The sequence below is a fragment of the Mesorhizobium sp. YIM 152430 genome (assembly GCF_029210365.1).
Taxonomy (GTDB): domain Bacteria; phylum Pseudomonadota; class Alphaproteobacteria; order Rhizobiales; family Rhizobiaceae; genus Aliihoeflea.
The window spans coordinates 216,290-272,368 of record NZ_JARGES010000027.1; the positions used below are offsets into that span (position 1 = coordinate 216,290).

Here is a 56,079-nt window from a genome sequence, read left to right on the forward strand (position 1 = left end):
ATCTATTCGATCGGCTACATGCACCACGACCCGCATCGGCCGCGCTTCTTCGCCTATCTGTCGCTCTTCACCTTCGCCATGTTGATGCTGGTGACGTCGGACAACCTCGTCCAGATGTTCTTCGGCTGGGAGGGCGTGGGCCTCGCCTCCTATCTCCTGATCGGCTTCTGGTACAAGAAGCCGTCGGCGAATGCGGCCGCGATCAAGGCATTCGTCGTCAACCGCGTCGGCGACTTCGGCTTCGCGCTCGGCATTTTCGGCGTCTTCGTCCTGTTTGGCTCGGTCAATTTCGACACCATCTTCGCGACGGCCGCGACGATGGCGCCGGCCGAAGGCGCGGAAGCGGGCGAGGCGGTCTGGAGCTTCCTCGGCTTCGGTCTCGACCAGACCGCTGCCGTCACTGTCATCTGCCTGCTGCTCTTCATGGGCGCGATGGGCAAGTCGGCGCAGGTGCCGCTGCACACCTGGCTGCCGGACGCGATGGAAGGCCCGACGCCGGTCTCCGCGCTGATCCATGCGGCGACGATGGTCACCGCCGGCGTCTTCATGCTGGCGCGTCTGTCGCCGATCTTCGAACTGAGCCACACGGCGCTGCTCGTCGTCACCTTCATCGGCGCGATCACGGCCTTCTTTGCGGCGACCGTCGGTCTGGTGCAGAACGACATCAAGCGCGTCATCGCCTATTCGACCTGTTCGCAGCTCGGCTACATGTTCGTGGCGATCGGCACCGGCTTTTACGCCGCCGCGATCTTCCACCTCTTCACGCACGCCTTCTTCAAGGCGCTTCTGTTCCTCGGCTCGGGTTCGGTCATCCATGCCGTCTCGGACGAGCAGGACATGCGCCGCATGGGCGGTCTGCGCCGTCTCATCCCCCGTACCTACTGGATGATGATCATCGGCACCATCGCGCTGACGGGCGTCGGCATTCCCGCCACCATGATCGGCACCGCCGGCTTCTTCTCCAAGGATGCAATCGTCGAGGGCGCGTTTGCCGCGCACAACGCATTCGCCGGCCCGGCCTTCGCACTGCTCGTCATCGCCGCGGTCTTCACCAGCTTCTATTCCTGGCGGCTGATCTTCATGACCTTCCACGGCAAGCCGCGCGCGACCGCCGATGTCATGCATCATGTGCATGAATCGCCGCCGGTCATGCTGGTGCCGCTCTACATTCTCGCAGTCGGCGCGCTGTTCGCGGGCGTTCTCTTCTACGGCTCCTTCGTCGGCGATGATTACGACGCCTTCTGGAAGGGCGCGATCTTCATGGCGGAGGAAAACCACATCCTGCACGAGTTCCATGAAGTTCCGTTCTGGGTGAAGGCGTCGCCCTTCCTCGCCATGGTCATCGGCTTCCTGACGGCCTACGAGTTCTATATCCGCTCGCCCGAAAAGCCGCGCGAACTCGCTGCCCGCCATCACGGCCTCTACCAGTTCCTGTTGAACAAGTGGTATTTCGACGAGCTTTACGACTTCCTGTTCGTGCGCCCGGCCATGCGCCTCGGCCGCTTTCTCTGGAAGACCGGCGACGGCAAGGTGATCGACGGTCTCGGCCCTGACGGCATTTCGGCGCGGGTTCAGGATGTGACGGCGCGCGTCGTCAAGCTGCAGACCGGCTACCTCTACCATTACGCCTTCGCCATGATGATTGGCATCGCCGCGCTCGTGACGTGGATGATGCTCGGGAGCTCCTTCTGATGACCGACTGGCCCATTCTTTCCACGGTCACCTTCCTGCCGCTGGTCGGCGCGTTCCTGATTCTTCTGATCCGGGACGAGGGGAATTCCGCGCGGCGCAACATCCGCAACGTCGCCCTTTTGACGACGGTCTTCACCTTCCTCCTGTCGATCTTCATCTGGACCGGCTTCGACAATGCCGATCCCGGCTTCCAGATGGTCGAGAAGGTGGAATGGCTGGATTCGGGCATTTCCTACCATCTGGGCGTCGACGGCATTTCGATGCTGTTCGTCATCCTGACGACGTTCCTGATGCCGATCTGCATCCTGGCTTCGTGGCAGGCGATCGAGAAGCGCATCAAGGAATACATGATCGCGTTTCTGATCCTGGAAACGCTGATGATCGGTGTCTTTTGCGCGCTCGATCTCGTTCTCTTCTACGTCTTCTTCGAGGCCGTGCTGATCCCGATGTTCATCATCATCGGCGTGTGGGGCGGCAAGCGGCGGGTCTACGCCTCGTTCAAGTTCTTCCTCTACACGCTGCTCGGCTCGGTCCTGATGATGCTCGCCATCATGGCGATGTTCTGGGAAGCGGGAACGACCGACATCCCGACGCTGATGACGCACGACTTCCCCGTCGGGATGCAGCAATGGCTGTGGCTCGCCTTCTTCGCCTCGTTCGCGGTGAAGATGCCGATGTGGCCCGTCCATACCTGGTTGCCTGATGCCCATGTCGAGGCGCCGACCGCCGGGTCGGTGATCCTCGCCGCCGTTCTCCTGAAAATGGGTGGCTACGGCTTTCTGCGCTTCTCGCTGCCGATGTTCACCGACGCGTCGATCTATTTCCAGCCGCTGATCTTCTGGCTGTCGGCGATCGCGATCGTCTACACCTCGCTCGTCGCGCTGATGCAGGAGGACATCAAGAAGCTGATCGCCTATTCGTCGGTCGCCCATATGGGCTATGTGACGATGGGCATCTTCGCGATGAACCCGGAAGGCATCCAGGGCGGCATCTTCCAGATGCTCTCCCACGGCCTCGTTTCGGGTGCGCTGTTCCTGTGCGTCGGCGTCGTCTATGACCGGATGCACACGCGCGAGATTTCCGCCTATGGCGGCCTCGTCAACAACATGCCGAAATATGCCGTCGTCTTCCTGATCCTGACCATGGCGAATGTCGGCCTGCCGGGCACTTCCGGTTTCGTCGGCGAGTTCCTGACGCTGCTCGGCGTCTTCCAGGTCAATACGCTGGTGGCGCTCGTAGCGACGCTCGGCGTCATTCTGTCGGCGGCCTATGCGCTCTGGCTCTATCGCCGCGTCATCTACGGTGCGCTGACCAAGGAGAGTCTCAAGGGGATGCTCGACCTGTCGGGACGCGAGAAGGCGATCATCTATCCGCTGGTCGCGCTCGTCATCCTCTTCGGCGTCTATCCGGCTCCGATCTTCGACGTGACGGCGGCTTCGGTGGATGCACTCGTCAACAATGTGAACCTGTCTATCCAGGCGGCCGAGGCCGCGGCATCGACGGGTTTCCAGACCGCAGCGCAGCAGTAAGGCGCGGAAAAGACCATGACCCTAGACCTGTCCCAGAGCCTCGCCCTCGTCACGCCGGAGATCATCATGGCGGTCGCCGCCATGGCTCTCCTGATGATCGGCGTCTTTTCGGGGCCGCGCGCCAACATGACCGTGACGGGCCTCGCCGTCGCAGTGCTGATCGGCGTCGGCGCATGGATGCTGCTCTTTTCGGACTATGGCCAAGGCTTCGCCGGCGCGTTCGTCGCCGATCCGTTCTCCCGCTTCATGAAGGTGCTGACGATCATCGGCGCGGTGGTGACGCTCGTCATGTCGGTCGGCTTCGCCAAGGCGGAGAAGTTCGACAAGTTCGAATATCCGGTCCTGATCATGCTGGCGACGCTCGGCATGATGGTCATGGTGTCGGCCAACGACATGCTGACGCTCTATATGGGCCTCGAATTGCAGTCGCTGGCGCTCTACGTCGTCGCCGCCTTCAATCGCGACAATGTGCGCTCGACCGAGGCGGGCCTGAAATATTTCGTCCTTGGCGCGCTGTCCTCGGGAATGCTGCTCTACGGCATCTCGCTGGTCTACGGCTACACGGGCAATACCGGCTTCAACGAGATCGCAGCAGTTCTGGCAGGCGGCGAACGCTCGCTCGGGCTCGTCTTCGGGCTGGTCTTCGTCCTCGCCGGCCTCGCGTTCAAGATCTCGGCCGTGCCGTTCCACATGTGGACGCCGGACGTCTATGAGGGCGCACCGACGCCGGTGACGGCCTTCTTCGCCGCCGCGCCGAAGATCGCCGCCATGGCGCTTCTGGTCCGCGTGACGGTCGGCGCATTCCAGCCGGTCGCGCCGGACTGGCAGCAGATCATCGTTTTCATCGCGATCGCCTCGATGGCGCTCGGCGCCTTCGCCGCGATCGGCCAGCGCAACATCAAGCGCCTGATGGCCTATTCCTCGATCGCGCATATGGGCTTCGCGCTTGTCGGCCTTGCGGCCAACAGCGAGGCCGGTGTGCGCGGCGTCGCGATCTACATGCTGATCTATCTGGCGATGACGCTCGGAACCTTCGCCTTCATTCTCGCCATGCGCCGCAAGGACGGGCATGTCGAGCAGATCGACGAACTGGCGGGCCTTTCCTCGACCAATCCGGTCATGGCGACGGTCCTGACGATCCTGATGTTCTCGCTCGCCGGCATTCCGCCGCTCGCCGGTTTCTGGGGCAAATGGTACGTCTTCCTCGCCGCGATCGAAGCGCAGCTCTATCCGCTTGCGATCATCGGCGTCATCGCCTCGGTCGTCGGCGCCTATTACTATCTGCGGATCATCAAGCTGATGTGGTTCGACGAGCCGGCCGGCGGCTTCGTGCCGATGGCGGGCGAACTGCGTCTCGTTCTCGGCGCATCGGGTGCGTTCGTTCTCTTCTATGTGCTGATCGGCGGCCCGATCGGCTCGATGGCCGAGGCCGCCGCGCGCAGCTTCTTCTGACCGGATGGCGTTCGCTCTCGCGCCTTCGGCCGTCGCTGCCGGTTACGGTCTGGAAGTCTTCGACACGGTCGGGTCAACCAATGCCGAGGCACTGGAACGGGCCAAGGCCGGGGGGCAGGGGCGGACATGGTTCGTCTCCGACCACCAGCTTGCAGGGCGCGGCCGGCGCGGTCGACCTTGGCAGACACAACGCGGGAACCTTGCCGCCTCGCTGCTGCTGACGCCCGATGTGCCACTCGGAAAGGCCGCAGCGCTTGGTTTCGTCGCCGGGCTTGCGCTTTCGGACGCGCTGGAGGCGGTAGTGCCGCAGGCGCGAATCGACATCGACGTCAATGGAGGATCGACCGCGGGCAGGGGGCGCTTCGAGCTCAAATGGCCGAACGACGTTCTCGCGCATGGCGCCAAGCTTTCGGGTATCCTGCTCGAATCGGCCATGCTGGACGCCGAGCGCTTTGCGCTGGTGGTTGGCATCGGCGTCAATGTCGTGACCTTTCCGCAGGACGTGCCCTATCCGGCGACATCGCTGAAGGAACTCGGCGCGGACTGTAACGCCGAAACCCTGTTTCTGGCGCTGTCGGATGCGTGGATCGACAATGAGCGTTTGTGGCGCGATGGACGCGGCCTCGACGCAATCAGGAACAAATGGCTCGCCAGGGCGGCGGGCCTCGGATCGGAAGTGGCGGTGCGCGCGGACGGACGCGTCGTGCGCGGCCGCTTCGAGACGATCGATGAGGAATGCCGGTTCGTCATCCGGGAAAATGACGGAAACATAATCAGGATCGCGGCCGGTGACGTTCATTTCGGCGCCGTCGCATCCGCAAGCCTGGACGGGAAAGCTGGAGATTGATGGCCACGGACGATAGGAACGAGCTCGTTTTCTGCCCACTTGGCGGGGTCGGTGAAATCGGGATGAACTTCGCGCTCTACGGTTTCGGGCCGGCGGCGAAGCGCGAATGGATCGTAGTGGATGTCGGCGTGACCTTTCCCGACCCGACGCTGCCGGGCGTCGACCTCGTGCTGCCGGACACGCGCTTCATCGAAGGCGAGATCGACCGGCTGCGCGGCATCGTCATCACGCACGCGCATGAGGATCACTACGGCGCGCTGCTCGACAAATGGCCCAAACTGAAGGCCCCGGTCTGGATGACGCCGTTTTCCGCCGGGATGCTGGAAGCCAAGCGCATATCGGACAATGTGCGGGTCAAGCCGCCGGTCAACGTCTACAAGGCCGGCGAGAGGTTCAAGGTCGGCCCGTTCGAGATCGAGGCGATTGCGGTCACGCATTCGATCCCCGAACCGGTGTCGCTGGCGATCCGCACGCCGCTTGGCACCGTCGTCCATACGGGTGACTGGAAGCTCGATCCGGCGCCGAACCTGCCGCCGATGACCGACGAGAACCGCTTCCGACAGATCGGCGAAGAGGGCGTGACGGCGCTGATCTGCGATTCCACCAACGCCATGCGCGAGGGCGAGTCGCCCTCCGAGCAGGCGGTCAGCGCCGGCATTCGCGGCGTCATCGAGAAGTCCGTGGGCCGCGTGGCGATCACCACCTTCTCGTCGAATGTCGGGCGCATTCGGTCGATCGCCGAGGCGGCGCGCGACACGGGTCGCCAGGTGCTCGTCCTCGGTCGCTCGCTGAAGCGCGTCATCGATGTGGCCGGCGAACTCGGCTATCTCGACGGCCTGCCGCCCTTCCTCCAGGAAGAGGATTACGGCTACATCCCGCGCGAGAATGTCGTCGTGCTCTGTACCGGCAGCCAGGGCGAGCCGCGCGCCGCCCTCGCCAAGCTCGCGCGCGACGAGATGAAACATGTCGCGCTGACGGCGGGAGATACGGTGATCTTCTCCTCGCGCGTCATTCCCGGCAACGAGAAGGCGATCCTCGAAATCAAGAACCAACTCATCGAGCAGGGCATCAAGATCATCGAGGACGGCGATGCGCTGGTCCATGTCTCGGGCCATCCGCGCCGCAGCGAGCTTTTGAAGATGTATTCCTGGATCAAGCCGCGCATTCTCGTGCCGGTCCATGGCGAGGCCGCGCATCTGGTGGCCCAGGGTTCGCTCGGCGCCGGCGCCGGCATTCCCGAGGTCGCGCAGGTGCGCAATGGCGACATGATCCGCCTGGCGCCCGGCGCGGCCGAAATCGTCGGAACGGTGCCGTTCGGTCGCCTGATGAAGGATGGCCGCATCATCGGAACCGAACAGGAAGTCGGCGTGCGCGACCGGCGCAAGCTGGCCTTTGCCGGTCATGTCGTCCTCAACGTCGTTCTCGATGACCGCTACGAGATGGCCGGCGAGCCCGACATCGTTGCCATCGGCGTCGCCGAGAGCGATGCGAAGGGCGAACTGCTGGAGGACATCATGCTGGATGCGGCCATAAGCGCTGTCGAAAGCATTCCCCGCCAGCGCCGCAAGGATCTCGACATGGTGTCCGAGGCGGCGCGCCGCGCGGTGCGTTCGGCCGCCAACGACGCGTGGGGGAAGAAGCCGATCGTGACGGTGTTTGTGACGCGCTGAGGCGCGCGGTGAATGGTGAATAGTGAATGGTGAATGGAAGCCAGCGGCGTGCTTGACACCGCTATGGTTCCCTTCCAGTTCGACCATTCACCATTCACCATTCACCAAGGGGAGAGCCGATGCTTGGACGCCTGAACCACGTAGCCCTCGCCGTGCCGGACCTTGCCGCCGCGACGGCGCTTTATCGCGACACGCTCGGCGGCAAAGTGTCGGAACCGCAGGCGCTGCCCGAGCATGGCGTGACGGTGGTCTTCGTCGATGTCGGCAACACCAAGATCGAGCTTCTGGAGCCGTTGGGCAAGGGCTCGAGCATTCGCACCTTTCTCGACAAGAACCCGGTCGGCGGGATGCACCACGTTTGCTACGAGGTGGAGGACATCATCGCCGCGCGCGACCGGATGAAGGCGTCGGGTGCGCGGGTGCTCGGCGACGGCGAGCCGAAGATCGGCGCACACGGCAAACCTGTCATCTTCCTGCATCCCAAGGATTTCATGGGAACGCTGGTCGAACTCGAACAGGTCTGACGACAAGATCGCGACCAAGCGACACGTTTGCGCAAGGGCGCATTTCCGGTAGGGGAGCGTCACTGAAGATCACGGGCGAGCGGACCGGTGATCCGCATGAGGACGACGCATGAACTGGATTTCGGCTTTCGCGGTCTATTTCATCATCTGGTGGACGGTTCTGTTCGCGATGCTGCCCCTGGGCGTGCGCACACAGGACGAAGACGGCGACGTCACGCTCGGCACGACGTCGAGCGCACCGGCGGGCTCGCATATGCGCAAGGCCGTCATCCGCACGACGGTCGTATCGGCGATCATCTATGGCGGATTCTATCTCGCGACGTCGGTCTATGGCTGGAGCTTCGACGACATTCCGCGCATCGGCCCCGGCAGCTGATATCCCGATTAATTTTTGTGCTCAAAAAAAATGCAAGGCACGAGGCCTTGCAAATTTGAACGCGTCCGATCCATTCCAGTTACAGGCGGCAGCGGGTTAATCGCGCCAGGATCGCATCCTCCCAAGACTTTGACCGCGTCGGAAAGCGAAATAATTTGCTCGCCTTCTCTGTTATGGGGGGAGCCTAGACCAATCGTCGCACCGATGTCACCTTAAATCTCGCTCTGTAAGCCTTCATTTTGTGCTGCAATGCACAATATTCCGGCAGGGGCGGGCGGCGTCGCGCCGCATCATGCGCCGGGTTTTCAAGGGGCCTTGAAATGGCTATGAAGCGCGGGCAATCGCGGCCCTAAAAGCCGTTGATTCCGCGCCCTCTCTTCTCATGGACGTCCTTGATGCGTTTGTCGCAGTACTTTCTCCCCATCCTCAAGGAAAACCCCCGCGAGGCCGAAATCGTCTCGCATCGGCTGATGCTGCGTGCCGGCATGATCCGCCAGCAGGGGCAGGGCTCGTTCTCCTGGCTGCCGCTGGGCAAGCGTGTCCTTGAAAAGGTCAACACGATCATTCGCGAGGAGCAGGACCGGGCCGGCGCGCACGAGATCCTGATGCCGACCATCCAGTCCGCCGAACTCTGGCGCGAAAGCGGCCGCTACGACGACTACGGCAAGGAGATGCTGCGCATCAAGGATCGCCAGAACCGCGACCTTCTCTACGGCCCGACCAACGAGGAGATGGTGACGGAAATCTTCCGCTCCTACGTCAAGTCCTACAAGGACCTGCCGCTCAATCTCTACCATATCCAGTGGAAATTCCGCGACGAGGTGCGCCCGCGCTTCGGCGTCATGCGCAGCAGAGAGTTCCTGATGAAGGACGCCTATTCGTTCGACATCGATTATGAGGCCGCGAAGGCGGCCTATAATCGCATGTTCGTCTCCTATCTGCGCACCTTCACGCGCGTCGGCATGAAGGCGATCCCGATGCGTGCCGATACCGGCCCGATCGGCGGAGACCTGTCCCACGAATTCATCATCCTGGCCGAAACGGGTGAGAGCCAGGTCTTCTGCGACAAGGCGTATCTCGACCTTGCGGTGCCGGGCGCGGACACCGATTTCCGCGACGATGCGGCGATGGCCGCGATTGTGCAGGAATGGACGACGCCCTATGCGGCAACCGAGGAGATGCACGACGAGAGCGCGTGGAGTGCCGTCGGCGAGGGCGACAAGCTTGCCGCGCGCGGCATCGAGGTCGGCCACATCTTCCACTTCGGCGAAAAATATTCGAAACCCATGGGCGCCAAGGTGCAGGGGCCGGACGGCAAGGAGCATTTCGTTTCCATGGGCTCCTACGGCATCGGCCCGTCGCGCCTTGTCGCCGGCATCATCGAGGCGAGCCATGACGAGAACGGCATCATCTGGCCGGAAGCCGTCGCGCCCTTCGACGTCGGGCTGATCAACATGAAGTCGGGTGACGTGTCCTGCGATGCGGCCTGCGAGCGGCTCTACGCCGAACTTGGCGCGTCCGGCCGCGACGTGCTCTATGACGACACGGACAGCCGCGCCGGCGGCAAGTTCGCCACCGCCGACCTGATCGGCCTGCCCTGGCAGGTGATCGTCGGGCCGCGCGGCGTCGCCGCCAACGAGGCCGAGATCAAGAACCGCAAGACCGGCGAGCGCCGCACCGTCTCACTCGATGCGGTCGTGCGCGAACTGGGGGCGTCCGCATGAGCGAAGCGGTGTCGAAGAAGGGCGCGGGACCGTTTTCGGCCTTCGAGCGCATGGTCGCGTGGCGCTATCTGCGCTCGAAGCGGAAAGAGACCGTCATCTCCGTCATCTCGATGATTTCCTTCATCGGCATCATGCTGGGAGTGGCGACGCTGATCATCGTCATGGCGGTGATGAACGGTTTCCGCGCCGAACTGCTGGACCGCATTCTCGGCATCAACGGCCACCTCGTCGTGCAGCCCATCGAAACCGGGCTCGACGACTATGAGGAGATCGCAGCCCGCTTCAACGGCATCGCCGGGGTGCGCTATGCGATCCCGCATGTCGACGGGCAGGTGCTGGCCTCGGGCCGCCGCACCGCCGGAACCGGCGCCCTGGTCCGCGGCGTTCGCGCCGAGGATCTTGCAAAGATGGAGAGCGTCTCCGGCAACATCGTCAATGGCTCGCTCGAAAACTATGCCGGCGATCAGGGCGTGGCGATCGGCACGCGCATGGCCGAGGCGCTCGGCATAACCGTCGGCGATCCGATCACCTTCGCATCGGCCGATGGCGACGTGACGCCGTTCGGTACGACGCCGCGCGTCAAGTCCTATCCGGTGATTGCGATCTTCCAGCTCGGCATGTCGGAATATGATGCTTCCGTCGTGTTCATGCCGATCGAGGAAGCGCAGCTCTTCTTCAATTCGGACGGTGTCGCGCAATCGATCGAGGTATTCGTCGACAACCCGGACGCGGTGGACCAGTTGCGCCCCGCCATCGAGGATGCGGCGATGCGGCCGGTCTTCCTCACCGACTGGCGCCAGCGCAACCAGACCTTCTTTTCCGCGCTTCAGGTCGAGCGCAACGTGATGTTCATGATCCTGACGCTGATCGTGCTCGTCGCGGCGCTCAACATCATCTCGGGCCTTTTCATGCTGGTGAAGGACAAGGGCCGCGACATCGCGATCCTGCGCACGATGGGCGCGACGAGCGGCGCGGTGATGCGCATCTTCTTCATGACGGGCGCGGCGATCGGCGTGGTCGGGACGATCGCCGGCGTCGTTCTCGGCGTGGTCGTCTGCCTCAACGTCGAATCGATCCGCCAGTTCTTCTCCTGGCTGTCGGGAACGACGATCTTCAACCCCGAACTCTATTTCCTGAGTCAGTTGCCGGCGCGCATGGACATCGCCGAGACGGTTTCCGTCGTCCTGATGGCGCTGGCCCTGTCGTTTCTGGCGACGCTCTTTCCCGCATGGCGGGCCGCCAAGCTCGATCCCGTCGATGCGCTGAGGTACGAATGATGGCGGCAAAGACCGTATTGCAGCTCAAGGGTGTCGAGCGCTTCTACGAGGACGCGGCGGGCAAGCTCGTCATCCTGAAGGGGGCGGACTTTACCATCAGCCAGGGCGAGATGGTGGCGCTCGTCGCGCCTTCTGGCGCCGGCAAATCGACCCTGCTCCATACGGCCGGCCTCCTCGAACGGCCCAATGCCGGCGATGTCGTGCTGAACGGCCAGGAGTGCGGGCAGTTGTCGGACGACGACCGCACGGCGATCCGCCGCAACGAGATCGGCTTCGTCTATCAGTTCCATCATCTCCTGCCCGAATTCTCGGCGCTTGAGAACATCATGATGCCGCAACTCGTCCGCGGCCTGAAATCGAAGGAAGCTTCGGAGCGTGCGGTCCAGCTTCTCGACTACATGAAGATCGGACATCGCGGATCGCATCGTCCGGCCGAACTTTCGGGCGGCGAGCAGCAGCGCGTCGCGATCGCCCGTGCGGTGGCCAACGCGCCGCGGCTTTTGCTCGCCGACGAGCCGACCGGCAATCTCGATCCTGCCACGGCCGGCTATGTTTTCGACGCCCTGGAGGCGCTCGTGCGCCAGTCGGGGCTGTCGGCGCTGATCGCCACGCACAATCACGATCTCGCCGCCCGCATGGACCGCCGCGTCACGCTGGCAGAGGGAAAGGTCGTCGAAGTCATTTCCTGATCCTTGCCAGCAAAAATTGTGCATCGCGCGGGAACGATCCCCGCGCCACGCCATTTGTCCCCTGAAGGGACGGCGCCTCGGCGCCAGCGGGACATAAGAAAATGGCAGGCAGGTTTATTTCCACCGCGCTGATTGGCGCGCTCGTGGCAGGATCGTTTTACTTCTTCGGCGATGTGCAGGCGGACCCGCAGGCAAGGCTGGCGCTGATCAATCCGCCGGTTTCGGCAAGTTCGACCAATTGACGACCTATTCGGCGTCGGGCTGCCTGGCCGGCGCCGCGTCGGCGAAGGCCGGCAATTCCATGCAGGCATCTCGGATGCACGCAATCGTCGGGTAGGGCGTCATGTCGACATTGAACCGCGCATTGTTCGCAACCTGCGCCACAAGGCAGATATCGGCGAGGCCGGGCGCGTCGCCATGGCAAAAGCGGCCGGTATGGGGGCTTTTCGCCAGCATCTCTTCGAGCGGCGCGAACGTCTCGTTCACCCAATGACGAAACCAGTCGGCGACGCCCGAATCATCCGCGCCATAGCGCGTCCTCAGAGCGTTGAGAACGCGAAGATTGTTGACCGGATGAATCTCGCACGCGATCATCTGCGAAATCGCCCGGACGCGCGCCCGGCCGGGCGCATCGGCGGGCAGGAGCGCGGGTTCGCGGATCGCCTCGTCGAGGAACTCGCAGATTGCAAGCGACTGGGTGACGACCGTTCCGTCGGTCCAGACGAGCGCGGGAACGAGACCTTGCGGATTGACCGCAAGGAAGGCCGCGTCGCGATGTTCGCCGTGTCTCAAATGGTGCGCCACATAGTCATAGGCGACGCCCTTGAGATTGAGCGCGATCCGCACGCGATAGGAGGTCGACGAGCGGAAATAATTGTGCAGGACGACGCGGCTCATGTGTCGTCCTTCATCGCCGCCAGTTCGTTCAGCATGTCGATCAGATGCTCCGTCTTCTCGCGGCCGTAGCGGGCTTCGAGAACCGAGTAGATCGCAATGCTTTGCGGGGTCACGTCGCGGATCAGGTCGAACCCGGCCTGGTTGAGGCTGAGAAGCGTGCGCCGCGCATCCGCGTGGTCGCGCTCGCGCCGGATGATGCCGCGCTCTTCCAGCGACTTGATGATGCGGGTGAGGCTGGGCGCCAGCACGCACGCCCGCTCCGCCACCTCGGTCGCATCGAGCGGGCTCGTTTCGCCGAGAATGCGGATGACGCGCCATTGCTGCTCGGTCAGGTCATGGACGGCCAGCAGCGGGCGAAAGCGCACCATGACGGCTTCGCGCGCGCGCAAGAGCGAGAGTGGCAGCGAGCGTGACGTATCGCGCGGCAAAAGCGTGTCTTCCAGGACATCGTTTTCCGTTTCGCCCATCGCTCGTCCCCCGGTTTCAGTCGCCATATGGAACCCAGACGTTCTTCACCTCGACCGCGCGCGGCAACAGAAGATCGTGCGGCTGGGCCATCCAGTCGACGGTCTTGCCGTTCGACGTCCAGATGCGTTTCAGATTGCCGACGGATTCGGCTTCCGCCGTGCGGCAGGCGTCCTTGTCGGCGACCACCCACAGGCCATCGACATCGTCATGCATGGCGAGAACCTTGGCGAGGTCGCGGGCCGGGCCGGTGACGATGTTGACCGCGCCGGCCGGCAGGTCGGAGGTTTCCATGACCTGGTAGAGATCCGTCGCGACGAGCGCGTGGCGGGCGGACGGCACGGCGACGACGCTGTTGCCCATGGCCAGTGCCGGCGCGATCAGCGAGATCAGGCCCAGGAGCGGATGGTCGTCGGACGCGACGACGCCGATGACGCCGACCGGCTCGTGCAGGGCCAGCGTGACCGCGCGGGCAGGGGGCTGGTGGACGCGGCCCTCATACTTGTCGGCAAGTCCCGCAAGCGCGAAGAGACGCTCGACCGACAGATCGACCTCGGCGCGCGATGCACGGGCGGACGCGCCGGTCAGATCCGCGATGCGGGCGGCGAATGCGTCGGCGCGGGCGTCGAGGTTCTCGGCGAAGAAATAGAGCACCTGCGCGCGGTTGTAGCCGGTGGCGGATGCCCAGCCCTTCGCGGCATGGGCGGCGGAGACGGCGTCGCGGACGTCCTTGCGGCTGCCGACGCCGACTTCGCCGGCAAGACGGCCCTTGGCGCCGGTGACCGGCATCGAATAGCCGCCGTCGGGGCGAACCTGCTTGCCGCCGATATAGAGTTTCGCGGTCCGGTCGATGCCGGCCGCATCGGAGGCGGCGGTGGGTTCGACGGCCTTGGCCGGCGCGAGATCGGCCGATTTTGCCATGGGCGCGGCAAGATATTCCGCCATGCCCTCGCGTCCGCCTTCGCGGCCGAAACCGCTTTCGCGGTAGCCGCCGAAACCGCAGGCGGCGTCGAACATGTTGGTGCCGTTGATCCAGACGACGCCGGCCTTGAGCTTGGGCGCCGCGTCGAGCGCGAGATTGATGTTCTCGCTCCAGACCGAGGCGGCCAGGCCGTAGCGCGTGTTGTTGGCGATCGAAACCGCTTCGTCGGTGGTGCGGAAGGTCATCGCGGCGAGAACCGGGCCGAACACCTCTTCCTGCGCCAGAACGTTGGCCGGTGCGAGATTGGTCGCGAGAACCGGCAGATGGTAATGGCCCTCGGTCGGAACCGCGCAGTCCGGCTGCCAGCAGATCGCGCCCTCGTCAGCGCCCTGTGCGACGAGCCTGCGCACGCGCTCCAGTTGCGTCCTGTCGACCAGCGGGCCGATATCGGTGTTCTTGTCGAGCGGATCGCCGAGGCGAAGCTTGGTCATCCGCGCTTTCACCTTCTCGACGAAGCGCTCGGCGATACCTTCCTGGACGAGAAGGCGGGAGCCGGCGCAGCAGACCTGGCCCTGGTTGAACCAGATGCCGTCGACGAGGCCTTCGACGGCGGAATCGAGATCGGCATCCTCGAAGACGATGAAGGCCGACTTGCCGCCGAGTTCGAGCGACAGCTTCTTGCCCGTTCCGGCGGTCGCCTTGCGGATGATCTTGCCGACTTCGGACGAGCCGGTGAAGGCGATCTTGTCGATGTCGGCGTGATCGACGATGGCGGCGCCGGCTTCCGGCCCGCCCTGGACGATGTTGACCACACCCCTAGGCAGGCCGACGCGGGCGCAGATTTCGGCGAAGAGGATAGCGGTGAGCGGCGTGAACTCTGCCGGCTTCAGGACCACCGTGCAGCCGGCGGCAAGCGCCGGTGCGATCTTCCAGGCGAGCATCAGGAGGGGGAAGTTCCAGGGGATGATCTGGCCCGCGACACCCACGGCCTTGTCGCCCGGAAATTCCTTGTCGAGCGCCTGTGCCCAGCCGGCATGATGGATGAAGTGGCGGATCGCCAGCGGCACGTCGATGTCGCGGCTCTCGCGGATCGGCTTGCCGTTGTCGAGCGATTCCAGCACGGCGAAAAGCCGCGCATTGCGCTGCATGGCGCGGCCGATGGCATATAGATGGCGTGCGCGCTCATAGCCCGAAAGCGCCTGCCATTTCGGCAGCGCCTTGCGGGCGGCCGAGACGGCGGCGTCGATGTCGGCAGCGCCCGCCTCGCCGAGGGTGGCGAGCAGCTTGCCCGAAGCGGGCTCGCGGGTCTCGAAGGTCTTGCTTGCGCCTGGTCTCGTCCATTCGCCGTTGATGAACAGAGAAGCGGCAAAATCGCGCGCGGCCAGCCAGCGGTCGGCTTCCGAGCGGGATTCGGGGGCGGGGCCATATTCCATGGCGTCGTAGCGTTCCAGAATGTTCACGTCTGTCGGTTCCGGTTTGGGCCGTCAGGCCATGGCGTGACGGTGGGCGGCCGAATAGCGGCCGGTCAGATGATGTTCGAGCTGGCGCTCGATGTCGGTCAGAAGGCTGGATGCGCCGAAGCGGAACAGATCCGGCTCCAGCCAGCGCCGGCCGAGCTCCTCGCGCATCAGGACGAGCCAGTCGAGCGAAGCCTTTGCGGTGGAGATGCCGCCGGCCGGCTTGAAGCCGATGAAGAGCCCGGTGCGCTCGAAATATTCGCGGATGGCGCGGACCATGACGAGGCCGACGGGGAGCGTGGCGTTGACGCTTTCCTTGCCGGTCGAGGTCTTGATGAAGTCGGCGCCGGCCATCATCGCCACCATCGAGGCGAGCATGACGTTGCGCAGCGTCGCAAGGTCGCCGGTGCCGAGAATGACTTTCAGATGCGCCTCGCCGCAGGCTTCGCGGAAGGCCGCGATCTCGTCGTAGAGTTCCTGCCAGCGGGCGCCGAAGACGAGGCCGCGCGGGATGACGATGTCGATCTCGCCGGCGCCGTCGGCGACCGAGGCGCGGACTTCGGCAAGCCGGGTCTCAAGTGGGGCAAGGCCATGCGGGAAGGCGGTCGATACGGCCGCGACATGGATGCCGCTGCCCTCGAGGGCTTCGACGGCCGTCGCGACGAAGGGGTGGTAGACGCAGACCGCGGCCGGTCGGATCGCACGTCCGGTCAGGCCGAGACCGGCGACGAGATCGCCGCGCAACGGGTTGAGCGCCTTGGCGCAAAGCCGCTTCACGCGATCGGGCGTGTCGTCGCTCGACAGCGTCGTCAAATCCATCAGCGAGATGGATCGGAGCAGCCACGCTGCCTGATTGTCGGCCTTGATCGAGCGGCGCTTCGTCAGCGTCTGGACGCGACGTTCCAGCGCGCTCCTGTTGACGTGGCGCATCGCCTCCAGCCAGCCGAGATCGAGCGGCTGGCCTGGATTGCGCTTTAGCCCGTCACTGGCTGCGCCGGCAGTGGGAAGATGGTGCAGGGTGGCGGCCTGGAGTTTTGCCGTCATCGTTCTTTTGTTCCAGTTCGTCTTGTCCGCACGATATCGCATGAAACCGGGCCAAGTGGAATGCTGGACGGCAAATCGCGGCCCCAGATTGTTTTGAAGCATAATAGTTTGGGGGCAAACAAGACGGTTGCCAGCGGTGTCGACCTCGTTATAGGCTTTGGTCTCGCCAAGGCCGGATGGGAGGAACTCCCGGCCGCGGCGCGAGCCAACGGGAGGAGGAACCCCAATGTCGAAGAAGTTGCTTGCCGCACCGCTCGTCGCTGCCAGCCTTGCAGCGCTGATGTCCAACTCCGCACTGGCGCAGGACGCGCCCGTCGAACTGCGTTTCGCCCATTGGCTGCCGCCGCAGCACCCCCTGCACACGATGGGCATGACCGAATGGATCGAATCCATCGAGGAGGCGTCCGGCGGCTCGATCACGATCACGATCTATCCGGCGCAGCAACTCGGGCAGGCAGGCGATCACTACGACATGGCGCGCGACGGCATCGCCGACATCTCTTTCGTGAATCCGGGCTATCAGCCGGGCCGCTTCCCGATCATCGCGGCCGGCGAATTGCCGTTCCTCGCGTCGAACGCGACCGGAGGGTCGGCTGCGCTGGACGCCTGGTATCGCGAATATTCCGAACAGGAAATGGCCGACGTGAAAGCCTGCCTCGTTCACTTCCATTCGCCCGGCACCTTTCATTCGCGCGAGCCGATCAGGGTGCCCGAGGACGTGCGCGGACTGAATGTTCGCCCGGCTCATGCGACCATGGCGGCCTTCGTCTCGGCGCTCGGCGGCCAGAACTTCCAGGTCTCGGCGCCCGAAGCGCGCGACGCACTGGAACGTGGCGTCGCCGACGTGATCTCCTTCCCGTGGAATTCGATCCTGATCTTCGGCATCGAGGGCGTGGCGACCAACCATCTCGACCTTCCGCTTTATGCGACGACCTTTGCCTGGACGATCAACAAGGCGCGCTACGAAGGATTGTCGGACGCGCAGCGGCAGGTCATCGACGATCACTGCACCACCGAATGGGCCGAAAGGGTTGCAACCGGCTGGGCCGGCGACGAGGATTCGGGCCGCGAGACGCTGATCGCCATGGAGGGTCACGAGGCCTACGTCCCGACCGACGAGGAGGTCTCGCTTTGGCGCGAGGCCGCGGCTCCCTTGAAAGACAACTGGACGCAGGCCGTCACCGGCGCCGGACATGATGCCGACGCGGTCTTCCAGGGGCTTGTCGACGCACTCGAAGAGCGCGACGCTGCGTATTGACGACGTATTGTCGCTCGATCGATTCCGTTGATGCGGGATCGGTCGATGCGCTCGGCTGGAGGAGACGGCGCCGATGATCAGGGGTGAAGCGGCGCTTCGGCGCATGGTTAGACTCGTCGACGGGGCGGCGGCCGTCTTCCTGGCGGTCATCACCATCCTTACCTTCGCCGCAGTGATCATGCGCTACGTCTTGCAGATGCCGTTTCCCGGCTCGTTCGATGTCAGCCGGCTGCTGCTCGGTGTGGCGATCTTCTGGGGCATCGCCGCAGCCGCTTACCGCAAGGACCACATCCAGGTGGATCTGTTCTGGCAGATCCTGCCGCCGGCGGGCCGGCGCGTTCTCGACGTCTTTTCCGACATCGTGTTCGCGATCTTCATGGCGGCGATGGCCTGGATGCTGTTCTGGCAGGTCGACCGGGTGCGTCTGTCGCGCCAGACCACCTTCGAACTGGCAATCCCGATCTGGCCCTTCTATGGTATCGCCTGGCTGGGCATCGGGCTTTGCGTGCTCGTACTCGTCGCCCGCATCCTGCGCGGCTTCGTCACCCCTCTCGGCGATCCGGCTGAAAATTCATGATGACCACCGATTTCGTCGCAGTCGGCGGCTTCGTCGCCCTGTTCGCTCTTCTGATCCTGCGCGTTCCCATCGGCGTTGCGATGGGGGTGATCGGCGTCGGCGGCTTCGGCCTGCTTGCGGCCTGGGACCCGGCGCTGAATCTTCTGGCGATCTCGCCGATCCGCACGGTGACCGACTATTCGCTCGGCCTGATACCGATGTTCATCCTCATGGGAGCGGTGGCTTCGGCCTCGGGCATGAGCGGCGAACTCTACCGCGCCGCCAACGCGTTTCTCGGCCACCGCAAGGGCGGACTGGCGATGGCGACTATCACCGCCTGCGGCGGCTTTTCGGCAATCTGCGGCTCTTCGGTGGCGACGGCCGCCACCATGGCGAAGGTCGCGTTGCCGGAGATGAAGCGCTATGGGTATCCCGACACGCTAGCGACCGGATCGATCGCCGCCGGCGGCACGCTCGGCATTCTCATCCCGCCATCCATCGTGCTCGCGATCTACGGCGTCATGACGGAGCAGGATATCGGCCAGCTCTTCATCGCCGGCCTCGTTCCCGGCATCCTGGCCATGGTGATGTATCTGATCACGGTGCAGCTCTATATCCGGTTTCGCGGCATCGAGATCCCGGTCCAGGAGCGGATCGGCTGGGGTGAGCGGCTTGGGGCGCTGCGCGGCGTGTGGGCGATCGTCCTTCTCTTCGTCTTCATTATCGGCGGCATCTATGGCGGCATCTTCACGCCCTCGGAAGCCGCGGGAATGGGGGCTGCCGGCGCCATCGTGATTTCCATGGTCCGCCGCAGGCTGCCGCTGAAGCGGCTGTTCGCGTGTCTTCTGGAAAGCATCCAGGTGACGGCGGGCATTTTCATGATCCTGATCGGCGCGATCCTGTTCGGCTATTTCCTCACGATCACGCAGACGCCGCAGAAGGTGACGAACTTCCTGCTCGGCCTCGAACTTGGCGCCTATCCGACCCTGCTCCTGATCCTTCTTTTCATGATCGCACTCGGCTGCATCCTCGACGCGATGGCGATGATCATCCTGATGATTCCGATCCTGTTTCCGGTCGCCATGGCGCTCGGCTTCGATCCGATCTGGTTCGGCGTCGTCATCGTGATGACGGTGGAACTGGGCATGATCACGCCGCCGATCGGCATGAACGTCTTCGTCATCAACTCGCTGGCGCGCGATGTGCCGTTGCAGAAGATCTATGCCGGCGTCATGCCGTTCGTGATGACGGACGTGGTCAGGCTGGGCCTGATCATCCTGTTCCCCGCCATCGTGCTCTTCCTGCCGCAGACGATGCGGTAGGTGCCACGCGCGGGACCGCTACCCGATCGCGACCTCGACGAGGGCGAGCTGGCGCTTTTCCTCGATATGCCGGATCGCCTTCTTCAGCGCGCGGGGCAGGTCGTCTGCGCTCGTCACCTTCACGGCATAGGCGCGGCTTGCCTCGGCGACCTTGGTGAAGTCGGGCGAGGGGTCGAGCGAAGTCAGTGGCATCCGGTTGGCCCTGGCCGCATAGCCGTGGGGGTAAAGCCCGGTCACCGAATGGCGCACCGCGCCCCATTCGGAATTGTTGAGGATGACGACGAGGATCGGCAGGGCGAGCGCCTCGGCGATCTGGTGGCAGGCGACCGGATTGGAAAACACATAGGAGCCGTCGCCCATCGTCGCCACGACGAGCTTCGAGCGGTCGGCAAGCTGCATTCCCATGGCGCAGGGAAACGACCAGCCGAGCCCGCCCGCATGTGGCTCCTGATGCCAGGAATTGTGCCTGTCGAGCGCCATCGGATCGAGCGGACAGCCAAGTTCGGAGAGGACAGTCGCGTTCTTGCCCGAGATCGCATCGGACAGGCATTTCGACACATAAGCCTTCGACATCGGCTCGCTCGAAGCGGCGGCCTGCGCGACCCTGGCGCGAATTTGCGGAACCCGTTCGGACAGAAGCGTCTGGCGCTTCATTCTCGCGCCGACGTGCCGGTTCATCATCGGCCGCATCGCGGCGGCGAGCGCGAGAAGACCGTCCTCGTTCGGGCAGGCGATCGTCACGTCGGAACGGAAATTGCGCACCGGCGTCCGGGCGAAGAGCGGGTCGGGACCCATATGGACGAACTTTGCATCGGGCGACGGCTTGTGCGTGTCCGGCCACCACGGGGCAAGCGCGTCGAGCACCAGTACGACATCGGCCTCGCCCAGCCAGGGCATCGGATCGGCGCCGACATGGCACGGATGATCGGTCGCGATGGCAGTCGCCACCGCCCACCATTGGCAGACCGGAATCGACCAGTCCGAGGCGAGTTGGGACAACGCCGCGAAACCCGCTTCGCTGCCGGCGCCGCGCTGGGCCACGATCAGCGGATTGCGCGCTTCGGCCAGCATCTTTGCGGCCTGACCGATCAGCGCCATGTCCGGCGCCGTGCGTGTGGGCTGGATGGAAGGCGGGGCTTCCAGGCTGTCGGCTTCCACATCCTCGCACAAAACTTCGCGCGGCAGGCTCAGATAGACGGGGCCCTTCGGCGTCGAATTGGCGATGGCGTGGGCACGGTCGAGAAGCGGGCCGATCTGCTCGGGATAGCGAAGTTCATAATCCCATTTCGACGCTTCGCGCACCAGCGCCGTCTGATCGCGCATTTCCTGACCCCAGCCGATCGGAACGGTCCGGGCGCCGAAGCGGCCTTCCTCGGTGACGGGGGTGCGACCCGACATCATCAGGATGGGCACCTGATCGACGGCTGCATTGATCGCGCCGATGGAACCGTTCGCCAGCCCGACATTCGTATGAAGGATCACGGCCTGCGCCTTGCCGGTCGCGAAATAATAGCCGTGCGCCATGCCCATCGCTGCGTGCTCGTGCGGCATTACGATGGCTTGGGGAAGCGGAATATCTTTGGCGGACGCTTCGGCAAGACCCTCGATGATGGGCGGAAAGTCGGTTCCCGAATTGCAGAACACATAGTCGACGCCGAGCGCCTTCAGGCGCGTGAAGAGCGCTGCGCCGGCCGTCATCGTCTTGCTACCGACGGTCTTCTTTCCGGCGAGACTCTTCAGCATCGATACCTCCCTCGATCGACGCGGATTGCGCGATCAAACTAGTTTGATATCAAACAATCTTTCGGGAGACGACGCAAGCGCGCTTACTCGATCTCGACTGCGATCCGCCGCAGAAGGTTAAGCAGTTCCGCCTTCCTGTCGCCGACGATCTGGTCGAGGCGCCGGTCGTGCTCGGCGGCATGGCGCGACAGATCCGTCAATCGCGCGGCGCCAGCGGCGGTCGCGAAAAGTGCATAGCTGCGCCGGTCGCGGGCGATGGGCTGCTTTTCGACGAAACCGTCGCGGATCATGTCGCGCAGGAGCGGCGTCAGGGTCGACTTGTCGCGGCCGGAGGCACGCGAGAGCGTCATCGGCGTGATGCCGGGATTGTCCTTGATCAGGCTGAGAAGTGCAAACCAGCCCGGCCGCAGATCGCTTTGTCCCGTCTTGCGCTGGAAGGCGCGGAACGAGGCGTTCTGGGCAAGCCGCAGATGAAAGCCGATATAATCGTCGAGCTTCCCAAGCACGATCTCTCCGCCTTGCGAGGCCTCGATCTCGCTGCGAAGCGGCTTTGCCTGATTCATGAATGCGTTCCCCTTGAACCGTTTGTCGATCTTACCGCGTGTTGGGCTGCGCGCAAATCGTGCGCTCGAACACAACCATGAGAGGCAGGGGAAGGAACCGATCACGGCAAAAGGGAGAACGTCGAAGCTACCCTGCCGGACACCCCGCGACCTATCCATTCGAGCGCCGATCGGGTAAACCGCCGTGCAAAGGATGAACGTCGTTGACAAGCCAGCTCTATAACAAATCAGTCTTCGCCATCGCCCCGATGATGGACTGGACGGATCGCCACTGCCGGTATTTTCACCGGCAGATGACCGTTCGCGCGCTTCTCTACACCGAGATGGTGGTGGCCGATGCGGTGATTCATGGCAATCGCGATCGCCTCTTGGGTTTTGCGCCGGAGGAACATCCGGTGGCCTTGCAACTGGGGGGCAGCGACCCGGACAAACTCGCCAGGGCGGCGGAGATTGCGGCCCAATGGGGCTATGACGAGATCAATCTGAATGTGGGGTGCCCGTCCGACCGCGTGCAAAGCGGCACGTTCGGCGCCTGCCTGATGCGCACTCCCGATCTCGTGGCCGAATGCGTCGCGGCGATGAAAGCCTCGGTGTCGGTTCCGGTCACGGTGAAGTGCCGGATCGGCGTCGATGAACAGGACCCGGAGATCGCCCTCGACGAGCTCGCGGACAAGGTTCTCGCGGCCGGAGCCGACGCGCTTTGGGTCCATGCGCGCAAAGCCTGGCTGCAAGGGCTGAGCCCGAAGGAGAACCGCGACATCCCGCCGCTCGACTACGACCGCGTCTACCGGCTGAAGGCGCGGCTCGGCGACGTTTTCGTGGGCATCAATGGCGGCGTCGCCGATCTCGACGAAAGCCTGCGCCATCTGGAGGCGACGGACGGGATCATGATGGGCCGCGCGGCCTATCACAATCCGGGTCTCCTGGCCGAAATCGACCGGCGCATCTTCGGCGTCGATGCAGACCCGATCGAATGGCACGAACTGATCGACCGGATGGCGGATTACTGCGCCGCCCACATCTTCGAAGGTGGGCGGCTGACGCATGTCACGCGGCACATGGTCGGGCTGTTCCATGGAATGCCAGGAGCGCGTCGCTTCCGCCAGATCCTGTCGACCGATGCCACCAAGCCTGGCGCAGGGCCAGAGGTGCTACGCGCCGCCTTTGCCGAAATCCGCCTGGACCAGTGCCGCGACGCGGCCTGAGCCGGTTTACTTTCCGCCCCCTTCAAGGTAGCGCACGGACGCAACGAATTGCGGGGGAATGCTCATGTCCGGTCTTGATCTGCCGTGGAGCGAGCTTGCGGTCTTCGCCGCCGCCATCGCCGCCTCCGGCGTCGTCGCGGGGCTGATGGCCGGTATTTTCGGCATCGGCGGCGGCGCAGTGCTCGTGCCGGTCTTCTATCAGGTCTTCGGCCTGCTCGGCGTCGACGAGGTTGTACGGATGCATCTGGCCGTCGGCTCGTCGCTGGCGATCATCATCCCGACCTCGATTCGCTCTTTCACCGGCCACAAGGCGCGCGGCGCGGTGGATATGGATCTCTTGAAGAGTTTTCTCATTCCGGTTCCGATCGGCGTCGTGCTGGCGTCCATCACCGCCGCCTACATATCGAGCGAGGGGCTGCGCGTCATCTTCGCCGTTCTGATGCTGCTCGTCGCGGTGCGGCTCCTGTTCAACCGGGAATCCTGGAAGCTCAAGGGCGATCTGCCGGGAACTGGCGGGCGCACGGTGGCAGGCGTCGTCATCGGCTATTTCTCGACGCTCATGGGCATCGGTGGCGGCGTCATGAACAACACCTTCATGACGATCTACGGCCGGCCGATGCACCAGGCCGTCGCCACCTCGTCCGGCGTCGGCGTCCTGATCGCGATCCCCGGCACGATCGGCTATATCTGGGCCGGCTGGGGCCATCCCGACCTGCCCATCGCCTCGACCGGTTTCATCAACTGGGTCGCCGTCGCGCTGATCATCCCGATCGCGCTGATCGTGACGCCCTATGGCGTCCGGATCGCCCATGCCTTGAAGAAACGCCAGCTCGAAGTCGCCTTCGGGCTGTTCTGCATCTTCATCTCGGCGCGGTTCTTTTGGAGCCTGGCCGCCTGATCCTCAGTCACGCAGGATGAGCCGCTCGCCGCGCATGTCGAAGCCGGACAGCGAGCCGATGAAATTCATGCCGAGAAGCGTGCGGTCGAGCTGACCTTCGCCAACGACGAGCGCGGGCAGGCGGGTGCGCGAAATCTCGCCGATGCGGATTTCATCGAGCGTGATGCGTGCCGCCTGTGCCTGGCCGTTTGCGGTCATGACGGGCACCGTGTAGCTGAGCGCGTCGGGATCGAGACCGATCCGGCGGGCGTCGGCGGAACTCAAAACGGTCGTCGTCGCGCCGGTATCGACGACCGTGTTGACGCTCGTGCCGTTGATCGAGGCCCGAATCTCGAAATGACCGTTCGCCATCCGCTCGATCATGACCGCCGCGCGACCGTCATCGCCGATCAGCGAGAGCGGGCTGCCGGGAATGAGTCCGGCGGTCAGGCGGCTGCCGACATCCTGCAATTCGTAGCGGTACTGGTAGCCGACCATCAGCGTCATGATGATGACGAGCCAGATGGCGAACGTGCGCGCCATCGGCCCGAAGCGCTGGCCGGAGCCGAGCAGGCCGACGGCGACGACGGCTCCGAGAAGCCCCAGATAGAGCGTGCGCGCGAAGCTGTCCCCGTCGAGACCGAAGAGCGTGCCGCTGTCGCCCGTCGCGATCAGCGCGACGAGGCCGAGCGCCATGATGGCGATAATGATCCAGAACAGGCGTCCCATCACTCAATCCTGCCCAGATCACGTTCGCGCGCCATGCGGGCACGTCGGGTTTCGCGGCGGGGGCGGCGCTCCATCGTCTCGAGCCGCGCGGGCAGTTCGGCCATCGTCTCGCGCCGCGCCTGCGTCGACATCGTCATCCACGCGCCGATTTCCTCACGCGTGCGCCCGCAGCCGAAACAGTAGCCCGTCGTCATGTCGATCGAACAGACGAGAATGCAGGGCGATTCGATCGGCGTCATGAAATGTTCCTTGCCATCCATCACAGATGGGCCAAATGGCGGGACCGTGCAAGACGAGCGGCGGCATCCGCCATTGTGATACCGACGCGACTTGGATAAGCGCTAGGGCACAGTTTGAGGAGCATTCGATGACCAGCGGCCTGCCTTTCGACGACTATCGCGACCTTTTGCACCGCCTGCCCGAAGCCGACAGGACGGCGCGGCGCGATGCGGAAGCGCGTCTGCGGCTGCTCGAAGACCAGGGGGTTCCGCTGGGCCGCATGGGCGAAATGGCCGTCTGGCTGGCCGGATGGCAGGGCCGCAGTCAGCCGCAGATTTCGCGGCCGATGGTGACGCTCTTCGCCGGCACCCATGGCATCGCGAAACATGGCATCAGCACGCGGCAGGCGAGCGAGACGCAGGCCATGGTCGAGTTCTGCGCGGCGGGGGGCGCGGCGATCAACCAGATCTGCGCGGCGAACGATTTCGGCCTGAAGGTCTTCGACCTTGCGCTACATCTGCCGGTCGAGGACATCTCGGAAGGTCCGGCCTTCGACGAGCGCGGCTGCGCGGTGACAATGGCCTTCGGCATGGAGGCGATCGCCGGTGGCGCGGACCTGATCTGCATCGGCAGCCTCGGCGTCGGCGGCGAAACGGTCGCGGCGGCTCTCCTGATGGCCCTGCACGGTAAGGCCGCGCTCGACTGGATCGAGCCGGTGGGCGAACCTGATCTGACCGAAAGGCGCATCCGCCTGATCGACAGGGCCGTCGAACTCCATGGCGGCCATGTGAAGGATCCGCTGGAAGCACTGCGCCGCCTCGGCGGGCGCGAGATCGCCGCGATCGCAGGCGCGATCCTCGCGGCGCGGATGGAACGCATTCCCGTGGTGCTCGACGGGATCGTGTCGCTGGCGTCGGCGGCGGTGCTTCACGGCGTGCGGCCGGACGCGATCGACCACTGCCTGCTCGGTCACGCCACGACCAATCGCGGCCAGCGCCATGCGGCACAGGCGCTCGCCCTGAAGCCGATCCTCGATCTCGAAATGGGCGAAGGCGAGGGGATCGGCGCGGCGATGGGGGCGTTGGTGCTGAAGAATGCGGCCCAGACATTCGGCTCGATGACGATACGGCAGAACTGATCTAGCGGCGGCCCGCTGCCGCCCTCTGACGCGTCGGAAGCGCCGGCAGAGCTTCCATGACGCGGGCCGGCGGCAGGATGGCGATGGCTTCGGTGCCCTCGCGCAGCTTGGAGCGAAGCTGGAACTCGCCGCCATGAAGTTCGAGCAGGCCCTGGACGATGGGCAGGCCGAGGCCGGTCCCCTGTTCCGCGCTCTTGATGGCAATCGAGCCCTGACCGAAGGCCGACAGAACGATGGGAATTTCCTCGGCCGGAATGCCGGGGCCGTTGTCCTTGACCGAGACATACTGCCCGCCGCCGGCCGTCCAGCCGACGCGCACCCGCACTTCCGAGCCGTTCGGTGCAAATTTCACTGCGTTCGAGATCAGATTGAGCGTGATCTGGCGTAGCGAGCGTTCGTCGGCGAGAAGACGCGGCAGGGTCGGTTCGAACTGCTGGACGAGGCGGATCGACTTCTTGTGCGCCTTCAGTTCCATCAGATGACAGCACTCCTCGACGACGCCGATCAGCGACAGCGGCTCCTCGTTGAGCTGGTAGCGACCGGCCTCGATGCGCGACAGGTCGAGTATCTCGTTGATGAGGTTGAGAAGATGCTGGCCCGACGCGTTGATGTCGCGCGAATAGTCGCGGTAGGTCTCGTTGTGCATCGGCCCGAGAACCTCGTTGCCCATGACCTCCGAGAATCCGAGGATCGCGTTGAGCGGCGTGCGCAATTCGTGGCTCATCGTGGCAAGGAAGCGCGACTTGGCAAGGTTGGCCTCCTCGGCGCGTCGGCGGGCCTCGTCCGACATCGACTTCGCCGTCTCGAGTTCGCCGATCAGGCCGTCCTTTTCCGCCTGATAGGAAAGAAGCATGACGGCCGAACGGTTCATGTGGCGGGCGACGAAGGTGAAGAAGCCGAGCGAGATGGCGAGCAACGCCACCATGATCGATTCGACCGGCATCGCCATATTGACGGTCAGATAAGCGAAGACGGCGACTGGCAGCGCGAAGGTCAGGAACAGCGCGCCGCGCAGCGTGTGCGATATCAGCGCTGTGGAGGCGATGGCGAGCAGCAGGATGACCGTCTTCAGGACAGTGAACTGGTCGAGTTGGCATTCGGCGCATTCGATGGTGGCCAGATATGCCCAGCCGAGACCGGAAACGAAATGACCGAGCAGGAAGGAACGCTTGACGCCGACCGCGTCGAGTTCGTTGATATCGGCACGGTCGACCCGGCGCGCGATCAGCGCGAGGCCGAGATAGCAGGCGACCGTGATGATCGCCCAGATGACGATCTGCGGCCCGGTGCCGGCAAACACGCCGCCCGCCATGACGACCAGCACCATCAGCGGGATCGCCGCCGCGGTGTTGATCATCGCGCGGGCGTGAAGCTTCAGGAGTTCGCGCTCGAAAACCGGGTTGCCCTCGCGCTGGGAGAGGCGTTCGCGCGTGCGCCGCACTGCCTTGGCGACATCGGTGTTGCGATGCGCCTTCCTGCGGTCCACGATGTTCTTGTCGGCAAGTTGCGTGCCTGAAAACGCCATACGAGATATCAGTCAATGCGCGCCAATGATCGCCGCGAAGTCTAGACAAAGAAGATTAAGAGACCCTTCGCTTGCCCGTTTTCCCATTCCGCAAGGTCACTTCTGGCCAACGTCGCATCGCCGGCCGCGAAAAGTTGCGGCCGCTGGGCCTGCGTGATTTTACGCTGACGGCGGGCATGTTCCTGATTCTCGGTGCGCTTGCGGTCCATTTCGAGGGCCGTGCGGCTCATGAAATCGGCGGCAATGCGCGCGTTGCCGATGGCGACAGTCTGGAGATTGCCGGCCAACGCATACGGCTGATCGGGATCGACGCGCCAGAACTCGATCAGGTCTGCCACAAGGATGGATCCGACTACGCCTGCGGGCGGCAGGCGCGCGCGGCACTTTCCGAACTGATCGCGGCACGGACGGTTGCGTGCAGCACCCGGCGCAAGGATCGCTACGGCCGATATTTGTCGACCTGCGCGGCAGGGGATCGAAACCTCAATCTTGCAATGGTGGAGATGGGCTGGGCGGTTGCATCGGGCGACTATCATGAAGCCGAATCGCGTGCGCGGGCGGCCGGACGGGGAATTTGGGCCGGCGAATTCGACCGGCCGGGCGACTGGCGTGCCCGGCGCGGCATGATCGGCGATGATGGCGGGCTGTTCGATGCGGTTCTCGACCGGCTTCGGCTGCTGCTTGACCGATCATGAACGGGAGCGGCTTTGCGGAAGCCCGCCAGTCGGTTTAGACAGGAACTCGATCAGGGAGAGAAAAGAATGAAACTTTACGATGGCGGCCGTGCTCCGAACCCGCGCCGGGTCCGCATTTTCTTGGCCGAGAAGGGCATCGACGTGCCGCTGGAGCCGGTCGACATGGCTGCGATGGGCCACAAGTCCGAGGCGGTGACGACGCGCAATCCGTTGCAGCGCCTGCCGGTGCTCGAACTCGACGACGGCACCATCCTCGCCGAATCGGTCGCCATCTGCCGCTATTTCGAGGAGCTTCATCCCGAGCCTCCGCTGTTCGGCACCGGCCCGCTCGGCCGTGCGCAGGTCGAGATGTGGCAGCGGCGCATGGAACTGCATTTCCTGTCCGCCGTCGCCCAAGCCTTTCGGCATATCCACCCGGCGATGAAGGAATGGGAAGTGCCGCAGATCCCCGAATGGGGCGAGGCGAACAAGCCGAAGGCGATCGAATATCTCCACATGCTAGACCGGCATCTTGCCGACAGCCGCTTCATCGCGGGCGAGAACTACACGATCGCGGACATCACCGGTCTCGTCGGCGTCGAGTTCATGAAGCCGGCACGGCTCGAAGTGCCGGCCGAACTTCAAAACGTGAAGCGCTGGTTCGCGGAGGTTTCCGCGCGGCCGAGCGCCAGGGCCTGATCCTGGGCGAAGCGGAAGATCTGGCCCGGCGCATCCGGCTTTGCCGGATTTGCCGGGATGCACCGCTCAAGACGCCGCTGCCGCACGAGCCGCGCCCGGTCGTCGTCGCGTCCTCGACCGCGCGCGTGCTGATCGCGGGGCAGGCGCCCGGCACGCGTGTCCATGCGACGGGGCTGCCCTTCAACGATCGCTCGGGCGACCGGCTGCGCGACTGGATGGGCGTTTCGCGCGAGGAATTCTACGATCCGGCCCTCTTCGCTATCGCGCCGATGGGCTTTTGCTTTCCGGGCCAGGACGCCAAGGGTAGCGACCTGCCGCCGCGCCGCGAATGCGCCCCTGCCTGGCGGGCACCGCTGATGGCGACCATGCCGCAGATCGAGTTCGTTCTGGCGATCGGGCTATACGCGCAACGCTGGCATCTTGGCCCCGAGTTCGGCCGCTCGCTGACGCAGAACGTCGAGAGCTGGCGCGTGATCTTCCTGCGCAACACGATCCCGCGCATGATCCCGCTGCCGCATCCCTCATGGCGCAATACGGGTTGGCTGAAACGGCATCCATTCTTCGAAACAGAATTGCTTCCCGTCCTCCGGCGTGAAATCCGATTGTCGATGCCGACCAAGGATTAGGACAGTTTTGCTTCGGTGGGTGGGAATGGCCCGCGTTCATGCTTGGCTATCGCGGAAAACTTCGCCATTTTAGCATGAGATTTCTCACCGGAGCCTCAAATGGATCGCCTCGACCGCAAGATCCTGCGTTTGTTGCAGGAAGATTCCACGCTTGCCGTGGCCGACGTCGCCAAGAAGGTGGGGCTGTCGACGACGCCGTGCTGGCGCCGCATCCAGAAACTCGAGGAAGAAGGCGTCATCCGCAAGCGCGTGGCGCTGCTCGATCCGGTCAAGATCAATGCGCGGGTGACGGTGTTCGTGTCGATCCGCACCAACTCGCACAGCCATGAGTGGCTGCGACGCTTTTCCGAGGTCATCCAGGAATTTCCCGAGGTCATCGAGTTCTACCGGATGAGCGGCGACATCGACTATCTCCTGCGCGTCGTCGTGCCGGACATCGCCGCCTATGACGCCTTCTACAAGCGCCTGATCGCCAAGATCGAGATTCGCGACGTGTCCTCGTCCTTCGCCATGGAGCAGATCAAGTACACGACGGAAATGCCGCTCGACTACATGGTGCTGGACAAGGAAAGTGGTTCGTCCAGCAACGTGGCCTGACTATTTCAAGCGCGAGATAAGCGACGACGTGTCCCAGCGCTTGCCGCCCTTACCCTGCACGTCCTTGTAGAACTGGTCGATCAGTGCGGTGATGGGAAGCTGCGCGCCATTGCGGTCTGCTTCCTCGAGGCAGATGCCGAGATCCTTGCGCATCCAGTCGACGGCGAAGCCGAAGTCGAACTTGCCGTCGCGCATCGTTTTCCAGCGGTTCTCCATCTGCCACGAGCCCGCAGCGCCCTTGGAAATGACGTCGACGACCTTTTCGATGTCGAGCCCGGCGCGCTGGCCGAAGGCGATGCCTTCCGACAGGCCCTGGACGAGGCCGGCGATGCAGATCTGGTTGATCATCTTGGTGAGCTGCCCCGCGCCGACCGGCCCCATCAGCCCGACCATGCGCGCATAGGCGTCGATGACGGGCTTCGCCTTGTCGTAAGTCGCCTGGTCGCCGCCGCACATGACGGTGAGGACGCCGTTCTCGGCCCCTGCCTGTCCGCCCGAAACGGGCGCGTCGATGAAGCCGATGCCCTTTTCGCCCGCCAGCGCCGCCAATTCGCGCGCGGCTTCGGCCGAGGCGGTCGTGTTGTCGATGAAGATCGATCCCGAAGCCATTGACGAGAACGCGCCATTTTCGCCGAGCGTGATCGAGCGCAAATCGTCGTCATTGCCGACGCAGGAGAAAACGAAATCGGCGCCCCTGGCGGCTTCGGCGGGCGTCGCGGCGGACTTGCCGGAGAACTCGGCGGCCCATTTCTCGGCCTTTGCGGCGGTGCGGTTGTAGACCGTGACGTCGTGGCCGCCCTTGGTCTTGAGATAGCCCGCCATCGGGTATCCCATCACGCCCAAACCCAGAAATGCGACCTTCGCCATCGTGCTCTCCTCCTGTGTCGTCGATCAAAGTCCCAGTCGGGACGTAACGAAATCTGCCATTGCCGCTATGTCATCGATCGGGAAGACGGGCAAGGTTTCGCCCGGCAATGCGTGATCGCTGGCGACCGCGACGATGTTGGGATCGTCCATCGAAAGCGGACGGGTGTCCTTCGCTTCGCGCCGGCGCGTCTCGATCTTGAGGTGCCCCTCGCGCTTGTAACCCTCGACGATGACGAGATCGCAGGGCGACAGACGGGCGAGAACGTCGTCGAGCGACGGTTCGCTCTCGCCGCGCAACTCGTGCATCAGCGCCCATCGATTGCCCGAAACGATCGCGACCTCGCCGGCTCCGGCCGCGCGGTGGCGGAAGGAGTCGGTGCCGGGCTGGTCGATATCGAAGGCGTGGTGCGCGTGCTTGACCGTCGAAACCCTCACACCACGCGCGACGAACTCGGCGACGAGCCGCTCGGTCAACGTCGTCTTGCCGGAATTCTTCCAGCCGGTGATGCCGATGATGCGCTGGGTCATGAAAGTCGCTTCGCGAGGTTCAGCGGGAAGAATGGCGTGTCGACGGTAACGCTGGCAAGCGTGTTGGAATGGATCGCCAACTCGTCGACCTGGCTCGCGATGCGCGAGATCGCCCTGTCAATGATTGCGCGGCCGCCGGCAAGGCCGATGCCCGTCATGCTCATCGCGCCAGCTCGCCTTTGCGCGCGGCGACATTGAGGACGTAGAGCGACGCGACGATGCCAAGGCAGGACGATGCCAGCATGATCCAGAGTAGCGGCGCCGGTCCCGTTTCCGGTCCGAGAAGGGCGCCTGCGAGCATGGAAAGCCCCGCGCCGCCGCCGATCTGCAATGCGCCGCCGAGCCCCGAGGCCGACCCGGCGATATGCGGGCGAACGCTGACGATTCCGGCCATGGCGTTCGGCAGCGTCATGCCATTGCCGAGTCCGACGAACATCACCGGAACGAAAAGCGACGCCGGCGAGACGTATCCGGCGAAATAGAGGATCAGCGGCACGGACATGCCCGTTGCCGCGACGATGTTGCCGGTCAGGAGCATCGTGTTGATGCCGAGGCGGCTCGACAGCCGCCCGGACAGGAAATTGCCGACCATGTAGCCGACCGAGACGAAACCGAAATAAAAGCCGTATTGCGAGGGCGACAGGCCGAAGATTTCGCTTGCGACATACGGACCCCCGCCGAGGAATGCGAAGAATGTGCCCGACGTGAAGGCCGCCGTCAGCGTGTAGCCCCAGAAGCGTTCCGACTTGATCAGTTCGGGATAGGAACGCACCTGTGCGAACAGCGATGAGGACGGGCGCAGATTGGTCTCGCCGAGATCGATCCAGATGATTGCGAACGCCGTCACGCCGAATGCGAGGGTCAGGAGAAAGGTCGACTGCCAGCCATAGAGTTCGTCGAGGAAACCGCCGATGACCGGTCCGATCATCGGGACCAGCGTCATGCCCATGGTGACATAGCCGATCTTGCTCGCCGCCTGGTCGGGACCGACCGTATCGCGGATGATCGCACGCGACAGAACCATTCCGGCGGCCGAGAACGCTTGCAGGATGCGGCAGAACAGCAGGATCTCGATGGTCGGCGCGAAGATTGCGGCAAGCGTGCCGACAAGAAACACGGCAAAACAGATGAGCAGCACGGGGCGGCGCCCGAAGCGGTCCGATGCGGGGCCGATCAAGAGCTGAAGCACCGCCGTGGCGACGAGATAGAGCGCGACCGCGAGCTGCACCACGGAATAATCGGCATCGAAATGCCGGGCCATCGCGGGCAGGGAGGGCAGGAATACGTTCATCGCCAGCGCGCTCGACGCCGTCGCCATCACCAGCGTGAAGATGTGCGGTGGCGTCGCGGCGCGGTGGGCGAGGGGCATCGTCATCGGGTCGAAATGAACACGTTAATCATGGCGTGTGCATAGGCCGCATCCGGTTTCGCTTCAAGCGCTTCAAACGCCATCGGGTGCCATTGCGGGGGACGTCGTGTCGGTAACGGGCTGCGTCTTGCCGGCATGGCGCTCGCGGTAGAGCGTGTAGAGCCCGGATGCGACGACGATGGCCGCGCCGAGGAGCATGGCAAAATCGGGGACTTCACCGAAGACGAGCAAGCCGAGCAGCAGCGCCCAGATCAGGGCCGTGTAGCGGAAGGGCGCGACGAAGGAAATGTCGCCCGCACGCATCGCCATGATGATGAACTGGTAGCCGACGATCAGAAGGATGGCGGCACCGAGCAGCATCGACGTGCTGGTCACCGTTAGTTCGGTCCAGCCGCCGTAGGGCACGACGAGGAATCCCCCGACGACGGTGACGAAGAGCGCGGTGGCGAACGAAACGGCGAGGGACGGGATGTCCTCGGGAATGCGCCGGGTCACGAGGTCGCGAAGGGCGCAGAAGGCGACGCAGAGCAGTGCCAGGAGCGAATAGGAATTGAAGCCCTCGAAGCCGGGCCGCACGATGATCATGACGCCCGCGAAACCGGCGAGAATGGCCGTCCAGCGCCGCCAGCCCACCGGCTCGTGGAGAAAAAGAGCCGCGCCCATCGTGACGGCGAGAGGCAGCGCCTGAAGGATGGCCGAGACGTTGGCGAGGGGCATCTGCGCGAGCGCGGCAAGAAAGCAGAGCGTGCTCCCGACCTCGCTTGCCGCGCGCACCGCTACCAGCGGACGCCGCAGGGACGACAGCGATGACAGGACGCCGCCATGCCAGGCGAGCAGGCCGATCATGATCGTGGCGAACGTGCCGCGCACCAGCATCACCTGCGCTGCGCTCATGTCGCCGATGACGGTCTTCGTCAGTGCATCGTTGAGCGTGAATCCGGCCATCGAGATGGCCATGAACAGGGCGGCGCGGAGATTGGGGGAAAGGGTCAAGATGGCGGCTCGTCGATTGGGTCGACCCTGCCATAGGCTGCCACTCGATCGCGCGCAACGGACCAGCGCGCCGAAACTCTACGCCAGATCAGCCGCCGGTAACGCTCATGTGCCGAGAGACGGACGGCCGGTTCGTGCGCCGGTCGATGACGAAATCGTGGCCCTTCGGTTTGCGTCCGATCGCCTCGTCGATCGCATTCGAAAGGAGATCGTTGCCTTCGGAGGCGCGTAGCGCGGCGCGCAGGTCGGCCGCATCGTCCTGGCCGAGGCACATATAGAGCGTGCCGGTGCAGGTCAGGCGCACGCGGTTGCAGCTTTCGCAGAAATTGTGCGTCATCGGCGTGATGAAGCCGAGCCGACCGCCGGTTTCCGCAACCTCGACATAGCGCGCGGGGCCGCCGGTCTTGAATGGTATGTCGGTAAAGGTGAATTCGCGCTCGAGTTGCGCCCGCAGGAGCGACAGCGGCAGATACTGGTCCGTCCGGTCCTCGTCGATTTCGCCCATCGGCATCGTCTCGATGACCGTCATGTCCATGCCGCGGCCATGCGCCCAGCGCAGCATGTCGGGGAGTTCGTGGTCGTTGAAGCCCTTGAGCGCGACGGCGTTGATCTTGATCTTCAACCCGGCTTCCTGCGCGGCGTCGATGCCGGCCATGACCTTGGAGATGTCGCCCCAACGGGTGATTTGCCTGAACTTCGCCGGGTCGAGCGTATCGAGCGAGACGTTGATCCGCTTAACGCCGCATTCGGCCAGCCCGGCGGCGAAGCGCTGGAGTTGCGAGCCGTTGGTCGTCAGGGTCAGTTCTTCGAGCGCGCCGCTTTCGATGTGACGCGAGAGATCGCGGACGAGATGCATGATGTTCTTGCGCACCAGCGGTTCGCCCCCGGTCAGGCGGAGCTTTCTCACGCCCTTTTCGATGAAGACGGTGCAGAGACGGTCGAGTTCCTCCAGACTGAGAAGGTCGCGCTTGGGCAGGAAGGTCATGTCTTCCGCCATGCAATAGGTGCAGCGGAAATCGCAGCGATCCGTCACTGAGACGCGCAGATAGGAGATCGCCCGCCCGAACGGGTCGATCATGCTGGTGTCGCCAAGGTTCATGCCATTGCCTTTAATGCCCATCCGGTCAATTTCGTGATCTTTTGCCCGCGGCGCAAGCCCGATGCGCCGAAAGTCTGGCGTTTGACGATGAATTGAGGCATTCGGAAGCGAATGGCGACGAGAGGACAGGATATGCGGCCACCATCGGAACTGCGCGTCTCAAAGGATCGCCGGACGCTGACCGTCCTCTTCGACAGTCACGCGCCGATCCCGCTCGAGGCGGAGTTCCTGCGCGTCGTCTCGCCTTCGGCCGAAGTGCAGGGCCATTCCCCCGAACAGCGCGTGACCGTTCCGGCCAAGCGCAATGTCGCGATCTCGAAGATCGAGCCGGTGGGCAACTACGCCGTGCGCATCGTTTTCGACGACGGACACGATACCGGCATCTTTAGCTGGGACTACCTGCACACGCTCGGCCACGAGAGGGAAACACGCTGGCAGGCTTATCTCGACGAACTGGCGGCGAAGGGTCTGTCTCGCGGCTAGTCTTCCTTCAGCGCTTCGCTGATGCGGCGCATCTGGTCGCCGAGGCGTTCGCACTGGTCGGGCGTCGACTGTGCCATCACGCGGTCGAGCAGGGCCACGTAGATTTCCATCGCCGCCATCAGCCGCGTCTCGCCTTCCTCGGTGAGATAGAGCCGCAGGACGCGGCGGTCGCTCTCATCGGGATCACGCCGCAGCAGGCCCTGGCTTTCGAGCTGCGGCAGGAGCATCGTGATGTTCGATCGGCCGACGAGGAGCCGGCGCGCCAGATCGTGCTGGGACAGGCCGGGGTGGCGGTAGAGGTTCATCAGGACGTCAAGCTGGCCGATCTTGAGCGGCGCGATCGCCTTGGCGAGTTCGCGCACGACCGCGCGCTCGGCCCGCACGACCGCAATCCAGTTGCGGAACCGGGGATTGTCCCATGGCAGGCGCGGCGCGTCTGTCGATCCGGCTGCGGTCAAGGCTTGCGCTCGGTCGGCGGATCATAGGGCAGGCCGGCTTCCTTCCAGGCGCCGAACCCGCCCTTGATATGCTTGACGGGGGAAAGACCCATATCCTGCGCGGTCTTGGTGGCAAGCGCCGAACGCAGGCCGCCGGCGCAGAAGAAGACGAAGGTCTTGCCGCTGGCGAAGACCGGCTTGTGATAGGGGCTTTCCGGGTCGATCCAGAATTCCAGCATTCCGCGCGGCGCGTGCAGCGTGTGCGGAATGCGGCCCTCCCGGTCCAGTTCGCGCGGATCGCGGATGTCGACCAGCACCACGTCGTCGCGCGCGGCGAGTTCCTGCGCTTCGGCCGGCGTAATCGCCTCGATCTCGGCATCGGCTTCTTCGAGCAATGCCTTGTAACCCTTTTTCATGGCAGACCTCCTGACCTGCCGATGATGGCCGCGCGGATGCGCCAGCGCAAGACGCTCCCGCGCGCCGTCAGCCGAGGTTCAGATCCTTGAAGAAATCATTGCCCTTGTCGTCGATGACGATGAAGGCGGGGAAATCCTCGACCTCGATGCGCCAGATCGCCTCCATGCCGAGTTCGGGATATTCGACGACCTCGACCTTTTTGATGCAGTCCTGCGCCAATCGCGCGGCGGGACCGCCGATCGAACCGAGATAGAATCCGCCATGGCGCCCGCACGCCTCGCGCACCTGGCGCGAGCGGTTGCCCTTGGCAAGCATGACCATCGATCCGCCGAAGGACTGGAACTGGTCGACATAGGAATCCATCCGGCCCGCCGTCGTCGGTCCGAACGAGCCCGATGCGTAGCCGGCAGGCGTCTTGGCCGGACCGGCATAATAGACCGGGTGGTTCTTGAAATAGTCCGGCATCGGCTCGCCGGCTTCGAGGCGCTCGCGGATTTTCGCGTGCGCGATGTCGCGCGCGACGATGATGGGCCCGGAGAGCGACACGCGCGTCTTGACGGGCTGGGCCGAGAGGATCTTGAGGATCTCGCTCATCGGCTGGTTCAGGTCGATCTTCACGACATGCGAAGTCAGCTTCTCCTCGTCGATATCTGGCATGTAGCGGGCGGGATTGGTCTCCAGCTCTTCGAGAAAGATGCCGTCCTTCGTGATCTTGCCCTTGGCCTGCCGGTCGGCTGAGCACGAGACGCCGAGGCCGATCGGCAGCGAGGCGCCATGGCGGGGCAGGCGGATGACGCGCACGTCATGGCAGAAATACTTGCCGCCGAACTGGGCGCCGACACCCATGGACTGCGTCATCCTGTGGACTTCGGCTTCCATTTCGAGGTCGCGGAAGGCGTGGCCGGCCTCGCTGCCTGATGTGGGCAGGCCGTCGAGATAGCGCGTGGAGGCAAGCTTGACGGTCTTCAAGTTCATCTCCGCCGACGTGCCGCCGATGACGATGGCGAGGTGATAGGGCGGGCAGGCGGCGGTGCCGAGCGTCAGGATTTTCTCTTTCAGGAAATCAAGAAGCCTGTCGCGCGTCATCAGGGACGGCGTGCCTTGATAAAGGAAGGTCTTGTTGGCCGAGCCCCCGCCCTTGGCGACGAACAGGAACTTGTAGGCGTCCTCGCCTTCCTCATAGATGTCGATCTGCGCCGGCAGGTTGTTCTTCGTGTTCTTCTCCTCGAACATCGACAGCGGTGCGAGTTGCGAATAGCGCAGGTTCTTGCGCTCATAGGCGTCGAGCACGCCCTGGCCGAGCGCGTCGGCGTCGCCGCCTTCGGTCCAGACCCGCCGGCCCTTCTTGCCCATGATGATCGCCGTTCCTGTGTCCTGGCACATCGGCAGGACGCCGCCGGCGGCGATGTTGGCGTTCTTCAGGAGGTCGTAGGCGACGAAGCGGTCGTTGTCCGTCGCTTCCGGGTCTTCGAGAATCGCGGCAAGCTGCTTCAGATGCCCGGGGCGCAGGAGATGGTTGATGTCCGCGAAGGCCGTTTCCGACAGGAGGCGCAGCCCTTCCGCATCGACCGTCAGGACGTCCTGGCCGCGAAAGGTGTCGACGCTGACGTGATCCGAGGTCAGCTTGCGATAGGGCGTTTCGTCGGCTGCGAGGGGGAAAAGCTCGGCGCTTGCGTAGTCGGCCATCTGCGAAGGGTCTCCGGAAAGATACAGGTTGGCAGGCTCTTAAAGCGAAACGGGCCGGGATTGAAGCCTGCCTTTGGACCGATCGCCGAGCGTTGTATTCCTGCAATGGTCGCGACAAAACCCGCATGGGCGACACGGGATGTCTTGAACCGAACGCTTCGGCATCCTTAGCATCGTCATCACGGCGGATGAACGTTTGCGATTTGGAAACCATATCGGGTCCAGTGTCGGACTCCGTGTTCGCCGGCCTCGGCCGCGCCCGACTGGAACTCTCAACGGATTGGACGACATGATCAAGCGTATGCGCCTTCGGGCTCTGGCCCTGACCTCAACCGCGCTCGCAGCGTCGCTTCTGACCGGGGTCCATGACGCGTCTGCACAGGGCTTTTTCGAGCGCCTGTTCAACCAGCCGCCGCGCCGCTATGTCGAGCCGCAATATCAGCAGCAACAGCCGCCGCAGGCGCAGCCGCAAATGCACCAGCAGGTTCAGCGCGCTGCGCCGCCACAGGCGCCGCGCGTCACCGGGCCGCAATATTTCACCTACAAGACCGATACGCTGGCGAAGGTGAACTTCGCCGCGATCTCAATCGATCCCACGCTGGTCAATACCGGCATCGATCACGGCACGGTCGGCGCGACCACGCAGGCCGCCCCCGCTTCCGCGCGGCCGGTCACCGTTGCCGGTGGAAGCCTGGAAGAGGCGGTCGAAAAGGCGCTGGAAGGCAATCAGGCGGGCAGCGAACCACGCCGGCGGATGGCCGGTCAGGACCGGCGGCAGCTTCCTTCGATCGACGGCGCGAACCCGAAGCTCGAGATCGACGTCCGCAAGCAGGCGGTCCGTTCGCCGCAGCCGGCGAGGGCGACGATCGCCAATTCGCTCGACGATCTTGCGACGTTTGAATTCTATGCCGAAGAGGCGATCGGCGATGCGGTGGTCGCCCATTATTCCAAGCATCCCGGAATGATCTGGTCCGAGGGCGGCGGGGTCAATTCCGCGGCGCGCGACGTGCTGCGCGAGCTTGCGAGCGCTGATGAATACGGGCTCAATCCGGGCGATTATGCCGTTTCCGTGCCGCGGATGCAGGATGAAGCGGCGCTTGCGCGCTTCGAGATGGCGCTGTCGGCGCGCATGTTGCGCTATGCACGCGACATACATGCCGGCCGGGTCGATCCCAACCGAATCTCCGGTTATCATGATTTCAAGTTGAAGACCGTCGACTATGGCGGCCTCCTGGCAAAGCTCGCCAAGGGCGCCGACGCGAGTGCCGCGCTTCGTGCGCTGCATCCGCAAAACGAATTCTACAAGGCGATGCAGGTTGAACTCGAGGAACTGCGGGCCAGCGAGGAAAAGAGCATCGTCATCGCGCCGGGAACGTTCATTCGCCCTGGTCAGACGAGTTCGGAACTGCCGAAGATTCTCGCTCTCATCGAGAAGGAAGCGGACCAGACTTTCCTTGCCGAGCACGCGACGACGATCGAGCTCAACCGCGCCAGCGAAATTTATTCGGACGATCTGGTGGCGGTGATCAGGGCCGCGCAGAAAAAGCGCGGCTTGCAGGTCGACGGCATCGTCGGCCCGCGCACGGTCACAGCTTTCGCAGGCGAATCGAAGGCGGCGCGGATCGAGAAGGTGAAACTCGCCATGGAGCAGCTTCGCTGGCTGCCGTCCGATTTCGGCGACCGCTACGTCTTCCTCAACGCGCCGTCGGCGATGGCCAGCTATGTCGAGGACGGGCGCGAGAAGCTGTCGATGCGCACGGTCGTCGGCACCAAGGCGACGCAGACCTATTTCTTCCAGGATGAGATTTCCTATGTCGAGTTTCATCCCTATTGGGGCGTGCCGCGCTCGATCATCGTCAACAAGTACCTGCCAAAGCTCTATGCTGACCCCTCCTATCTCGATCGATCCGGCTTCGAGGTGACGGATCAGCAGGGCCGCCGGATTTCGTCCTCGGCGATCGACTGGCCGCGTTATGGCGCGAACATCCCCTTCAATGTCCGCCAGCGGCCGGGCCCGAGCAATGCGCTCGGCGAGTTGAAGATCATGTTCCCGAACAAGCACGCGATCTACATGCACGATACGCCCGAGCGGCATCTTTTCGGTCGCGACAACCGCGCGCTGTCCAACGGCTGCGTGCGTCTTGAGGATCCGCGCGCCATGGCGGCGGCGGTGCTCGGTTGGGACCGTGCGAAGGTCGATTCGCGCCTTGCCGGCCCGCATGGCCGTGACAATCTGGACGTGAAGGTGCCGGTCTATGTCGCTTATTTCACCGCCTGGCCTGAGGCGGGCGGCAAGATGGGCTACTATCCCGACGTCTACGACCGCGATCTGAAGACGCGCGAGGCGATGGAGCGCATCGAAGCGGCGAGGGCGCCGTCGATCTGACGGCGCTCGGCTGCCCGTTTCGAACCGCGAGGTTCGCAAGCCCGACCGGGCGCCGCGCCATCGGAGGCGTGAGCGCAGCGATCTGCCGTGAGATACTTGAAAATGGTGGGCGCGACAGGGATTGAACCTGTGACCCTTCGCGTGTGAAGCGAATGCTCTCCCGCTGAGCTACGCGCCCATGAGCGCCAGGCGCTCAAAGTGATCCGGCGGACCGGACGTGGCCTGCCTATAGGAGCATCCGGCTGGGTCCGTCAAGCGGTCTTGGCGCGCGGCGCGGCTACCGCTGCGATCAGCCGGTCGGCAAGGTCGACGGTCAACTCGTCGAAATGCGAAATGACGTGCGATGGCTCGAGTTCGCGCACATGCCTGTCCGTGTAGCCGAAGTCGACGGCGACGACGGGAATGCCCGCTGCCTTGGCCGTCTTGATGTCCGTCTCAGAGTCCCCGACCATGATCGCGCGTTCGGGATCGCCGCCGGCGCGGGCGATGGTCTCGATCAGATGGCGTGGGTCCGGCTTGCGGAAGGCGAACGTGTCCTGTCCGCAGATGGCGCGGAAGCGCTCGGTGAGACCGAGCCCCTGCATCAGGCGCGTCGAGTGGAGCTCGAACTTGTTGGTGCAGATCGCCGTCAGGTAGCCGGCATCGTCGAACCGGTCGAGCGCGGCGACGACCCCCTCATAAGGCTGCGATTGGCCGGGCATGTTCGAGCCGTAATGCTCGATGAAGGTGTCGAGCAAATCCTTGAGGCGCTCGTCGGAGAGCACGCGTTGCTGAGCAGCATAGGCCCGCTTGATCATCACCTTGCCGCCCATGCCGACGAAGCGGCGAAATTCGGACGGCCCCGCTACGGTCATGCCGTCGAGCGCGAGGCAATGGTTCAGGCTCGCCATCAGGTCGGGCGCGGTGTCGACGAGCGTGCCGTCGAGGTCGAAGACAATGATGGGGGCGGTCATCGGATCGTCCATTGGTTTCCGTTGCGGCGGGTCTAGCTTGGCCATGCGGCGGACGCAAGGCGGCCTGGACGGTTTGCCAGCAACGGCGAAGATGATAAACGGCGTCTGGAAATCAGGGAGCCGGACATGGATGCGCGAGCGCTGAAGATCGAAGCGGCACGGGTCGCCCTTTCCCATGTGGAGGAGGGCATGAAGCTCGGCATCGGGACGGGTTCGACGGCGGAGGAATTCGTGCGGCTCCTGGCCGTGCGGGTTTCGGACGGGTTGACGATCATCGGCGTGCCGACCTCCGAGCGCACGGCCGAACTTTGCCGCGATCTTGGCGTACCGCTCGCCACGCTGGACGAGGAACCCGCGCTTGATCTCACCATCGACGGCGCCGACGAGATCGGCCCCGGCCTGTCGCTCGTCAAGGGCGGCGGCGGGGCGCTCTTGCGCGAGAAGATCGTCGCCTTCGCTTCCAAGCGCATGATCGTGATCGCCGACGCCTCCAAGATCGTCGACACGCTCGGGAAGTTTCCGCTGCCGGTCGAGGTCAACCCGTTCGGGCTCGGCGCGACGCGGATCGCCATCGAGGAGGCGGCAAACCGCCTCGGACTGTCCGGCGCGATCAAACTTCGCGAAAAGAATGGCGAGCGTTTCGTTACCGATGGCGGCCATGTCATTCTCGACGCATCTTTTGGCCGTATTCCCGATCCACTGGCACTTTCGGATGCCCTTCATGCGATCCCCGGCGTCGTGGAGCACGGCCTGTTCCTTGGTCTGGCCGATCTGGCCGTGATCGCCGAACCGGATGGCGTGAAGACGATCGACGGCGTATAGGCTTCGTCAACGAGAACGAGCGGCGCGAACGCGCCGGCAAAGAGGAGACTGGACATGAATTTCAGATATGCGGGCATCGCGCTTGCCGTGGGCGCGGCCATCGCACTTGGATCGGCCATGGGTCCGGCCGCGTCGCAGGAACCGTCGCAGAGCCACCTTGCCGCCGCGCGTGCGGCCGTCGATGCGGTGGGCATGACGGATGAATTCGACAACATCCTGCCGCAGGCAGCCATGGCGCTGAAGAACGAACTGACCCAGAAGAATCCCGACCAGGTCAGCCTCATTTCGCGCACCGTTGACGAGAAGGCGATTGCCCTGGCGGCGCGCCGCGGCGACCTGGAGCGGGAAGCCGCCGCCGCTTATGCCCAGTTCTTCACAGAAGAGGAGCTCGGCGAGATTTCGGCATTCTATTCGTCGCCGGCCGGACAGAAATTCATCGAGACGCACCCCGAAGTGACCAATCAGGTGTTCCAGGCCGCCAATATATGGCAGTCCGGCATCGCCCGCGACCTTGCGCGCGATGTCGCGGCCGAGTTGCAGGGACAGGTTGCCGAGCCGCAGGTCGAAGCGGCGCCGGCAGCACCCGCCCAGTCCAACTGAGCGATCTTGAGAGCGTGACGAGCCCGGCCGGAGTGCCGGGCTTTTCATTTGGGCGGCAGCGCCCTAAACCTTGCGCCGAAAAATCGTGAAAGGCCGCCGCATGACCCAGTACGACTATGATCTCTTCGTGATCGGCGGCGGTTCGGGCGGCGTGCGGGCAGGGCGGGTCGCGGCCTCGCTCGGCAAGCGCGTCGCCATCGCCGAGGAATACCGCTTCGGCGGAACATGCGTCATTCGCGGCTGCGTTCCGAAGAAGCTCTTCGTCTACGCCTCGCAGTTTCCCGAGCATTTCGAGGATGCCGCCGGCTATGGCTGGACGGTGGGAGAACGCTCCTTCGACTGGCCGACGCTGATCGCCAACAAGGACAAGGAAATCGCACGGCTCGAAGGTCTTTACCGGAAGGGACTCGAAAACGCCGGGGCTGACATCATCGACAGCCGCGCCGTGCTTGAAGACCCGCACACGATCCGGTTGCAGAAAGAAGGGCGCACGGTGACGGCCGAGACCATTCTCGTCGCGACCGGCGGGCACCCCAGCCTTCATCCCGCGCTGCCCGGACATGAATATTGCATCACCTCCGACGCGGCGTTCCATCTCGAAGAACTTCCCAAGGCGATCGCGATCGTCGGCGGCGGATATATCGGCGTCGAGTTTGCCAATATCTTTCACGGCCTGGGGGTCGAGACGACCCTGATCTATCGCGGCAAGGAGATATTGGGACGATTCGACAAGGACTTGCGGACCGCACTTCATGTCGAGATGGAAGCCAAGGGCATCAGGATTCTTTGCGGCGAGATATTCAAGAGCATCGAAAAGCGCCCGGATGGCCGGCTCGAGGCGCATACCAGCGCTGACCGGGCGCTGATTGTCGATCAGGTGATGCTTGCCATCGGGCGGCAGCCCAACACGGCCGGTCTCGGGCTCGACAAGGCAGGGGTGAAGACAGGGCGGAAGGGCGAGATTATCGTCGACGACTTTTCGCGGACCAATGTCGAGAACATCTACGCCGTCGGCGACGTCACCGACCGGGTGCAACTGACGCCGGTGGCGATCCACGAAGCGATGTGCTTCGTCGATACGGTCTATCGGGGCAAGCCGACGCGCCCCGACCACGATGCGGTCGCGACTGCCGTCTTCTCGCAACCCGAACTGGGCACGGTCGGCCTGTCGGAAGAAGACGCGGCAAAGAAGTATGACGAACTCGAAATCTACAAGGCGACCTTCCGACCCATGCGCCACACGCTCTCGGGCCGCATGGAGAAAATGGTCATGAAACTCGTCGTCGATGCCGCCAGCCGCCGCGTCGTGGGCGCACATGTTCTGGGCGTCGATGCCGGCGAAATGGCGCAATTGCTCGGCATCGCCGTCAAGGCGAAGCTGACAAAGGAAGATTTCGACGCGACGATGGCCGTCCACCCGACCGCGGCGGAGGAACTAGTGACCATGTACCAGCCGAGTTATCGGGTTAAGAACGGTGAAGTGATCGTCTAGCCGCAGGTTCCGATACTGACCGGCCTGCCGTCAAGAAGCCAGTCGGCGAGCGGCGGCCAGAGCGTCTCGGCGAAATGCGCGCGGAAGAAGCCGAGATGCCCGATCGGCCCCCCGCCATCCTGCGGCGAAAGCCAGCGGGTCTCTACCGTCGCGTTCGTGTAATGCCGCATGAGGCCGTGAACGGCAGCCGGCGTCCCCCAAGGATCGTCGGTCATGCCGAATGCGAGAAGCGGAAGGGCCACGTCCTTGAACCGTGCGGTTTCCGGCACGTTCGGATCGTCGAAGAAGTAGTTCTTCATGCGGCACCATCGCGCCCAGTCGCGGAAGGTCGAGGTTGCGATCGGCTCGCCGATCCCAAGCCAGCGTGGCATATCGCGACATGCCAGAGAAACCGGCAGGCCGACGAGATTCATCCGATACCAGACGGAGCGGTCTGCGAGGTCGCCATGATAGCCCGACATCGAGGCCACCATCGCATAGCGCTCGAAACGATGCGCGATGCCCGAAAGGCCGAGCGCCTGACCACCATAGGACTGACCGACCCCTGCCATCGGATGCCCAGGCGCCGCTTCGTCCAGTTTTCCGGCCGCCGCCACGAAGTCGCGGACGGCCCAGTCTTTCATGTTGATCCGGGCCTTCCATCCTGCCGGCCGCGCGGAGCCTGCCGTGCCGCGATAATCATAGGTCAGCGATGCGCGCGCGCCGGCCGCCACGATCTTGCGTGCGAAGCCGGCATAGAGGCGGCGGGGCACCGCTGCCGCCGACGAAATCAGCACGAGCGGCCCATTGCCCTGACCGGAATAGAGGGTTCCTTCCAGCGGGAAACCGTCATCGGCCTTGAAGGCAACGACTGATTCGGCGACGCTGTGGGGTGCCGGATTTATGTCTGCCTGCGGCGCGGACAGTGAAGCGGTTGAACATGCCAAGACGGGTATCCTCGCTTTCGATGGAGCGAAGCTACCATTTACGCTTACGTCAAAGTCAACAGGTTTTGAATGTCTGGATGTAACGCATCTGCCGAAGGACTCGTCGCCTATTTCGGTTACGGGTCGCTGGTCTGCCGGCAGACGCACCGCACCGAAATCGTTGCCGCCCATCCTGCGCGGCTGAACGGATGGAGGCGCCATTGGCGGCCAAGACCCGACATGCCGGGCTTCCCGGCCGCGCTCTTGACCGTCAGACCGCAAACCGGTGCCGGTTGCGACGGGCTCGTCGTCATCGATCGGGTGGAAAATCTTGACGCCGTCGACGCGCGCGAGTCGCGCTACGATCGGGTTCAACTCCAACGCACGTCCATCGAATGCGCGGCCGGCCTCGACGGCATTCCGATCTATCTTTACGTGGCGCAGGCGCAAATCCCGGCGCATCCGGGGACGTCTTTGATCCTGCAATCCTATCTCGATGCGGTCATGCACGGGTTTCACGTCGAGCATGGCGAGGAAGGGTTGCGACGTTTCCTGGACGAAACGGACGGCTTCGAGATCGGCCTGCACCTCGATCGCGACCAACCGCTTTATCCGCGCGCCCTTGCACCGGACGATCGGCGGGCTTCGGCCTTCGATCGCGCTCTGGCGCCATATCTGGTCGCGCCTTCGGCGAAGGAAGTGTAGAATCGCCGGCTTTCGTAGTGTAAGGACGCCGCCACGGGCAGGGCGCATTCCCCGCCCCCAGGCGATATTGGACGGGTGCGATGATGACGAAATGGTCTCCGAATTCCTGGCGTGACAAGCCGATCAGCCAAGTGCCGGCCTATCCGGATGCGGCTGCGCTCGCCGAGACCGAAAGACAGCTTGCCAGTTATCCGCCGCTCGTCTTTGCCGGCGAGGCGCGTAAACTGAAGAAGCAGCTTGCCACCGTTTCAGCCGGCGAGGCGTTCATGCTTCAGGGCGGCGACTGCGCCGAGAGCTTCGCCGAACACGGCGCCGACAACATCCGCGACTTCTTCCGCGTCTTCCTGCAGATGGCGGTGGTGCTGACCTTCGGCGGCGCGCAACCGGTGGTGAAGGTCGGCCGCATCGCGGGTCAGTTCGCCAAGCCGCGCTCGTCCGACACCGAGACGAAGGACGGTGTGGCGCTGCCCTCCTATCGCGGCGACATCATCAACGGTATCGAGTTCACCGAGGAAGCGCGCACGCCGAACCCGGCCCGCCAGCGCATGGCCTACCGCCAGTCGGCCGCCACGCTGAACCTTTTGCGCGCCTTCGCGCAGGGCGGCTATGCGAGCCTGGAAAACGTGCATAAGTGGATGCTCGGCTTCGTCTCCGACAGCCCGCAGTCCGAGCGCTACAAGGTGCTGGCGAACCGGATCACCGAAACGGTCGATTTCATGAATGCGGTCGGCATCACGTCCGAATCCCATGCCGCGCTGCGCGAGACCGACTTCTACACCAGCCATGAGGCGCTGCTGCTGGGCTATGAGGAAGCGATGACGCGAGTCGATTCCACCTCGGGCGACTGGTATGCGACGTCTGGCCACATGATCTGGATCGGCGACCGCACACGCCAGCCGGACCACGCGCATGTCGAATATTGCCGCGGCATCAAGAACCCGCTCGGCCTGAAATGCGGTCCGTCCATGACGCCGGACGGGCTGATCAGGCTCATCGATCTGCTCAATCCGGAAAACGAGGCCGGCCGTCTGACGCTGATCTCGCGCTTCGGTTCCGAAGCGGTCGGCGATCACCTGCCGAAGCTCATCCGCGCCGTCCAGAAGGAAGACCGCAAGGTCGTCTGGTCGTGCGATCCGATGCATGGCAACACGATCACGGCCGCCGGCTACAAGACCCGGCCCTTCGACCGCATCCTGAAGGAGGTTCAGTCCTTCTTCGACGTTCATGCGGCCGAGGGCACCCATGCCGGCGGCATCCATATCGAGATGACGGGCAAGAACGTCACCGAATGCACCGGCGGCGCGCGCGCCGTGCGCGACGAGGATTTGCAGGATCGCTACCACACCCATTGCGACCCGCGCCTCAACGCCGACCAGGCGCTCGAACTCGCTTTCCTGGTGAGCGAGCTTCTGGCCAAGAAGAAGCACGGCCAGGCGTCGAGACAGGCGGTCAACGCCTGAGACGCTTTGTGCTCAGGCGGCGACTTTGCGGCCTGAGCCGACGGCCGCGCCTGCCATCGCCGGCGGGGCGAAGACCCTGATCGCTGCCGGATGGACCTTGAAATGGGCCGGCGTCTGCGTGACGATTTCTCCATCCGTATTGACCGGGCGCGGCCGGTCCGTCTCGATGTCGAACTCGACGCAGCGCGCGGTGCGCACCTCGTTCCAGGCGCCGTGGCGGCCTGAGCGGAACGAGCGCAGCATCAGCGCCAGTTTCCAGACATTGGAGAGTTCGAGGCTGTAGAGATCGAGATGGCCGTCGTCGATCTCGGCCGTCTCCTCCACGACATTTCCGCCGCCATAATGGCGACCGTTGCCGACCGCGATCTGATAGGTCGAGACCCGGATCGTTTCGCCCTTTTCGGTGATCGTCGCCTTGAAAGGGCGAGCCTTGGTCATGACGCGGCTCGCCGCGACCGCATAGCCGAGTCGGCCCCAGCGCTTCTTGGTTTGTGGGTCGAGGCTCTGTGCGAGTTCGGTCGAAAGGCCGATCGAGGCGACGTTGAAGAAGGCGTGGCCATTGACGGTGCCGACATCGACCTTGCGCGTGTTGCCGTCTGCGATCACGTCCGCCGCTTCCTGCAAATCCATCGGGATGTTCAACGTGCGGGCGAGATCGTTCGCCGTTCCCATCGGCATGATGCCCATCGGCAGGCCCGATTCCATCACCGCGACGGCGGCGGACGAAACCGTGCCGTCACCGCCGCACACGATGACGAGGTCTGTGCTTTCGCGCAGCCGCACGACGTCGCGCGCGATTTCCGGCAGCGCCTCGAAGGGTTCGATCTTCACGTCAAGGCCCCCGGCCTTCAGGCGCTCCAGAATGGGTTCGACCGGCTCGCGCCCGCGGCGCGCATTCGGATTGACGAGAAAGAGGGCGCGCTTGCTGGTTTGCAACGAAAGGCTCCTTTTCCGATTTCGGAAGCTTTCGCCAGATAGGCACTGTCATTTGCGATTGCGAGCTTTTCGCCCATTTCGATTGAACGCAGTGTCGCTCTTGGTGTTCCTGGACGCGCATGTCTATCTGATTGGCCAAAGGAGCCTGCCATGGACGCCATCGAGGACGAACTTAAACTGGACGCGCGCGCCGGTCTGCCGGACGACCTGCGCTATCTGGTCGACAAATATCCCCGCGAAGGCTGGACGGCCCACCGCAACGTTCATGGCATGGCGTCGATGTGGCTCCAGCGGCACGCGATGTTCCGCGATCTGGGCGGCATTCTGACGGGATCGATCGCCGACTACCGCGAGGGCAGAACGGATGCGCAGGGCTTCGCCCAGTTCTTCGCGCCGCGCCTGAACTTCTTCCTCGGCCAGCTCGACGGCCATCACAACATCGAGGATCACCACTATTTCCCCATCTTCGCGCGCGTCGAGGCGCGGCTGAAGCGCGGGTTCGACATCCTCGATTCTGACCATCACATGATCCACGATGCGCTGGAGATGAACGCGCGGACGGCGAACGCCTTTCTCGATGCGCTGTCGGGCGACGCCGACGCCCAGCGTTATGCTGCAGACGCCTATGCCGACCAGAATGCGCGGCTGGTGGCCATGCTCGCCCGTCATCTCGACGACGAGGAAGATCTGATCATTCCGCTCATCCTCGAAAAGGGCGACCGGGAACTCGTCGGCACCTGATTGCGCGTGTGCGAAGGCCGCGCTAGACGAACGCCATGAGTGACACGCCGAACATCCTTCGCATCGCCATCGCGCAGTTGAACCCGACGGTCGGCGACATTGCCGGCAATCTCGCCAAGGCGCGCGAGGCGCGGGCGGACGCCGCACGGCAGGGCGCGGACCTCGTCCTTTTCACGGAACTCTTCATCGCCGGCTATCCGCCGGAAGACCTGGTCCTGAGACGCGCCTTCGTCGCCGCCTGCGAGAAGGCGGTGGGTGAACTCGTCGCAGACACGGCCGATGGCGGGCCGGGAATCGTCATCGGCACGCCGCTCGCCCGCAGAAGCGGATTGCACAATTCGGTGGTGGTCGCCGACAAGGGCAAAGTGGTCGCCGAGCGCTACAAGCTCGATCTGCCCAACTATGGCGAGTTCGACGAAAAGCGCGTCTTCCAGCCGGGACCGGACATGCCGGGACCGGTCAATTTCCGCGGCGTGCGGCTCGGCATCCCGATCTGCGAGGACATCTGGGGCGAACTCGGCGTCTGCGAGACGCTGGCCGAGGCCGGCGCCGAACTGCTTCTCGTGCCCAATGGCTCGCCCTATTATCGTGGAAAGTCCGACGTGCGCCAGCAGATCGTGATCCGCGAGGTGATCGAAAGCGGCCTGCCGATGATCTATGCCAACCAGCTCGGCGGGCAGGACGAACTGATCTTCGACGGCGCCTCCTTCGCGATCAATGCCGACAAGTCGCTGGCCTTCCAGATGAGTCCGTTCGAGGAAACGCTGGCGGTGACGACGTGGCGGCGCGGTGACGACGACGCCTGGACCTGCGCCGAAGGTCCGCGCGCGATCCTGCCCGACGCGCAGGAGGCGGACTACCGTGCCTGTATGCTGGGCCTGCGCGATTATGTGAACAAGAACGGTTTCAAGACGGTGGTGCTGGGTCTGTCGGGCGGCATCGATTCGGCTATCTGTGCGGCGCTCGCGGTCGATGCGCTCGGCGAGGAGCGCGTGCGCACGATCATGATGCCCTATCGCTATACGTCCAAGGATTCGCTGAAGGACGCCGAGGATTGCGCCCGGGCGCTGGGCTGCCGCTACGATATCGTGCCGATCGCCGAACCCGTCGAAGGATTTTCCAACGCACTCGGTCAGATGTTCGAGGGCACGGAAGAGGGGATCACCGAGGAAAATCTTCAAAGCCGCGCCCGCGGCACGATCCTGATGGCCGTGTCGAACAAGTTCGGCGCGATGGTGGTGACGACCGGAAACAAGTCGGAAATGTCGGTCGGCTATGCCACACTCTATGGCGACATGAATGGCGGCTTCAATCCGATCAAGGACCTCTACAAGATGCAGGTCTACGCGCTCTCGGCGTGGCGCAACACGACCGTGCCGCCCGGCGCGCTCGGCCCGTCCGGCGAGGTGATCCCTCAGAACATCATCGACAAGGCGCCGTCGGCCGAATTGCGGCCGGACCAGACGGACCAGGATTCGCTGCCGCCCTATCCGGTGCTCGACGACATCCTGGAATGTCTGGTCGAGAACGAGATGGGCGTCGACGGTATCGTCGCGCGCGGGCATGACCGCGAGCTCGTTCACCGGATCGAGCATCTGCTCTACATCGCAGAATACAAGCGCCGGCAGGCCGCGCCGGGCGTGAAGATCACCAGGAAGAATTTCGGGCGCGACCGGCGCTATCCGATCACCAACCGCTTTCGCGACCGGAGCTGAAAATGACCGTCACCGTCCGATTCGCGCCATCGCCGACCGGCCATATCCATATCGGAAATGCGCGCACGGCGCTCTTCAACTGGCTGTTCGCGAAGAAGGCCGGCGGGCGCTTCATCCTGCGCTTCGACGACACGGACGTTGCGCGTTCGAAGCAGGAATATGCCGACCAGATCCAGAAGGACCTGTTCTGGCTCGGCATCAAGCCGGACGTGACCGCGCACCAGTCGGCCCGCTTTGCGACTTATGACGCGGCGGTCGAGACGCTGAAGGCCATGGGCCTGCTTTATCCCTGCTACGAGACGGCGGACGAACTGGAGCGCAAGCGCAAGCTGCGCCTGGCGCGGCGATTGCCGCCGGTCTATGGCCGCGAGGCGCTGAAGCTTACGGACGAGGAGAAGGCAGCGCTCGAAGCCGAAGGCAGCAAGCCGCACTGGCGCTTCCTCCTTCCGAATTTCGAGGCCGACCCGTTCGCGCCGCAGCGCACGGAAGTCCACTGGGACGACGTCGTGCGCGGCCCGCAGACGGTCGACCTCGCTTCGATGTCCGATCCGGTTCTGGTACGCGAGGACGGCACCTATCTCTATACGCTCCCTTCGGTGGCCGACGACATCGAGATGGGCGTAACGCACGTCATCCGCGGCGACGACCATGTGACGAATACCGGCGCGCAAATCGCGCTCTTCGAGGCGCTTGGCGCGGTGCCGCCGGGCTTCGGCCATCACAATCTCCTGACGACCAGCACGGGCGAGGGACTGTCGAAGCGCAGCGGATCGCTGTCGATCAAGGGATTGCGCGAAGCCGGGATCGAACCGCTGGCCGTCGCCTCGTTGGCGGTGCTCATCGGCACGTCGGAGAATGTCGCAGCGGTCCACTCGCTCGACGAACTCGCCGACCGTTTCGACCCGGCCGCGACGTCGAAATCGGCGGCGAAGTTCGATCCGGCCGATCTCGACGGGCTCAATCGCGACGTGCTGCACGCCATGCCCTTCGCGACGGCAAAACCGCGGCTCGCCGAACTCGGAATCGAAGGCGAGAAGGCCGAAGCATTCTGGCTGGCCGTGCGTGGCAATCTCGATCGTTTCGATGAGGCGAAGGAGTGGTGGACGATCCTGTCGCCCAAGGGCCGCCCCGGCATTGCACCGTCCGACGAGGATCGCGCATTTCTCGAACATGCCTTCGACGAGTTGCCGGTCGAGCCGTGGGACCAGATGACGTGGAAGATCTGGACCGACCGCGTGAAGCAGGTGACGGGCCGCAGGGGCAAGGCGCTCTTCATGCCGCTGCGGCTGGCCCTCACCGGCCGGGAGTCCGGCCCGGAGCTCGCAAATCTATTGCCGCTTCTGGGGCGGGAAGAAAGCTTGGCCCGACGACCCTGACCGGAGGCTGGTCTGCAAGGTCGCGCAGTTCAGCCTCGATCATTGGCGGTGTTGCGGGAGGGGACGGCCGGACATCTGCGTCAATGGCGGATATGCCGATCACGATCAGGCTGCCCTTGGAAATCGTCGCACGGGCGCGGCCTGGTGGGCGCGCGTCGTCCCCGCCGCATCCAACGACATGGAAGGATGGCGAGGCCGCACGGCAACCAGGCGCCCCATCATTGGCCGTCGACGTGCCGGCAAAGGCAAACATGCCGAAAAGGAGCGTGGCGGCAAATCGTTTCGTTTCGTTCATCCGGCAATCATAGCGATCGCCGGTTAATCCCCGATTGCTTCGCTGGCGGTCTGGCTGGCCTCGACGACCGCGAGCGCGGTCATGTTGACCACGCCGCGAGACGTCACCGAAGGCGTCAGGATATGCGCCGGCCGCGACGTGCCGAGAAGGATCGGGCCGACGTGAAGCGAATCGGTCATCGCCTTGATCGTGTTCAGCGCGATGTTCGCGGAATCGAGATTAGGGAACACAAGCAGATTGGCTTCTCCGGTCAGACGCGAATGGGGAAAGACGCGGTTGCGTAACGCCTCCGAGAGTGCCGAATCGCCATGCATCTCGCCGTCCGCGACAAGGTCGGGGGCGGTGCGGTGCAGGATCTCCGATGCCTGACGCATTTTGAGGGCGCTCGCCGAATCGCGCGAGCCGAAATTCGAATGCGACAGCAGTGCCGCCTTGGGCTCGATGCCGAAGCGACGGATTTCATGCGCGGCCAGGATCGTCATTTCGGCGATGTCCTGGGCGCACGGATCGACCGTGACATAGGTGTCGGTGAAGAAGGTGACGCCGCGCTGCGAGATCAGCATCGACAGCGCCGACAGGTCGGCCACTTCCGGTCGCCGGCCGATGATCAGTTCGACATTGCGCAGATGCCGCTCGAAGCGGCCTTCCAGCCCGCAGATCATCGCATCGGCCTCGCCGCGCATCATGGCAAGCGCCGCAATGACGGTGGTGTTGGTGCGCACCATGGTGCGCGCAGCCTCGGTCGTGACCCCGCGCCGGCCGCCGAGCCGGATCAGGAGATCGACATAGTCGCGATAGCGTGGATCGTCCTCGGGATTGATGATCTCGAAATCGGTCTGCGGCCTGATCTTCAGCCCATAGCGCTTCAGCCGGGTCTCGATGACGGCCGGCCGGCCGATGAGGATCGGCGTCGCGATCGTCTCCTCGATGACGACCTGCGCGGCACGCAAGACGCGCTCGTCCTCCCCGTCCGAATAGATGACCCGATTGGCGCTGGCATTGCGCGCCGCGGCGAAGACCGGCTTCATCACGAGGCCGGAGCGGAAGACGAAGCGCGTCAGCCGGTCGACATAGGCGCCCATGTCCTCGATCGGACGCGTCGCGACTCCGGTTTCCATCGCGGCCCGCGCGACGGCCGGCGCGATGCGCAGGATCAGGCGCGGATCGAAGGGCGAGGGGATGAGGAAGTCGGGACCGAAGATCGGCGTCTCGCCCGAATAGGCGCGGGCCGCGACGTCGGATGGCTCCTCGCGGGCAAGCGCCGCGATGGCGCGCACGGCGGCCATCTTCATCGGCTCGTTGATCGCCGTGGCGCCGACGTCGAGCGCACCGCGGAAGATGTAGGGGAAGCACAGGACGTTGTTGACCTGGTTCGGAAAGTCCGACCGTCCGGTGCAGATCATCGCGTCGGGACGGGCCGTGCGGGCCAGTTCCGGCATGATCTCGGGCGTCGGATTGGCGAGCGCGAGGATCAGCGGCCGCTCGGCCATATGCGCCAGCAGTTCGGGCTTGAGAACGCCGGCGGCCGACAGACCGAGGAACACGTCAGCGCCGCCAATGACGTCGGCCAGCGTGCGCGCGTTCGTGTCCTTGAGATAGGGTTCCTTCCAGCGATCCATTTCCTCGACGCGGCCCTTGTAGGCGACGCCGTGCCGGTCGGTGATCCAGATGTTCTCGCGGCTGGCACCGAGTTCGACGAGAAGGTTGAGGCAGGCCAGTGCCGCAGCGCCTGCGCCGGAGGTGACGATCTTCACCTCGGCGATGACCTTGCCGGCAAGCTCGAGCGCGTTGAGGACGGCAGCAGCGACGATGATGGCCGTGCCGTGCTGGTCGTCGTGAAAGACGGGAATCTTCATCCGCGCCTTCAACTGCTCCTCGACCTCGAAGCATTCGGGCGCCTTGATGTCTTCCAGGTTGATGCCGCCGAAGGTCGGTTCCAGCGCGGAAACGGTCTCGACCATCCGCGCGATCTCAGGCGCGTCGATCTCGATGTCGAAGACGTCGATGCCGGCGAACTTCTTGAACAGGACCGCCTTGCCCTCCATCACCGGCTTGGAGGCGAGGGGACCGATATTGCCGAGGCCGAGCACGGCGGACCCGTTGGAGATGACCGCGACGAGGTTGGAACGCGCCGTGTAATCGGCTGCCAGCGCCGGGTCCTCGTGGATGGCGAGGCAGGGGGCGGCGACGCCGGGCGAATAGGCCAGTGCGAGGTCGCGCTGGTTGCCGAGCGGCTTCGTTGCCTGAATTTCGAGCTTACCGGGTGCGGGATGGCGATGATAGAAGAGCGCCGCCTCGTCGAGATCCGCAGGCGGTGCTTTCGTCGTCTCGACATCCATCATCGCTCGCCCATCCTTGTTCGCCTTCTTTTCATTTCTTGATAGCCCGCGCGGCCATCGGACATTGCTCGCCGGCGCCATGCTGAAATCGGCGCCAACCTATCGCCAGCGACCCTCGAAAGACAACCGTCATACGGCTGTGATCTGACTCACGCCATAGAGCGGGCGACGCAATGACGAGGGCCATCCATGACCGCCACGCCGCGCCGCTTCCGCACGCTCTTCATCTCCGATGTGCATCTGGGGTCCAAACCGGCGAAGGCCGACTATCTGATCGACTTCCTGCGCCATCATGAAGCGGGCCGGATCTTCCTCGTCGGCGACATCGTCGACGGATGGCGTCTGAAGCGCTCCTGGCATTGGCCGCAGGCGCACAACGACGTCGTCCAGAAGCTGCTGCGGCAAGCCCGAAAGGGCTGTCACATCACCTACATCGCCGGCAATCACGATGAGTTCCTGCGCGACTTCCAGGGCACGCATTTCGGCGGCATCGTCGTCGCCGACCGTGTGATCCACGAAGCGGCGGACGGGCGACGCTATCTGGTCATTCACGGCGACCAGTTCGACGCGGTCGTCCACAATTATCGCTGGCTCGCTTATCTCGGCGACAAAGCGTATGACGCCGCCATCGTCATCGGCCGCATCGTCGCGCGGCTGCGCCGGTTGGCCGGTCTGCCATACTGGTCGTTTTCGTCCTGGGCGAAGCTCCGGGTCAAGAAGGCGGTGAATTTCATCAGCGCTTTCCAGAGCGTGCTGGCAGAGGAAGCGCGGCGCTGCGGCGTGGACGGCGTGATCTGCGGCCACATCCACCATGCGGTGATCGAAGAGGTCGGCGGCGTGCGCTACATCAACAGCGGCGACTGGGTCGAAAGCTGCACGGCCGTCGCCGAACATTTCGATGGGACGTTCGAAATCATTCACTGGGCGACGGCCGGCGAGATTGCGGCGCCGGTCCTCGTTCCGGTCGATATCCCCGTGACCGCCGCGAGAGCCGCGTAGCCTAGCCCCAGAGCGCCGGATCGGGCGGAGAGACCAGCGAGCCCGAATAGGCGAGCGCTGGCGTGCGGTCCTTTGCAAGCAGGAGCGGCCCGTCGAGATCGACATAGTCCGCATCCTGCGCCAGCAGAACCGCAGGCGCCATCGCCAGCGACGTGCCCACCATGCAGCCCACCATGACGC

The 56,079-nt window shown here is 64.2% G+C and carries 55 protein-coding genes and 1 tRNA gene (2 of these 56 only partly in view); 32 read left to right on the forward strand and 24 right to left on the reverse strand.

The genetic code is table 11. The features are described from left to right. The 11 genes from nuoL to PZ895_RS08860 form a co-directional block, all read left to right on the forward strand. A protein-coding gene (gene nuoL, locus PZ895_RS08810) for an NADH-quinone oxidoreductase subunit L (RefSeq protein WP_275838649.1) crosses the window boundary here: on the forward strand, positions 1-1,692 show its 3' portion. The gene continues 294 nt to the left of window position 1, outside the view; the window shows 1,692 of its 1,986 coding nt (coding positions 295-1,986); its start codon lies off the left edge, out of view; its stop codon occupies positions 1,690-1,692. Next, positions 1,692-3,221, forward strand: a complete 1,530-nt coding sequence (locus PZ895_RS08815; protein WP_275838650.1) for an NADH-quinone oxidoreductase subunit M — start codon at positions 1,692-1,694, stop codon at positions 3,219-3,221. The genes nuoL and PZ895_RS08815 overlap by 1 nt, the downstream gene beginning before the upstream one ends. Positions 3,222-3,236: 15 nt before the next feature. After that, positions 3,237-4,673 carry an NADH-quinone oxidoreductase subunit NuoN gene (gene nuoN, locus PZ895_RS08820; protein ID WP_275838651.1) on the forward strand — a complete coding sequence of 479 codons (1,437 nt, stop codon included), beginning with the start codon at positions 3,237-3,239 and terminating at the stop codon, positions 4,671-4,673. Positions 4,674-4,677: 4 nt separating this feature from the next. Next, positions 4,678-5,520, forward strand: a complete 843-nt coding sequence (locus tag PZ895_RS08825; RefSeq protein ID WP_275838652.1) for a biotin--[acetyl-CoA-carboxylase] ligase — start codon at positions 4,678-4,680, stop codon at positions 5,518-5,520. Continuing rightward, on the forward strand, positions 5,520-7,190 hold the full coding sequence (locus PZ895_RS08830) for a ribonuclease J (protein WP_275838653.1): 1,671 nt from the start codon (positions 5,520-5,522) through the stop codon (positions 7,188-7,190). Before PZ895_RS08825 ends, PZ895_RS08830 begins: the two co-directional genes overlap by 1 nt. A 119-nt stretch (positions 7,191-7,309) precedes the next feature. Next, complete coding sequence (mce, locus tag PZ895_RS08835; protein WP_275838654.1) at positions 7,310-7,714, forward strand: methylmalonyl-CoA epimerase; 405 nt, start codon at positions 7,310-7,312, stop codon at positions 7,712-7,714. A gap of 109 nt (positions 7,715-7,823) precedes the next feature. Continuing rightward, positions 7,824-8,090, forward strand: a complete 267-nt coding sequence (locus PZ895_RS08840; RefSeq protein WP_275838655.1) for a DUF1467 family protein — start codon at positions 7,824-7,826, stop codon at positions 8,088-8,090. Positions 8,091-8,485: 395 nt separating this feature from the next. Beyond that, positions 8,486-9,814 carry a proline--tRNA ligase gene (proS, locus tag PZ895_RS08845; protein WP_275838656.1) on the forward strand — a complete coding sequence of 443 codons (1,329 nt, stop codon included), beginning with the start codon at positions 8,486-8,488 and terminating at the stop codon, positions 9,812-9,814. After that, on the forward strand, positions 9,811-11,091 hold the full coding sequence (locus PZ895_RS08850; RefSeq protein WP_275838657.1) for a lipoprotein-releasing ABC transporter permease subunit: 1,281 nt from the start codon (positions 9,811-9,813) through the stop codon (positions 11,089-11,091). The genes proS and PZ895_RS08850 overlap by 4 nt, the downstream gene beginning before the upstream one ends. Continuing rightward, complete coding sequence (locus PZ895_RS08855; RefSeq protein WP_275838915.1) at positions 11,091-11,780, forward strand: ABC transporter ATP-binding protein; 690 nt, start codon at positions 11,091-11,093, stop codon at positions 11,778-11,780. Before PZ895_RS08850 ends, PZ895_RS08855 begins: the two co-directional genes overlap by 1 nt. Positions 11,781-11,881: 101 nt before the next feature. After that, on the forward strand, positions 11,882-12,022 hold the full coding sequence (locus tag PZ895_RS08860; RefSeq protein WP_275838658.1) for a hypothetical protein: 141 nt from the start codon (positions 11,882-11,884) through the stop codon (positions 12,020-12,022). A 4-nt stretch (positions 12,023-12,026) separates the two neighbouring features. Here the strand turns inward: PZ895_RS08860 and maiA are convergent, their stop codons facing one another. Genes maiA through deoC form a run of 4 tightly spaced genes read right to left on the reverse strand, consistent with a single transcriptional unit; the run spans position 12,027 to position 16,565 of the window. Further along, the gene (maiA, locus tag PZ895_RS08865) at positions 12,027-12,677 is read right to left on the reverse strand and encodes a maleylacetoacetate isomerase (protein ID WP_275838659.1); all 651 of its coding nucleotides are present in this window, start codon (positions 12,675-12,677) and stop codon (positions 12,027-12,029) included. After that, entirely contained in the window at positions 12,674-13,144 is a 471-nt protein-coding gene (hpaR, locus tag PZ895_RS08870) for a homoprotocatechuate degradation operon regulator HpaR (protein WP_275838660.1), read from the reverse strand. Before hpaR ends, maiA begins: the two co-directional genes overlap by 4 nt. Before the next feature lie 16 nt (positions 13,145-13,160). Beyond that, positions 13,161-15,524 carry an aldehyde dehydrogenase family protein gene (locus PZ895_RS08875; protein WP_275838661.1) on the reverse strand — a complete coding sequence of 788 codons (2,364 nt, stop codon included), beginning with the start codon at positions 15,522-15,524 and terminating at the stop codon, positions 13,161-13,163. Between the two features lie 24 nt (positions 15,525-15,548). Next, positions 15,549-16,565 carry a deoxyribose-phosphate aldolase gene (gene deoC / locus PZ895_RS08880; RefSeq protein WP_275838662.1) on the reverse strand — a complete coding sequence of 339 codons (1,017 nt, stop codon included), beginning with the start codon at positions 16,563-16,565 and terminating at the stop codon, positions 15,549-15,551. 226 nt (positions 16,566-16,791) lie between these two features. Here deoC and PZ895_RS08885 point away from each other — a divergent pair, with 226 nt between their 5' ends. The 3 genes from PZ895_RS08885 (at position 16,792) to PZ895_RS08895 (ending at position 19,701) form a co-directional block, all read left to right on the forward strand. Further along, a complete protein-coding gene (locus tag PZ895_RS08885; protein ID WP_275838663.1) occupies positions 16,792-17,823 on the forward strand; it encodes a TRAP transporter substrate-binding protein in 1,032 nt (343 codons plus the stop codon). Between the two features lie 73 nt (positions 17,824-17,896). Next, the gene (locus PZ895_RS08890) at positions 17,897-18,400 is read left to right on the forward strand and encodes a TRAP transporter small permease (RefSeq protein WP_275838664.1); all 504 of its coding nucleotides are present in this window, start codon (positions 17,897-17,899) and stop codon (positions 18,398-18,400) included. Continuing rightward, positions 18,400-19,701, forward strand: coding sequence for a TRAP transporter large permease (locus PZ895_RS08895; RefSeq protein WP_275838916.1), 1,302 nt, complete (start codon positions 18,400-18,402; stop codon positions 19,699-19,701). The genes PZ895_RS08890 and PZ895_RS08895 overlap by 1 nt, the downstream gene beginning before the upstream one ends. A gap of 18 nt (positions 19,702-19,719) precedes the next feature. On the opposite strand, the gene PZ895_RS08900 is transcribed toward PZ895_RS08895, so the two are convergent. Both PZ895_RS08900 and PZ895_RS08905 read right to left on the reverse strand, forming a co-directional pair. After that, positions 19,720-21,444 carry a thiamine pyrophosphate-requiring protein gene (locus PZ895_RS08900; protein WP_275838665.1) on the reverse strand — a complete coding sequence of 575 codons (1,725 nt, stop codon included), beginning with the start codon at positions 21,442-21,444 and terminating at the stop codon, positions 19,720-19,722. 83 nt (positions 21,445-21,527) lie between these two features. Further along, complete coding sequence (locus tag PZ895_RS08905; protein ID WP_275838666.1) at positions 21,528-22,007, reverse strand: MarR family transcriptional regulator; 480 nt, start codon at positions 22,005-22,007, stop codon at positions 21,528-21,530. Between the two features lie 203 nt (positions 22,008-22,210). Between PZ895_RS08905 and dusA the strand changes: the two genes are divergently transcribed. Both dusA and PZ895_RS08915 read left to right on the forward strand, forming a co-directional pair. After that, on the forward strand, positions 22,211-23,212 hold the full coding sequence (dusA, locus tag PZ895_RS08910) for a tRNA dihydrouridine(20/20a) synthase DusA (RefSeq protein WP_275838667.1): 1,002 nt from the start codon (positions 22,211-22,213) through the stop codon (positions 23,210-23,212). A gap of 64 nt (positions 23,213-23,276) precedes the next feature. Further along, complete coding sequence (locus tag PZ895_RS08915; RefSeq protein ID WP_275838668.1) at positions 23,277-24,110, forward strand: sulfite exporter TauE/SafE family protein; 834 nt, start codon at positions 23,277-23,279, stop codon at positions 24,108-24,110. Positions 24,111-24,113: 3 nt separating this feature from the next. Here PZ895_RS08915 and PZ895_RS08920 read toward each other — a convergent pair whose 3' ends face one another. Together PZ895_RS08920 and PZ895_RS08925 are read right to left on the reverse strand one after the other, a co-directional pair. Continuing rightward, positions 24,114-24,818 (reverse strand): TIGR02281 family clan AA aspartic protease, encoded by a 705-nt coding sequence (locus PZ895_RS08920; protein WP_275838669.1) that lies wholly within the window; start codon positions 24,816-24,818, stop codon positions 24,114-24,116. Next, positions 24,818-25,057, reverse strand: coding sequence for a DUF1289 domain-containing protein (locus PZ895_RS08925; RefSeq protein ID WP_275838670.1), 240 nt, complete (start codon positions 25,055-25,057; stop codon positions 24,818-24,820). Before PZ895_RS08925 ends, PZ895_RS08920 begins: the two co-directional genes overlap by 1 nt. Before the next feature lie 128 nt (positions 25,058-25,185). Here PZ895_RS08925 and PZ895_RS08930 point away from each other — a divergent pair, with 128 nt between their 5' ends. Further along, complete coding sequence (locus tag PZ895_RS08930; protein WP_275838671.1) at positions 25,186-26,175, forward strand: nicotinate-nucleotide--dimethylbenzimidazole phosphoribosyltransferase; 990 nt, start codon at positions 25,186-25,188, stop codon at positions 26,173-26,175. A 1-nt stretch (position 26,176) separates the two neighbouring features. Here PZ895_RS08930 and PZ895_RS08935 read toward each other — a convergent pair whose 3' ends face one another. Further along, positions 26,177-27,700: a HAMP domain-containing sensor histidine kinase gene (locus PZ895_RS08935; protein ID WP_275838672.1), complete on the reverse strand. Its 1,524-nt coding sequence runs from the start codon at positions 27,698-27,700 to the stop codon at positions 26,177-26,179. A 71-nt stretch (positions 27,701-27,771) separates the two neighbouring features. On the opposite strand from PZ895_RS08935, the gene PZ895_RS08940 reads away from it, so the two are divergent. From PZ895_RS08940 to PZ895_RS08955, 4 genes are all read left to right on the forward strand, one after another. Continuing rightward, positions 27,772-28,395, forward strand: a complete 624-nt coding sequence (locus PZ895_RS08940) for a thermonuclease family protein (RefSeq protein WP_275838673.1) — start codon at positions 27,772-27,774, stop codon at positions 28,393-28,395. A 66-nt stretch (positions 28,396-28,461) separates the two neighbouring features. Beyond that, positions 28,462-29,073: a glutathione S-transferase gene (locus PZ895_RS08945; RefSeq protein WP_275838674.1), complete on the forward strand. Its 612-nt coding sequence runs from the start codon at positions 28,462-28,464 to the stop codon at positions 29,071-29,073. 20 nt (positions 29,074-29,093) lie between these two features. Continuing rightward, entirely contained in the window at positions 29,094-29,699 is a 606-nt protein-coding gene (locus tag PZ895_RS08950) for a uracil-DNA glycosylase family protein (RefSeq protein WP_275838917.1), read from the forward strand. Between the two features lie 99 nt (positions 29,700-29,798). Then, positions 29,799-30,296, forward strand: coding sequence for an Lrp/AsnC family transcriptional regulator (locus tag PZ895_RS08955; protein ID WP_275838675.1), 498 nt, complete (start codon positions 29,799-29,801; stop codon positions 30,294-30,296). Here PZ895_RS08955 and PZ895_RS08960 read toward each other — a convergent pair whose 3' ends face one another. From PZ895_RS08960 to moaA, 6 genes are all read right to left on the reverse strand, one after another. Then, entirely contained in the window at positions 30,297-31,163 is an 867-nt protein-coding gene (locus PZ895_RS08960) for an NAD(P)-dependent oxidoreductase (RefSeq protein ID WP_275838676.1), read from the reverse strand. A 24-nt stretch (positions 31,164-31,187) separates the two neighbouring features. Next, positions 31,188-31,691, reverse strand: a complete 504-nt coding sequence (mobB, locus tag PZ895_RS08965) for a molybdopterin-guanine dinucleotide biosynthesis protein B (RefSeq protein ID WP_275838677.1) — start codon at positions 31,689-31,691, stop codon at positions 31,188-31,190. Beyond that, positions 31,688-31,855, reverse strand: coding sequence for a hypothetical protein (locus tag PZ895_RS08970; RefSeq protein WP_275838678.1), 168 nt, complete (start codon positions 31,853-31,855; stop codon positions 31,688-31,690). The genes mobB and PZ895_RS08970 overlap by 4 nt, the downstream gene beginning before the upstream one ends. Then, a complete protein-coding gene (locus PZ895_RS08975; protein ID WP_275838679.1) occupies positions 31,852-33,066 on the reverse strand; it encodes a multidrug effflux MFS transporter in 1,215 nt (404 codons plus the stop codon). The genes PZ895_RS08970 and PZ895_RS08975 overlap by 4 nt, the downstream gene beginning before the upstream one ends. 66 nt (positions 33,067-33,132) lie before the next feature. Further along, positions 33,133-34,053, reverse strand: coding sequence for a DMT family transporter (locus tag PZ895_RS08980; protein ID WP_275838680.1), 921 nt, complete (start codon positions 34,051-34,053; stop codon positions 33,133-33,135). An 88-nt stretch (positions 34,054-34,141) separates the two neighbouring features. Then, positions 34,142-35,152, reverse strand: coding sequence for a GTP 3',8-cyclase MoaA (gene moaA, locus PZ895_RS08985; protein ID WP_275838681.1), 1,011 nt, complete (start codon positions 35,150-35,152; stop codon positions 34,142-34,144). Positions 35,153-35,284: 132 nt separating this feature from the next. Between moaA and PZ895_RS08990 the strand changes: the two genes are divergently transcribed. Further along, complete coding sequence (locus tag PZ895_RS08990) at positions 35,285-35,635, forward strand: DUF971 domain-containing protein (protein ID WP_275838682.1); 351 nt, start codon at positions 35,285-35,287, stop codon at positions 35,633-35,635. Here the strand turns inward: PZ895_RS08990 and PZ895_RS08995 are convergent. The 3 genes from PZ895_RS08995 to PZ895_RS09005 all read right to left on the reverse strand — a co-directional run bounded on the left by PZ895_RS08995 (position 35,632) and on the right by PZ895_RS09005 (position 38,175). Continuing rightward, complete coding sequence (locus PZ895_RS08995) at positions 35,632-36,093, reverse strand: MarR family transcriptional regulator (protein ID WP_275838683.1); 462 nt, start codon at positions 36,091-36,093, stop codon at positions 35,632-35,634. The two genes, PZ895_RS08990 and PZ895_RS08995, sit on opposite strands and share 4 nt — an antisense overlap. Further along, positions 36,090-36,488, reverse strand: a complete 399-nt coding sequence (locus PZ895_RS09000) for a rhodanese-like domain-containing protein (RefSeq protein ID WP_275838684.1) — start codon at positions 36,486-36,488, stop codon at positions 36,090-36,092. The genes PZ895_RS08995 and PZ895_RS09000 overlap by 4 nt, the downstream gene beginning before the upstream one ends. A gap of 67 nt (positions 36,489-36,555) precedes the next feature. Continuing rightward, positions 36,556-38,175 carry a fumarate hydratase gene (locus tag PZ895_RS09005; RefSeq protein ID WP_275838685.1) on the reverse strand — a complete coding sequence of 540 codons (1,620 nt, stop codon included), beginning with the start codon at positions 38,173-38,175 and terminating at the stop codon, positions 36,556-36,558. A gap of 289 nt (positions 38,176-38,464) precedes the next feature. Here PZ895_RS09005 and PZ895_RS09010 point away from each other — a divergent pair, with 289 nt between their 5' ends. Further along, complete coding sequence (locus PZ895_RS09010; RefSeq protein ID WP_275838686.1) at positions 38,465-40,561, forward strand: L,D-transpeptidase family protein; 2,097 nt, start codon at positions 38,465-38,467, stop codon at positions 40,559-40,561. Between the two features lie 103 nt (positions 40,562-40,664). Here the strand turns inward: PZ895_RS09010 and PZ895_RS09015 are convergent. After that, a tRNA-Val gene (locus tag PZ895_RS09015) sits at positions 40,665-40,739 on the reverse strand. Positions 40,740-40,812: 73 nt separating this feature from the next. After that, positions 40,813-41,514, reverse strand: a complete 702-nt coding sequence (locus tag PZ895_RS09020) for an HAD family hydrolase (RefSeq protein ID WP_275838687.1) — start codon at positions 41,512-41,514, stop codon at positions 40,813-40,815. A 126-nt stretch (positions 41,515-41,640) separates the two neighbouring features. Between PZ895_RS09020 and rpiA the strand changes: the two genes are divergently transcribed. From rpiA to gor, 3 genes are all read left to right on the forward strand, one after another. Continuing rightward, the gene (gene rpiA / locus PZ895_RS09025) at positions 41,641-42,336 is read left to right on the forward strand and encodes a ribose-5-phosphate isomerase RpiA (protein ID WP_275838688.1); all 696 of its coding nucleotides are present in this window, start codon (positions 41,641-41,643) and stop codon (positions 42,334-42,336) included. Positions 42,337-42,390: 54 nt separating this feature from the next. Beyond that, on the forward strand, positions 42,391-42,936 hold the full coding sequence (locus tag PZ895_RS09030) for a DUF2059 domain-containing protein (protein ID WP_275838689.1): 546 nt from the start codon (positions 42,391-42,393) through the stop codon (positions 42,934-42,936). A gap of 100 nt (positions 42,937-43,036) precedes the next feature. Further along, complete coding sequence (gene gor / locus PZ895_RS09035) at positions 43,037-44,428, forward strand: glutathione-disulfide reductase (RefSeq protein WP_275838690.1); 1,392 nt, start codon at positions 43,037-43,039, stop codon at positions 44,426-44,428. On the opposite strand, the gene PZ895_RS09040 is transcribed toward gor, so the two are convergent. Next, on the reverse strand, positions 44,425-45,312 hold the full coding sequence (locus PZ895_RS09040; protein ID WP_275838918.1) for a hypothetical protein: 888 nt from the start codon (positions 45,310-45,312) through the stop codon (positions 44,425-44,427). The two genes, gor and PZ895_RS09040, sit on opposite strands and share 4 nt — an antisense overlap. Positions 45,313-45,423: 111 nt before the next feature. Here PZ895_RS09040 and PZ895_RS09045 point away from each other — a divergent pair, with 111 nt between their 5' ends. Both PZ895_RS09045 and PZ895_RS09050 read left to right on the forward strand, forming a co-directional pair. Then, complete coding sequence (locus PZ895_RS09045; RefSeq protein ID WP_275838691.1) at positions 45,424-46,038, forward strand: gamma-glutamylcyclotransferase family protein; 615 nt, start codon at positions 45,424-45,426, stop codon at positions 46,036-46,038. Positions 46,039-46,121: 83 nt separating this feature from the next. Further along, positions 46,122-47,498: a 3-deoxy-7-phosphoheptulonate synthase class II gene (locus PZ895_RS09050; RefSeq protein WP_275838919.1), complete on the forward strand. Its 1,377-nt coding sequence runs from the start codon at positions 46,122-46,124 to the stop codon at positions 47,496-47,498. 12 nt (positions 47,499-47,510) lie between these two features. Here PZ895_RS09050 and PZ895_RS09055 read toward each other — a convergent pair whose 3' ends face one another. Next, complete coding sequence (locus PZ895_RS09055; RefSeq protein ID WP_275838692.1) at positions 47,511-48,434, reverse strand: lipid kinase; 924 nt, start codon at positions 48,432-48,434, stop codon at positions 47,511-47,513. Between the two features lie 150 nt (positions 48,435-48,584). Between PZ895_RS09055 and PZ895_RS09060 the strand changes: the two genes are divergently transcribed. Genes PZ895_RS09060 through gltX form a run of 3 tightly spaced genes read left to right on the forward strand, consistent with a single transcriptional unit; the run spans position 48,585 to position 52,266 of the window. Next, positions 48,585-49,175 (forward strand): hemerythrin domain-containing protein, encoded by a 591-nt coding sequence (locus PZ895_RS09060; RefSeq protein WP_275838693.1) that lies wholly within the window; start codon positions 48,585-48,587, stop codon positions 49,173-49,175. 35 nt (positions 49,176-49,210) lie between these two features. Further along, positions 49,211-50,890 carry an NAD+ synthase gene (locus PZ895_RS09065; RefSeq protein ID WP_275838694.1) on the forward strand — a complete coding sequence of 560 codons (1,680 nt, stop codon included), beginning with the start codon at positions 49,211-49,213 and terminating at the stop codon, positions 50,888-50,890. Positions 50,891-50,892: 2 nt separating this feature from the next. Further along, a complete protein-coding gene (gltX, locus tag PZ895_RS09070; protein WP_275838695.1) occupies positions 50,893-52,266 on the forward strand; it encodes a glutamate--tRNA ligase in 1,374 nt (457 codons plus the stop codon). A gap of 318 nt (positions 52,267-52,584) precedes the next feature. On the opposite strand, the gene PZ895_RS09075 is transcribed toward gltX, so the two are convergent. Next, positions 52,585-54,900, reverse strand: a complete 2,316-nt coding sequence (locus tag PZ895_RS09075) for an NADP-dependent malic enzyme (protein ID WP_275838920.1) — start codon at positions 54,898-54,900, stop codon at positions 52,585-52,587. 189 nt (positions 54,901-55,089) lie between these two features. Between PZ895_RS09075 and PZ895_RS09080 the strand changes: the two genes are divergently transcribed. Further along, positions 55,090-55,899 (forward strand): UDP-2,3-diacylglucosamine diphosphatase, encoded by an 810-nt coding sequence (locus tag PZ895_RS09080; RefSeq protein WP_275838696.1) that lies wholly within the window; start codon positions 55,090-55,092, stop codon positions 55,897-55,899. Position 55,900: 1 nt separating this feature from the next. Here the strand turns inward: PZ895_RS09080 and dgcA are convergent, their stop codons facing one another. Next, positions 55,901-56,079, reverse strand: partial view of an N-acetyl-D-Glu racemase DgcA gene (dgcA, locus tag PZ895_RS09085; protein WP_275838697.1) — the 3' end only. The gene runs 805 nt beyond the window's last position; only the last 179 of its 984 coding nucleotides appear in the window; its start codon lies beyond the right edge, outside the window; it ends in the stop codon at positions 55,901-55,903.

Excerpts from the sequence above, each read along its gene's own strand:
- PZ895_RS08815 (WP_275838650.1), top strand. The coding sequence starts at position 1,692 with ATGACCGACTGGCCCATTCTTTCCACGGTCACCTTCCTGCCGCTGGTC.
- nuoN (WP_275838651.1), top strand. The coding sequence starts at position 3,237 with ATGACCCTAGACCTGTCCCAGAGCCTCGCCCTCGTCACGCCGGAGATC.
- PZ895_RS08825 (WP_275838652.1), top strand. The coding sequence starts at position 4,678 with ATGGCGTTCGCTCTCGCGCCTTCGGCCGTCGCTGCCGGTTACGGTCTG.
- PZ895_RS08830 (WP_275838653.1), top strand. The coding sequence starts at position 5,520 with ATGGCCACGGACGATAGGAACGAGCTCGTTTTCTGCCCACTTGGCGGG.
- mce (WP_275838654.1), top strand. The coding sequence starts at position 7,310 with ATGCTTGGACGCCTGAACCACGTAGCCCTCGCCGTGCCGGACCTTGCC.
- PZ895_RS08840 (WP_275838655.1), top strand. The coding sequence starts at position 7,824 with ATGAACTGGATTTCGGCTTTCGCGGTCTATTTCATCATCTGGTGGACG.
- proS (WP_275838656.1), top strand. The coding sequence starts at position 8,486 with ATGCGTTTGTCGCAGTACTTTCTCCCCATCCTCAAGGAAAACCCCCGC.
- PZ895_RS08850 (WP_275838657.1), top strand. The coding sequence starts at position 9,811 with ATGAGCGAAGCGGTGTCGAAGAAGGGCGCGGGACCGTTTTCGGCCTTC.
- PZ895_RS08855 (WP_275838915.1), top strand. The coding sequence starts at position 11,091 with ATGGCGGCAAAGACCGTATTGCAGCTCAAGGGTGTCGAGCGCTTCTAC.
- PZ895_RS08860 (WP_275838658.1), top strand. The coding sequence starts at position 11,882 with ATGGCAGGCAGGTTTATTTCCACCGCGCTGATTGGCGCGCTCGTGGCA.
- maiA (WP_275838659.1), bottom strand. The coding sequence starts at position 12,677 with ATGAGCCGCGTCGTCCTGCACAATTATTTCCGCTCGTCGACCTCCTAT.
- hpaR (WP_275838660.1), bottom strand. The coding sequence starts at position 13,144 with ATGGGCGAAACGGAAAACGATGTCCTGGAAGACACGCTTTTGCCGCGC.
- deoC (WP_275838662.1), bottom strand. The coding sequence starts at position 16,565 with ATGACGGCAAAACTCCAGGCCGCCACCCTGCACCATCTTCCCACTGCC.
- PZ895_RS08885 (WP_275838663.1), top strand. The coding sequence starts at position 16,792 with ATGTCGAAGAAGTTGCTTGCCGCACCGCTCGTCGCTGCCAGCCTTGCA.
- PZ895_RS08890 (WP_275838664.1), top strand. The coding sequence starts at position 17,897 with ATGATCAGGGGTGAAGCGGCGCTTCGGCGCATGGTTAGACTCGTCGAC.
- PZ895_RS08895 (WP_275838916.1), top strand. The coding sequence starts at position 18,400 with ATGACCACCGATTTCGTCGCAGTCGGCGGCTTCGTCGCCCTGTTCGCT.
- PZ895_RS08900 (WP_275838665.1), bottom strand. The coding sequence starts at position 21,444 with ATGCTGAAGAGTCTCGCCGGAAAGAAGACCGTCGGTAGCAAGACGATG.
- PZ895_RS08905 (WP_275838666.1), bottom strand. The coding sequence starts at position 22,007 with ATGAATCAGGCAAAGCCGCTTCGCAGCGAGATCGAGGCCTCGCAAGGC.
- PZ895_RS08915 (WP_275838668.1), top strand. The coding sequence starts at position 23,277 with ATGTCCGGTCTTGATCTGCCGTGGAGCGAGCTTGCGGTCTTCGCCGCC.
- PZ895_RS08920 (WP_275838669.1), bottom strand. The coding sequence starts at position 24,818 with ATGGGACGCCTGTTCTGGATCATTATCGCCATCATGGCGCTCGGCCTC.
- PZ895_RS08925 (WP_275838670.1), bottom strand. The coding sequence starts at position 25,057 with ATGACGCCGATCGAATCGCCCTGCATTCTCGTCTGTTCGATCGACATG.
- PZ895_RS08930 (WP_275838671.1), top strand. The coding sequence starts at position 25,186 with ATGACCAGCGGCCTGCCTTTCGACGACTATCGCGACCTTTTGCACCGC.
- PZ895_RS08935 (WP_275838672.1), bottom strand. The coding sequence starts at position 27,700 with ATGGCGTTTTCAGGCACGCAACTTGCCGACAAGAACATCGTGGACCGC.
- PZ895_RS08945 (WP_275838674.1), top strand. The coding sequence starts at position 28,462 with ATGAAACTTTACGATGGCGGCCGTGCTCCGAACCCGCGCCGGGTCCGC.
- PZ895_RS08955 (WP_275838675.1), top strand. The coding sequence starts at position 29,799 with ATGGATCGCCTCGACCGCAAGATCCTGCGTTTGTTGCAGGAAGATTCC.
- PZ895_RS08960 (WP_275838676.1), bottom strand. The coding sequence starts at position 31,163 with ATGGCGAAGGTCGCATTTCTGGGTTTGGGCGTGATGGGATACCCGATG.
- mobB (WP_275838677.1), bottom strand. The coding sequence starts at position 31,691 with ATGACCCAGCGCATCATCGGCATCACCGGCTGGAAGAATTCCGGCAAG.
- PZ895_RS08970 (WP_275838678.1), bottom strand. The coding sequence starts at position 31,855 with ATGAGCATGACGGGCATCGGCCTTGCCGGCGGCCGCGCAATCATTGAC.
- PZ895_RS08975 (WP_275838679.1), bottom strand. The coding sequence starts at position 33,066 with ATGACGATGCCCCTCGCCCACCGCGCCGCGACGCCACCGCACATCTTC.
- moaA (WP_275838681.1), bottom strand. The coding sequence starts at position 35,152 with ATGAACCTTGGCGACACCAGCATGATCGACCCGTTCGGGCGGGCGATC.
- PZ895_RS08990 (WP_275838682.1), top strand. The coding sequence starts at position 35,285 with ATGCGGCCACCATCGGAACTGCGCGTCTCAAAGGATCGCCGGACGCTG.
- PZ895_RS09000 (WP_275838684.1), bottom strand. The coding sequence starts at position 36,488 with ATGAAAAAGGGTTACAAGGCATTGCTCGAAGAAGCCGATGCCGAGATC.
- PZ895_RS09005 (WP_275838685.1), bottom strand. The coding sequence starts at position 38,175 with ATGGCCGACTACGCAAGCGCCGAGCTTTTCCCCCTCGCAGCCGACGAA.
- PZ895_RS09010 (WP_275838686.1), top strand. The coding sequence starts at position 38,465 with ATGATCAAGCGTATGCGCCTTCGGGCTCTGGCCCTGACCTCAACCGCG.
- PZ895_RS09020 (WP_275838687.1), bottom strand. The coding sequence starts at position 41,514 with ATGACCGCCCCCATCATTGTCTTCGACCTCGACGGCACGCTCGTCGAC.
- rpiA (WP_275838688.1), top strand. The coding sequence starts at position 41,641 with ATGGATGCGCGAGCGCTGAAGATCGAAGCGGCACGGGTCGCCCTTTCC.
- PZ895_RS09030 (WP_275838689.1), top strand. The coding sequence starts at position 42,391 with ATGAATTTCAGATATGCGGGCATCGCGCTTGCCGTGGGCGCGGCCATC.
- gor (WP_275838690.1), top strand. The coding sequence starts at position 43,037 with ATGACCCAGTACGACTATGATCTCTTCGTGATCGGCGGCGGTTCGGGC.
- PZ895_RS09045 (WP_275838691.1), top strand. The coding sequence starts at position 45,424 with ATGTCTGGATGTAACGCATCTGCCGAAGGACTCGTCGCCTATTTCGGT.
- PZ895_RS09050 (WP_275838919.1), top strand. The coding sequence starts at position 46,122 with ATGACGAAATGGTCTCCGAATTCCTGGCGTGACAAGCCGATCAGCCAA.
- PZ895_RS09060 (WP_275838693.1), top strand. The coding sequence starts at position 48,585 with ATGGACGCCATCGAGGACGAACTTAAACTGGACGCGCGCGCCGGTCTG.
- PZ895_RS09065 (WP_275838694.1), top strand. The coding sequence starts at position 49,211 with ATGAGTGACACGCCGAACATCCTTCGCATCGCCATCGCGCAGTTGAAC.
- gltX (WP_275838695.1), top strand. The coding sequence starts at position 50,893 with ATGACCGTCACCGTCCGATTCGCGCCATCGCCGACCGGCCATATCCAT.
- PZ895_RS09075 (WP_275838920.1), bottom strand. The coding sequence starts at position 54,900 with ATGGATGTCGAGACGACGAAAGCACCGCCTGCGGATCTCGACGAGGCG.
- PZ895_RS09080 (WP_275838696.1), top strand. The coding sequence starts at position 55,090 with ATGACCGCCACGCCGCGCCGCTTCCGCACGCTCTTCATCTCCGATGTG.